Origin of the sequence: Clostridium cibarium, assembly GCF_014836335.1 — a bacterium.
In the GTDB taxonomy this organism is placed as follows: domain Bacteria; phylum Bacillota; class Clostridia; order Clostridiales; family Clostridiaceae; genus Clostridium; species Clostridium cibarium.
On sequence record NZ_JACSRA010000013.1, the window covers coordinates 57,672 to 104,154 of the forward strand.

Annotated in this window: 45 protein-coding genes, 1 rRNA gene, 1 riboswitch and 1 other annotated feature; of the genes, 4 read left to right on the forward strand and 42 right to left on the reverse strand. The window is 29.2% G+C overall.

All coding sequences use genetic code 11. The features are described 5' to 3' along the window. Positions 1-55 precede the first annotated feature (55 nt). The 7 genes from asrC to hemA form a co-directional block, all read right to left on the reverse strand. A complete protein-coding gene (asrC, locus tag H9661_RS09795; RefSeq protein ID WP_143316193.1) occupies positions 56-1,018 on the reverse strand; it encodes a sulfite reductase subunit C in 963 nt (320 codons plus the stop codon). A 12-nt stretch (positions 1,019-1,030) separates the two neighbouring features. Further along, positions 1,031-1,822 carry an anaerobic sulfite reductase subunit AsrB gene (asrB, locus tag H9661_RS09800; protein WP_143316192.1) on the reverse strand — a complete coding sequence of 264 codons (792 nt, stop codon included), beginning with the start codon at positions 1,820-1,822 and terminating at the stop codon, positions 1,031-1,033. 2 nt (positions 1,823-1,824) lie between these two features. Continuing rightward, complete coding sequence (gene asrA / locus H9661_RS09805; protein ID WP_143316191.1) at positions 1,825-2,832, reverse strand: anaerobic sulfite reductase subunit AsrA; 1,008 nt, start codon at positions 2,830-2,832, stop codon at positions 1,825-1,827. A 10-nt stretch (positions 2,833-2,842) separates the two neighbouring features. Then, positions 2,843-3,616, reverse strand: coding sequence for a formate/nitrite transporter family protein (locus tag H9661_RS09810; RefSeq protein ID WP_143316190.1), 774 nt, complete (start codon positions 3,614-3,616; stop codon positions 2,843-2,845). 108 nt (positions 3,617-3,724) lie between these two features. Next, positions 3,725-4,399, reverse strand: coding sequence for a Crp/Fnr family transcriptional regulator (locus H9661_RS09815; protein ID WP_143316189.1), 675 nt, complete (start codon positions 4,397-4,399; stop codon positions 3,725-3,727). Beyond that, on the reverse strand, positions 4,389-5,054 hold the full coding sequence (locus tag H9661_RS09820) for an NAD(P)-dependent oxidoreductase (protein ID WP_185966767.1): 666 nt from the start codon (positions 5,052-5,054) through the stop codon (positions 4,389-4,391). The genes H9661_RS09815 and H9661_RS09820 overlap by 11 nt, the downstream gene beginning before the upstream one ends. Further along, complete coding sequence (hemA, locus tag H9661_RS09825) at positions 5,012-6,211, reverse strand: glutamyl-tRNA reductase (protein WP_143316187.1); 1,200 nt, start codon at positions 6,209-6,211, stop codon at positions 5,012-5,014. The genes H9661_RS09820 and hemA overlap by 43 nt, the downstream gene beginning before the upstream one ends. 268 nt (positions 6,212-6,479) lie before the next feature. Here hemA and H9661_RS09830 point away from each other — a divergent pair, with 268 nt between their 5' ends. Beyond that, complete coding sequence (locus H9661_RS09830; protein ID WP_191768541.1) at positions 6,480-7,121, forward strand: undecaprenyl diphosphate synthase family protein; 642 nt, start codon at positions 6,480-6,482, stop codon at positions 7,119-7,121. A 55-nt stretch (positions 7,122-7,176) separates the two neighbouring features. Here H9661_RS09830 and H9661_RS09835 read toward each other — a convergent pair whose 3' ends face one another. The 5 genes from H9661_RS09835 to metA form a co-directional block, all read right to left on the reverse strand. Beyond that, positions 7,177-8,601 (reverse strand): sensor histidine kinase, encoded by a 1,425-nt coding sequence (locus tag H9661_RS09835; protein WP_191768543.1) that lies wholly within the window; start codon positions 8,599-8,601, stop codon positions 7,177-7,179. A gap of 1 nt (position 8,602) precedes the next feature. Beyond that, on the reverse strand, positions 8,603-9,304 hold the full coding sequence (locus tag H9661_RS09840; RefSeq protein ID WP_143316184.1) for a response regulator transcription factor: 702 nt from the start codon (positions 9,302-9,304) through the stop codon (positions 8,603-8,605). A 121-nt stretch (positions 9,305-9,425) separates the two neighbouring features. After that, the gene (locus H9661_RS09845) at positions 9,426-10,778 is read right to left on the reverse strand and encodes a sodium-dependent transporter (protein WP_143316183.1); all 1,353 of its coding nucleotides are present in this window, start codon (positions 10,776-10,778) and stop codon (positions 9,426-9,428) included. An 81-nt stretch (positions 10,779-10,859) separates the two neighbouring features. Then, entirely contained in the window at positions 10,860-11,858 is a 999-nt protein-coding gene (locus H9661_RS09850) for a tyrosine-protein phosphatase (protein WP_143316182.1), read from the reverse strand. A gap of 10 nt (positions 11,859-11,868) precedes the next feature. Further along, positions 11,869-12,792, reverse strand: coding sequence for a homoserine O-acetyltransferase MetA (gene metA, locus H9661_RS09855; protein WP_143316181.1), 924 nt, complete (start codon positions 12,790-12,792; stop codon positions 11,869-11,871). A 237-nt stretch (positions 12,793-13,029) separates the two neighbouring features. Here metA and ade point away from each other — a divergent pair, with 237 nt between their 5' ends. Next, positions 13,030-14,766: an adenine deaminase gene (gene ade, locus H9661_RS09860; protein ID WP_191768545.1), complete on the forward strand. Its 1,737-nt coding sequence runs from the start codon at positions 13,030-13,032 to the stop codon at positions 14,764-14,766. A 154-nt stretch (positions 14,767-14,920) separates the two neighbouring features. Here the strand turns inward: ade and yidA are convergent, their stop codons facing one another. After that, positions 14,921-15,730, reverse strand: a complete 810-nt coding sequence (gene yidA / locus H9661_RS09865; RefSeq protein ID WP_191768547.1) for a sugar-phosphatase — start codon at positions 15,728-15,730, stop codon at positions 14,921-14,923. 132 nt (positions 15,731-15,862) lie between these two features. On the opposite strand from yidA, the gene H9661_RS09870 reads away from it, so the two are divergent. Then, positions 15,863-16,780, forward strand: coding sequence for a protein-tyrosine phosphatase family protein (locus H9661_RS09870; RefSeq protein WP_191768549.1), 918 nt, complete (start codon positions 15,863-15,865; stop codon positions 16,778-16,780). Positions 16,781-16,859: 79 nt separating this feature from the next. Further along, on the forward strand, positions 16,860-17,483 hold the full coding sequence (ytaF, locus tag H9661_RS09875) for a sporulation membrane protein YtaF (protein ID WP_143316177.1): 624 nt from the start codon (positions 16,860-16,862) through the stop codon (positions 17,481-17,483). A 76-nt stretch (positions 17,484-17,559) separates the two neighbouring features. On the opposite strand, the gene H9661_RS09880 is transcribed toward ytaF, so the two are convergent. From H9661_RS09880 to rrf, 29 genes are all read right to left on the reverse strand, one after another. Continuing rightward, positions 17,560-17,697 (reverse strand): clostri-philic family protein, encoded by a 138-nt coding sequence (locus H9661_RS09880; protein WP_185966766.1) that lies wholly within the window; start codon positions 17,695-17,697, stop codon positions 17,560-17,562. A 58-nt stretch (positions 17,698-17,755) separates the two neighbouring features. Then, positions 17,756-18,394, reverse strand: a complete 639-nt coding sequence (locus H9661_RS09885) for a peptidylprolyl isomerase (protein ID WP_143316176.1) — start codon at positions 18,392-18,394, stop codon at positions 17,756-17,758. Between the two features lie 14 nt (positions 18,395-18,408). Beyond that, on the reverse strand, positions 18,409-18,813 hold the full coding sequence (locus H9661_RS09890) for a DUF3785 family protein (RefSeq protein WP_143316175.1): 405 nt from the start codon (positions 18,811-18,813) through the stop codon (positions 18,409-18,411). A gap of 156 nt (positions 18,814-18,969) precedes the next feature. After that, the gene (locus H9661_RS09895) at positions 18,970-21,276 is read right to left on the reverse strand and encodes a hypothetical protein (protein ID WP_191768551.1); all 2,307 of its coding nucleotides are present in this window, start codon (positions 21,274-21,276) and stop codon (positions 18,970-18,972) included. A gap of 52 nt (positions 21,277-21,328) precedes the next feature. Next, positions 21,329-22,348: a type II secretion system protein gene (locus H9661_RS09900; RefSeq protein ID WP_191768553.1), complete on the reverse strand. Its 1,020-nt coding sequence runs from the start codon at positions 22,346-22,348 to the stop codon at positions 21,329-21,331. A 13-nt stretch (positions 22,349-22,361) separates the two neighbouring features. After that, positions 22,362-24,527 carry a hypothetical protein gene (locus H9661_RS09905; RefSeq protein WP_191768555.1) on the reverse strand — a complete coding sequence of 722 codons (2,166 nt, stop codon included), beginning with the start codon at positions 24,525-24,527 and terminating at the stop codon, positions 22,362-22,364. Positions 24,528-24,538: 11 nt separating this feature from the next. Continuing rightward, the gene (locus tag H9661_RS09910; protein WP_191768557.1) at positions 24,539-25,462 is read right to left on the reverse strand and encodes a prepilin-type N-terminal cleavage/methylation domain-containing protein; all 924 of its coding nucleotides are present in this window, start codon (positions 25,460-25,462) and stop codon (positions 24,539-24,541) included. 9 nt (positions 25,463-25,471) lie between these two features. Further along, positions 25,472-26,731 (reverse strand): hypothetical protein, encoded by a 1,260-nt coding sequence (locus H9661_RS09915; protein ID WP_143316170.1) that lies wholly within the window; start codon positions 26,729-26,731, stop codon positions 25,472-25,474. A gap of 1 nt (position 26,732) precedes the next feature. Continuing rightward, entirely contained in the window at positions 26,733-27,281 is a 549-nt protein-coding gene (locus H9661_RS09920; RefSeq protein ID WP_191768559.1) for a PilN domain-containing protein, read from the reverse strand. A gap of 9 nt (positions 27,282-27,290) precedes the next feature. After that, positions 27,291-28,475, reverse strand: a complete 1,185-nt coding sequence (gene pilM, locus H9661_RS09925; RefSeq protein ID WP_191768561.1) for a type IV pilus assembly protein PilM — start codon at positions 28,473-28,475, stop codon at positions 27,291-27,293. A gap of 94 nt (positions 28,476-28,569) precedes the next feature. Next, positions 28,570-29,016: a prepilin-type N-terminal cleavage/methylation domain-containing protein gene (locus tag H9661_RS19870; RefSeq protein ID WP_279290158.1), complete on the reverse strand. Its 447-nt coding sequence runs from the start codon at positions 29,014-29,016 to the stop codon at positions 28,570-28,572. Positions 29,017-29,066: 50 nt separating this feature from the next. Next, positions 29,067-30,269 (reverse strand): type II secretion system F family protein, encoded by a 1,203-nt coding sequence (locus H9661_RS09935; RefSeq protein ID WP_191768563.1) that lies wholly within the window; start codon positions 30,267-30,269, stop codon positions 29,067-29,069. Positions 30,270-30,284: 15 nt separating this feature from the next. Continuing rightward, complete coding sequence (locus H9661_RS09940) at positions 30,285-31,976, reverse strand: GspE/PulE family protein (protein WP_191768565.1); 1,692 nt, start codon at positions 31,974-31,976, stop codon at positions 30,285-30,287. Positions 31,977-32,019: 43 nt separating this feature from the next. Continuing rightward, positions 32,020-32,802 carry a prepilin peptidase gene (locus tag H9661_RS09945; RefSeq protein ID WP_423738983.1) on the reverse strand — a complete coding sequence of 261 codons (783 nt, stop codon included), beginning with the start codon at positions 32,800-32,802 and terminating at the stop codon, positions 32,020-32,022. 204 nt (positions 32,803-33,006) lie between these two features. Beyond that, on the reverse strand, positions 33,007-33,156 hold the full coding sequence (locus H9661_RS09950; protein ID WP_185966764.1) for a hypothetical protein: 150 nt from the start codon (positions 33,154-33,156) through the stop codon (positions 33,007-33,009). A gap of 72 nt (positions 33,157-33,228) precedes the next feature. After that, positions 33,229-34,530 carry a metallophosphoesterase family protein gene (locus H9661_RS09955; protein WP_191768567.1) on the reverse strand — a complete coding sequence of 434 codons (1,302 nt, stop codon included), beginning with the start codon at positions 34,528-34,530 and terminating at the stop codon, positions 33,229-33,231. A 112-nt stretch (positions 34,531-34,642) separates the two neighbouring features. Beyond that, on the reverse strand, positions 34,643-35,029 hold the full coding sequence (locus H9661_RS09960; RefSeq protein WP_341480419.1) for an ACT domain-containing protein: 387 nt from the start codon (positions 35,027-35,029) through the stop codon (positions 34,643-34,645). A 90-nt stretch (positions 35,030-35,119) separates the two neighbouring features. Continuing rightward, positions 35,120-35,692, reverse strand: coding sequence for a xanthine phosphoribosyltransferase (locus tag H9661_RS09965; RefSeq protein WP_191768569.1), 573 nt, complete (start codon positions 35,690-35,692; stop codon positions 35,120-35,122). Next, positions 35,676-37,016, reverse strand: a complete 1,341-nt coding sequence (locus H9661_RS09970; protein WP_191768571.1) for a nucleobase:cation symporter-2 family protein — start codon at positions 37,014-37,016, stop codon at positions 35,676-35,678. The genes H9661_RS09965 and H9661_RS09970 overlap by 17 nt, the downstream gene beginning before the upstream one ends. Before the next feature lie 94 nt (positions 37,017-37,110). Then, positions 37,111-37,212, reverse strand: a riboswitch (purine riboswitch). Between the two features lie 38 nt (positions 37,213-37,250). Beyond that, positions 37,251-38,417, reverse strand: a complete 1,167-nt coding sequence (locus H9661_RS09975; protein WP_143316161.1) for an aminotransferase class I/II-fold pyridoxal phosphate-dependent enzyme — start codon at positions 38,415-38,417, stop codon at positions 37,251-37,253. Further along, a complete protein-coding gene (locus H9661_RS09980; protein ID WP_143316160.1) occupies positions 38,414-38,896 on the reverse strand; it encodes an Lrp/AsnC family transcriptional regulator in 483 nt (160 codons plus the stop codon). The genes H9661_RS09975 and H9661_RS09980 overlap by 4 nt, the downstream gene beginning before the upstream one ends. 50 nt (positions 38,897-38,946) lie before the next feature. Then, positions 38,947-39,195: a binding site (T-box leader), on the reverse strand. A 48-nt stretch (positions 39,196-39,243) separates the two neighbouring features. Continuing rightward, a complete protein-coding gene (locus H9661_RS09985) occupies positions 39,244-40,449 on the reverse strand; it encodes a pyridoxal phosphate-dependent aminotransferase (protein WP_191768573.1) in 1,206 nt (401 codons plus the stop codon). Positions 40,450-40,552: 103 nt separating this feature from the next. Then, entirely contained in the window at positions 40,553-41,446 is an 894-nt protein-coding gene (locus tag H9661_RS09990) for an ROK family protein (protein WP_143316158.1), read from the reverse strand. 15 nt (positions 41,447-41,461) lie between these two features. Next, positions 41,462-42,859 carry a glycoside hydrolase family 1 protein gene (locus H9661_RS09995; protein ID WP_191768575.1) on the reverse strand — a complete coding sequence of 466 codons (1,398 nt, stop codon included), beginning with the start codon at positions 42,857-42,859 and terminating at the stop codon, positions 41,462-41,464. A gap of 181 nt (positions 42,860-43,040) precedes the next feature. Next, on the reverse strand, positions 43,041-44,447 hold the full coding sequence (locus H9661_RS10000) for a sensor histidine kinase (RefSeq protein WP_143316156.1): 1,407 nt from the start codon (positions 44,445-44,447) through the stop codon (positions 43,041-43,043). After that, positions 44,431-45,099, reverse strand: coding sequence for a response regulator transcription factor (locus tag H9661_RS10005; protein WP_143316155.1), 669 nt, complete (start codon positions 45,097-45,099; stop codon positions 44,431-44,433). The genes H9661_RS10000 and H9661_RS10005 overlap by 17 nt, the downstream gene beginning before the upstream one ends. Before the next feature lie 420 nt (positions 45,100-45,519). Then, complete coding sequence (locus H9661_RS10010; protein ID WP_143316154.1) at positions 45,520-45,903, reverse strand: DUF3783 domain-containing protein; 384 nt, start codon at positions 45,901-45,903, stop codon at positions 45,520-45,522. 29 nt (positions 45,904-45,932) lie between these two features. Further along, entirely contained in the window at positions 45,933-46,289 is a 357-nt protein-coding gene (locus H9661_RS10015; RefSeq protein WP_143316153.1) for an arsenate reductase family protein, read from the reverse strand. Positions 46,290-46,406: 117 nt separating this feature from the next. After that, positions 46,407-46,483 (reverse strand): 5S ribosomal RNA (gene rrf / locus H9661_RS20085); the annotation flags it as partial.

A 46,483-nucleotide genomic window follows, 5' to 3' on the forward strand; every position in this document is an offset into this window, starting at 1 on the left:
TATATTCATTACTTAAGACTTAAGTAATAAATATAAGACTATATAAAGTAAAATTTTAATATTTTACTCCACTCCAATAGATATTTTCTTTTAATTTAGCTTTATCAGAAAGAGTTACTCCTTCAAGAACCCACTTTTTAAATTCCATAAAACCAGTTCTATCAACTATATATCCTATATGCTCTTTTCCACCTGGAGCATCTTTATCAATATATTGCTCTACATAGCCATAAGTATTTTTTATAATCTTAACTATACTATCTTCATCAACCCATACTATAAAATCTTCAGCTAGTCTTGGGTTCTTCTTACCAGACCTTCCCATTATAACTAATCTATAATATTTCTCTTTACTTCTAGTCCATGCACCTGTTGGGCAGTTCATTACACATTCTCCACAACCAATACATTTATCATGATCTCTTTCAATCTTATAGTTTTCCATATGTAAAGCTTCAGTAGATTTCTTCTTACATGCTCTTACACAAGCTCCACATGAAATACATCTATCTCTATTATACTCCGGCATTGTCATACCTAAAATACCAAAGTCATGGTTTCTAGCCTTAATACAGTCATTTGGACAACCTGTTAATGCTACCTTAAAGTGAAGATCATTAGGGAATATTTCTTTCTCTATTCTCTTAGCAAAATTAGTTGTATTATAGTTTGCGTAAGGACAAACATTATTTCCTATACAAGCTGAAACATTTCTTGTTCCTGCTGCTGTGTATCCTTTACCTGGAACTTCTTGATTTATTTCTAATCCAGCTATTATTGGTTGAAGTAATTCATTTACTGCATCCATGTCACTAAATTTAATTCCTGGTATTTCAAAACCTTGTCTTGTAGTCATATGAACTGTTCCATTACCATATTTATCTGCTATTTCTTGAATTAAACCAAGGTATTCTGCCTTTAAATGTCCACCTGGAACTCTTACTCTTGAAGCTGTTATTCCTCTGTGTTTTGTTATTCTAAAAGCATTCTTTTTTAACTTTTTAGTATTAATATCCATACTTTGCTCCTCCTAATCCCTTAATAATTTACCCTTTGAGTAATTAAATACTGGTCCATCTAAACAAATGTATGTATCATCAATTCTACAGTGTCCACACTTACCAACTCCACAACACATTTTTCTCTCTTGAGAAATCCAGACTTGCTCTTCTGCTACTCCAAGTTTCAAAAACTCTTGTACAGTAAATTTCATCATCATAGGAGGTCCTACAACTATTACTTCTACATCTTCTATATTATCAAACTTTAGTTCACTTACATATTTAGTTACAAGTCCAACATTCCCTGTATAGCCTTCTTCTGCTCCGTCAACTGTAAGTATGAAATTCAAATTTTTCTTCCAAGTCTCTATATCATTTTTAAATAAAATATCGTTAGGAGATTTAAATCCTGAAATAACAGTTACTTTTTTAGCATCCTGAATATTGTTTGAAAAATAATCAACTATCCCTTTAACTGGTGATAATCCTGTACCTCCAGCAACTATTACAACTTCTTTTCCTTTATAATTTTCTATATCAAACCCATTTCCATATGGTCCTCTTAAGAATAACTTGTCCCCTTTATATTTAGTGAATATTTCATCAGTAACCTTACCAACTTTTCTAATTGTAAGATCAACATAATCCTCACCTATTCCACTTACTGAAATTGGAGCTTCACCAAACTTAGGTATTGAAACTTCAAAGAATTGACCTGGCTTAACATCACCTTTAAATGACATTCTAAAAGTAAATTCTATTTTTGTATGCTCTATTACATCTAAAACTTCTGATACAAATGGTAAATATTCATTATGCATAGTTATTTCACCTCATCCATAGCTTTTTCTAATTTATTAATACAATTTGAGAAAGATATATACTCAGGACAAATATCATCACATCTTCCACATCCAACGCACATATGATATCCCCATCTCTTCTTATAATCATAAACTTTATGAAGGACTTTATATCTCATTCTTTCGCCTTTTGCTCTTCTAAAGCTATGTCCACCTGCCATATCTGTATATCCATCAACTTGACAAGATGCCCAAACTCTTCTTCTCTCTCCAGCCTTACCATTATCCTTATAGAATATATCTTGTGTTGTAAAGCATGTACATGTTGGACAAACAAAATTACATCTACCACAAGCTATACATCTTTCAGAGTATTCATTCCACATCTTTGAATCCATAACAGAAAGATCTAAATTATTTGGAATATTAACTTTAACTTCGTTTTCTTCTACAAAGTCAGGAGTTACATCCTCATTAGCTGTTTCTATATTCTTTAGAATATCTTCAAACTCTTCATCTTTAACATCTAAAAGCACTTCATTGCCTAATACTTTTATATATGCATTATATTCATCTGTTTTATTTGTCTCCATATTTACGCAGAAACAATTTTCATAACTTTTTGTACAACCCATTAAAATAAATTTTGCATTTTCTCTAATCTTTTTATAATATGGATCAACAAACTTATTTCTTAAATAAATATCATCTATCCTTTTTAATGCGTGTATATCACAACTTCTTAAAAATATAAGCACTTTCTTTTCTTTAGCTTTTGGTTCTTGTACTGTATCCTCTGTAAAGAAAAATAACGTTTGTGTTATAGGAAGTAAAACTTCTTTATATGAAAATGAAGATTTTGCATTAAACTCCACTTCTTGAATTTTTTCTATTTTTCCATATTTAACTCTATCTGTATCTGAAAATCTTCCTTCACCCTTAAATACTTTTGGTGCATAGATTTCATATTCCTTTGACAAGTTATCTAAAACTAAGTTCATACTGTTTAAGTCAATTTTATATCCCATGATCCACCTCTTATTTATTCTTATTTCTTGAAATTATGTAATAAGGTATTGCTAAAAATACTATTCCTCCTACCATGTTTCCTAAAGTTACAAATAGAAGATTGTATCCATATCCATATACTGACACTGATGCAGAAAATGGAGAAAGCAGACCTATTGTCATAAGTGTCATATTGGCAACACTATGTTCAAATCCTGTTGTTATAAATGCAAAAAGACACCAAAAAATCATAATTAACTTTGAAGATTCTTCTTTACATTTAAAAGAACACCAAGTTGCTAAACACACTAAAAGATTACAAAGTATTCCTCTAAAAAATAACTGAGATCCTCCTAAATGCATTTTAGTTTCTGTAGTTTTTGCAATAAACTCTCCTACTGGTCCATTTGAAAGACCTGCTAAATAAAACATATACCCAGTTAATATTGATCCAAATAAGTTTCCAATAAAACTAACTATCCAAACCTTTATACTATCTCCTAAAGTAACCGTCTTCTTTAAAAACCCAACTGCCATAACAAAATTATTACCTGTGAATAATTCTGCTCCTGCCATTATAACTAAGCTTAATGCTACACCAAAGGACACCCCCATAAGAATTTTTGTTAATGGCGATCCACCACTACTAAGTAATCCTCCAATTGTAAATATAAGCATAATTCCAATTCCAACATAAATTCCAGCAAGCATTGAACTTATAAAATAACCAACTATATTATTACGTAAAAGACCTATCTTTGCTTTTGCTGATTCTGATACTTTTTTAATTTCATCTCCAAACATTAAATTCACTCCTTCCTTTACTTTGTTATTATAATCACAATTTTATATTGTTATTATAATAACAATATAAAAAAAACTCTGTGAGAATAATCACAGAGTTTGTTAGAATTATTTTTTAAAAAACTTAGCTAAATCATCTAAATCTTTTACTACAAATTTTTTATTTTTAATTACTATGAGCTCTTTATCTTGTAGGACCTTTAAAGCTCTAGATATGGTTTCTCTTTGCGTTCCAAACATATCCGCTAAATATGTTATGGATATTTTTAGGTTAATTTCTGTTCCACTCTCTTTATTAATTCCATAGTCTTTTGCTAGCTTCCAAAGCTTAGCTGCTACCCGTTTTTCTACCTTTATAGGGGTAGAATTTTTAAGTTGCCTATATAACCTTCTGACCTTTTTAGCTAAAGAATTAACAACTTCCTTTGTGAGGCTAAAATCTTTTTCCATCACTCTAATAAAGCTATCCTTTTGAAAACATAGTACTTCTGCATCTTCAAAGACCTCACAATTAATTGAAGCTGGTAAATCATCTAAAATAACGTCGTTTAATATACTTCCTTTTCCTAATATAAAAATAATTTTCTTTTGTGCTTTTTCACTTATTTTATAAAGTACTGCCTTCCCACTTAATAATATAAAAATTGTATTAACCTTATATTTATCATAGAAAAGTTGCTCACCTTTTTTTATTTCTCTTACGTTACATATTTCACATAAACTTTCTATTGTTTCATCCTTTAAATTCTTAAATATTTCTATTTCTCTTAATTCATCTTTCATATAATATCATATCATCCTCATAAAATAATTTTAGCACCACATTCTCTTTGCCTTTTTCGAAAAAGAAAAAGAAATCTTCAGAAGCCATAAAATTCGTAATACTTTTTTTTAGATTAGGAAATTTTTTAGCTTTATTTCTAATAGAAGTTGTATATCCAATAAAATCATCATACTTTTTTAAATAATTTTCCGCTTTTTCACCCATCATTAATGAACCTTTTGGATTCCCTCCTTTTGAACTAATACCTAAGATAAAATTCTTCATATCTTTCTGAACTGGAATAGCCCCCATCCCTTCAGTAAATGATTTTGAATTTATATATATTTTATACAAACTATTACAATCGTGCTCAATTCTTCTTATATCCTCATCATTATCTATAACAATAATTATTAAATGTTTATCTAAAATAAAACTTTTATTATATTCTCCTCTTATTATCTTTAAATTATACTTTAACAACTCTTCAAATTTCTTCTCGTAATCAATTGAAAGAACCTCTACATAGCAACCTCTTTCTAATAAATGTTTGGCTTTTATATATCCACCTTTACCTGCCCCTATTATACCTACCCTTAATTTACTTGATAAAAGAGAAAGCATCGAAAAACTTATTTCTCCTCCAGAAAGATCTTCCTTATGATTCTCAAACATTCTTCTCCACCATCCTTTAGCCATTCCTCCTTCAATACCTCTATTGCTCTATTTACATATGAATCTGAAGTACTATTTATAAGCATTTTTGCAAGTGCTAAATCTTCCTGGCTTTTACTTTTATGCTCAAAAGTTAATATCCTCTTTTCACTTATCTTTTTACCATTATCTTTTAAATTTCTTATTGTTGGTGATAGCTTTCTAAGCTTAATCCACTCATCATATTCTTTAATATATTTCTCAATTATATATCTATAGGAATTCATTCTCTGGACTCTTAAACTTCTATTGTCATCTTCAATTTTACTTATTTCATCTATATTAAATACTTTTACCCTATCTATATTTATTAAATCTTCATCCACATCTCTTGGAACTGCCATATCATATATAATTATATCCTTACCTTTTTCATCAATATTATTTCTACTTATAACCACATGTGGCGCAGATGTACAAGAAACTACTGCATCCATATCATTAATATATTTACTTTTTTCTTTAAAATTAAGTATATTAACACCATTTAACTCTTCTGCTTTTTTAGAATCTCTTAGCACCAAATATATATCTTTAATCTTATGGCTTAGTAAATATTTTATAGTTAATTTTCCGATCTCTCCATAACCAATAACCATTACCTTTTTGCATTCTCTTTTTATTAAGCTATTTACTGCAATTGAGACAGCTGATACCGGTATTTCAAAAAGATTAGCTTCTTTTCTAAATTTCTTTCCGCAAGTAACTGCCTCTTGAAATAACCTCCCTAGTTCGCCACCCGCTCCCTTTAATTTTGCAGAATAATTATGAGCTTCTTTAACTTGACCAAGTATTTGATCTTCTCCCATAATTTTTGAATGATATCCACAAGCAACTTCAAATAAATGTTTATAAACATCTCTTCCTTCTCTGTAAAATATGTATGATAAAAGTTCAGTATCCCAATCACTTATTTTGAATATTTCTTTTATTACTTTATCTTTATCTAAAGAATGATTCAAATAAATTTCTGTTCTATTGCAAGTACTTACTATAACAACTTCCTCAACTTTTTTTAATAATTCATTTATAATATCTTCTTTTTTGCTTTCTTTTATAGTTAACTTTTCTCTTATATTTATTTGAACATCTCTTTTAATAGCTATTAATCCAATCATACTACCTCTCCAAATCTATGCTTATGTAAACTGATTTTATTATACTAGAAAAAATAGTGGAATCTCCACTATTTTAAAACATCTTGTATAAATTTTTCTCCCCTCTTTTATGTATATCTTTATTTTACCTCTTGAAGTACTATATTCCAAGAATTTTATTCATATATTACATATTCCCCTACTAAGTTAAACTTTATTTAACTATAATGGATAATAATTTATTTAAAGCTAATACTATATCTAAGTTATTATTAAAGGAGTGAAAAATATGAGAATCCCTAATCATATTGGTATAATCCCTGATGGAAATAGACGCTGGGCTTTAAGTAACGGATTGACTAAAGATAAAGGATATGCCCTTGGAATTAATCCTGGATTATTACTTTTTAAACAATGCGAAAAGTACGGAATTAAAGAAATTACATTCTACGGCTTTACCGTAGATAATACTAAAAGACCTGCTGTTCAAAAGGAAGCATTTATCAACGCTTGTATAAAGTCGGTTAAAATTCTCTCAAAAGAGAACTCTGAACTATTAGTTATAGGCAATACCAATTCCCCTTCATTTCCTAAAGAACTTCTACCATTTACAAATAGAAAAACCTTTGGCCATGGAGGTACAAAAGTTAATTTTTTAGTTAATTACGGTTGGGAATGGGATTTAAACTTATTAAAAGATTCTGATAAAACAAAAAAGAACATAGTTAATAATATACGATCAAACGATATTTCAAGAATTGACCTAATTATACGATGGGGAGGTAGACGAAGACTAAGTGGTTTTCTTCCCGTTCAATCAGTATATTCAGACTTCTACGTTATTGATAACTTTTGGCCAGATTATAGACCTGAAGACTTGGACGAAGCTCTTAACTGGTATAATACGCAAGATATTACTCTAGGTGGTTAATACTACAAAAAAATCTGGAGAACAATAACAAAATTCTCCAGATCCTAATCTTATATTAAGTATTTCTAAACATCTTTATTGAAAAAACTGTACTTTCATCTTTTCTATCTGTATATAAATCAATTTCTCCACCATGATTTTCTACTATTTTCTTTGCAATAGCTAACCCTAATCCTGAGCCTCCATCACTGCTTCTACTTTCATCACCTCGTACGAATACATCAAATACCTTGTCACGAATAGTATCCGATATTCCTACTCCACTATCAGCAACCTCTAAAAGCAAATACCTTTTAAAATTCTTTATCTCTATTCTAAGTTTTGTTCCTTCAGGATTATATTTTATAGCATTTTCTATTAAGTTACTTATTACTCTTCTAAATAACCTTGCATCTATAGAAAAATTAATAGCTTCATCAGGAATCCTTACTATAAGATCAAAGTTTTTCTCTTCCAATTCATCATAGAAGTTAACTAAAACTTGTCTTGTAAATTCACAAATATCAACACTTTCTAGTTTTAATACATATTGTGTGCTATCCATTTTTACATATTCAAATAAATCATCCACTAGTTCTCCGACATGCTCTGCTTTATTATATATAGTCTTATAATATCTTTCCTTTTTTTCTTCATCTTCAATAAGTCCTTCATAAAGTGCTGCTGAAAAACCTCTAATGGTAGTAATTGGTGTCTTTATATCATGTGATAAATCTATAAGCATTCTCGTTTTACTTTGCTCTAATCTAGCATTTTCTTCTTTACTATTTTTTAATTTATCTATAAGGAAATTAATAGTATCACTTATAACTATAAATTCCTTTTGCCCTTTAATAACAAGTTTTTCTTCATATTCACCTTCAATAACTTTTCCTAATGCCTCATCTATTTTCATAAGAGGTCTCTTTATCTTCTTTGCAGTCCAAATACTATATATAAGTATACTTATTAAAAATAAAGTAGTAGCTGCTCCAATAACCTTAAAATACACCTTGTACAATGGTTTACCAACTCTATATGGCATACTATTTAAATGCAAGGTTAATGTCAACTTATCTCTAGGAATCATTATTAATGCTATATAATGTTCTTCTTCACTTTTATTTATAGTCTTACATATAACATTAAACTCAGATTCCTTATTTCCCATGCTAATAGTATCTTCAAATTCCTTATCGGTATAACTTTTCTTAACATTATTAGCCTTACCATCTGTATAAATTACATTTTTATTACTATCAAGTACTTCTAAATATCCTCCTATACTTTTCAGAGCTGAAGTATCTATATTTTTATAATCATAATAATCATCATTCATAAGACTATATATGGGCACATTCTTTCCTTCCTCTATGTAATTAGAAAGCTTTACCCCTAATACAAAATAGCTGCCTACAAAAATGCAGGCAAGTATTATTACAAAGGTTATATAGTATTTGAATAAAGCAACCATAAGTTGCTCATTTTTTTTTCTTCCCATACTACCTTACCTTCTTTTCAAATTTATATCCTAATCCTCTTACAGTCTTTAGATATACAGGGTTTCTCGAATCCTCTTCTATCTTATCTCTTAATCTACTAATATGAACCATAATAGTATTATCACCACTCAAAAACTCTTCATTCCACACAGTCTCGAATATTTGATTCTTTGTAAGTATTCTTCCTGCATTCTCCATAAGAAATTTTAATATTCCATATTCAATTGATGTTAACTCTATTTCTTCTCCACGTACAATAACTCTTACATTATAAGAATCTAAAGACACGTCACCAATAACAATGGTTGTCCTATTTTCTTCATTAGAACTTAAGTTATACTTTCTTCTTATTTGTGCATTAACTCTAGCAACCACTTCTAATGGATTAAATGGCTTTGTTATATAATCATCTGCACCTAAATCTAATCCTAATATCTTATCTGAATCTTGATTTTTAGCTGATAACATTATAATAGGAATATTATATAAAGCCCTTATTTCTTTCACTACCCTATATCCATCAATCTTAGGCATCATTATATCTAAAATTGCAAGATCTAAATCTCTATTTTCTTTTACTCTTTTTATAGCTTCTTCTCCATTGACTGCTTTAACTAAATCATAGCCTTCCTTTGATAAATATAACTCCAATATTTCCAATATACCCTTTTCATCATCACAAATTAAAATTTTTCCCTTCATAAAAACCTCCTCATAAGTGGAAATATCACTTTTTACTAATTTATTTATAACTCATAAATTAGTTAACTAAAAAAAGTCCAATTATGGACTTTTCTTAATTATACAATATTTAACACCACTTTTAAATAAAAGTTTTTATAAAAACTATAATAATTAGCACAGGAGTAATGTATTTTATATTAAAATACACTGAATCCGCCAACGCCTTATTATTTAAAAGACCGTCATTAGTTAATTCTTTTTTCATATACTCTTTTTTTACAAAGTGTCCACATAAAATCACAAACAACAATCCATTTAGTGGTAGTAACACTTTGCTGGTAAGTACATCAAATAAATCAAATAAGTTATAATTAAATATTTTAAACTCTGCTAAAAGAGCACCTTCACCTACTGATAGTGCCGTCAAAGATCCTATAAACATTATTATAAATAAGTTTATTATTATGGCTTTTCTTCTTGTAAACTTAAATTCTTCTATAAATGTAGCTATTAAAACCTCTATTATTGAAATAGTAGCCATAGTTGCTGCCATCGCTGTAAGCATGAAAAATATAACTAATAATACTTCCCCGCCTGGGACCTTTTCAAAAATTAATGGTAGTGTATTAAATAATAATCCTGGTCCACCTGTAGGTTCTAATCCAAAGGAAAATACTGCTGGAAATATTGCAAGTCCTGCAAGCAACGACACCCCTGTATCTGCAAATGCTAACTTTGTTCCTGTTCCGATAAGGCTGTTATCGCTTGTAAAATAACTACTATATGTAGTCATTGAACCAGTTCCTATGGATAACTTTAAAAACGCTAACCCTAAAGCCGTTAAAACTACCTCAAATGAAATTTTAGAAAAATCAGGTTTTAACAAAAATACAATTCCATCTATAGCTCCACTAAGAGTCAAACTTCTACCTGCACATATTATAAGAAGTATAACAAGTAATGGCATTGCTACTTTAGTTATCTTTTCTATACCACTCTTTACACCAAAAGCCAGTATAATAGAAGCAACTATAACTATTGCTAATTGCCATGCTATAGGCTCTACCATACTTAATGTTGTTGCTCTAAAGATTTCAGCTGTACCTTCTGCTGTTATTCCTCTAAAAGTGCCTATTATAGATTTAAATACATATGAATATACCCAACCACCAACAACTGTATAAAAGAACAATATGGAATATGAAGCTATAATTCCTATAATTCCTACACTTCTAAAAACTCTATTTTCTGTTACAATTTTTGTTGCTCCTAAAAGATTTTTTCTAGTTCCTCTTCCTATGGAAAATTCACTTATTAAAGTAGGTAATCCTATAAAAAATACACAACATAAATAAACTATAATAAATGCTGCGCCACCATTTTCACCTACCATATAAGGAAACATCCATATATTCCCGAGACCTACAGCTGAACTTAATGTTGCAAGAAATGCCGTTAAACTTGAAGAAAATCTTTCTCTCTGCTTTTCCATAAAATCCACTCCATTATCCTTTTTCTTTAGTTTATTTAAGTAATATAAATCTTGCTTACTAGATATAGAATCTTGCACTTATTAATACAATAGCCTATTTTTTAATTCCTTTCGCTTCTTTCTTGTAAGCCCATATTCTTTTTCAAGATAATTATCTATATTACCATATCTATTTCTTATACTTTCGAATGAAGCTTCTAATAACTCTCTTTTTACTTCTAACATATATTTTAAAAGCTTAATTCTATCTTTATTAATTATTCTTTCCTGAATCTTAGAAATTATTTTTTTATTTATTTCTTTTCTATAAAAATTAGTTTTTAAATAATCATCCATAATAGTTTCTTCAGGAACTCCTAATATAGAAAGAATTAGTGCAGCAGCAAAACCAGTTCTATCCTTGCCTGCTGAACAATGAAACACAATCGGCAATCTTTTTTCATTTTCCAAGCAATAGACTAGTTCTCTAAATGCAGGATTATTAAAACACATGGAACTATATCCCTTAACTAAAATTTTCTCTATCTCTTCACTTGCAATATCATTTGAAAATATAGACATCATGTCAAAATCATCTTCAATTTTATCCATAACCGACATTGCTGATAAATTTATATATTCTATTCCCTTAATGGCTATATCAGGGCTCTCCCTTACTTCTCGTAAAGACCTAAAATCTAATATAGTCTTTATATTTAAATTTTTAATATACCTTATATCTGAGGCAGTTAGTGAAGACAATTTATCTGATCTATAAAATGTATTCCATTTTACTCTCCTACCATCTTCACTTTTATATCCTCCTATATCTCTAAAATGATGTATTCCCTCAAATGGTAATAGGATTTCTCCAACTACTTCATGATGGTACCCTTCTGCTCTTAATATAAAAAGATTTCTTCTTTCCACATCAGGATCTGTAATCTTTACTTCATTAACACCATTTACCTTTGTTAAGAAAATTTCAGTATTCCCTACTAAAGCAAAGATACTAACATTGTTAACATTTTCATCTTCCCAAGTTATTTTAAGTTCTTTTTCCGTAAGTCTCAAAATGCGGATTGATTTGAAATACTTCATTAGCTCCCCCTTAGCTATTTTTTATATCTGAAATATTGAAAGGTGTATTTTGATATACACAATAATTTAGCCAATTAGCAAAAACTATATGTGCACTTCCTCTCCATCTCATAGATGGAACTAAATCAGGATTATCGTCTGGAAAATAATTTTTAGGAATATTAATTTCCATACCTTTCTCCTTATCTCTATAATATTCATCCATTAATGTATTTCTGTCATATTCTAGATGTCCAGTTATAAATATTTTTCTATTATCTCTAGTTGCAACTATAAATACACCAGCTTCATCAGATTCAGAAAGTATTTGAAGTTCTTCAACTTTCTCAATATCTTCTCTTCTTACTTCTGTATGTCTTGAATGCGGAGCATAAAAAATATCACTAAGTCCCCTAGTTAATTCTGCTTTTTCGTCATTAACTCTATGTGAAAATACTCCAAATTTCTTTTCATCTAATAAATATTTTGGAATGCCATAATGATAATAGAGCCCTGCTTGTGAAGCCCAACAAATATGTAATGTTGAGAATACATTGCTCCTGCTCCATTCCATAATTTCCTTTAATTCATCCCAATAAGCTACTTCCTCAAATTCTAATCGTTCAACTGGTGCCCCGGTAATAATTAACCCGTCAAACTTTTCATCTCTTATCTCATTAAAATAACTATAAAATTTATCTAAATGCTCTATTGGTGTATTCTGAGAAGTATAACTCTTAGTTTGTACTAGCTTTATTTCCACCTGAAGAGGTGTATTAGATAAATATCTTAATATTTGATTTTCAGCTTGTATTTTTTTTGGCATTAAGTTTAATACAGCTATCTTAAGTGGTCTTATATCTTGAGTATTAGCCCTTTCGTTATTCATAACAAAAATATTTTCATTACTTAATACTTTATATGCCGGTAATTCTGATGGTATTTTTATTGGCATATTAATCGCCCCCTTTATCTTTAATATTAAAGCATAAAATATGATAAATGTTAACAAAAAATTTTTCTTTAATTATTCTATGGATTTTATCATATTCATCTAATTTATCATATCATTATTAAGAAATAATAAAAAAAGCTTGATTATTTTTCATAAAGTTGTATCATAGATTCAATATAATTAATTTCGATCAAACTAAATTTCACACAATATAAGATAACATAGAGGTGGTAAAATATGAAAAAAATTAACTTTACTGAACAAATTAAAGGAGCTTCAAAGGAAATTCCTTGTGATTTAATAATAAAAAATATTTCTATTGTAGATACATTTGGACAAGATCTATTCATAAGTGATGTGGCAATAAAAAATGAATATATAGTTGGTATTGGTAATTATACTGGTAAAAATACAATAGATGGTACTAATAAATATATTTGTCCAGGACTTGTTGATGCTCATGCTCATATAGAATCCTCTCTAACTACTCCTAATGAATATAGCAAAATAGCTTTACTCCATGGAGTAACATCTCTTATTGCTGACCCTCATGAAATCGGAAACGTCCTTGGAATAGAAGGTATTAAGCTTTTAATGGATCTTAGTAAAAACATTCCTTTTGATTTTTACTTTATGCTTCCTTCCTGTGTACCTTCAACACCATTTGAAAATTCTGGAGCTATCCTTAATAATGAAGATTTAATACCTCTATATAATAATAAAAAAGTTCTAGGATTAGGTGAGGTGATGGATTGTGCATCAGTAACAAATTGTAAAGATGATATGATTGCAAAACTTTTATCTTCTATTAAAAGAAATAAAATAATTGACGGTCATGGAGCGGGACTTACCATAGATAATATAAATGCTTATTGTACTGCAAATATTAGAACTGATCATGAATGTTCTAATGCTAATGAAGCTATTGAAAAACTCAGAAGAGGAATGTATATATTCCTTAGAGAAGGTACAGTTGCTAAAAATTTAAAGGAGTTAATTTCCATAGCATCTATTAAAAATAGTAGGAGACTTTGCTTCTGTACTGATGATAAGCATATAGATGATTTAATTGCAACAGGAACTATAGATTCCTCAATTAGGTTAGCCATAGAATTTGGTCTTAATCCTTCTACTGCCATTCAAATGGCAACCATTAACCCTTGTGAATGTTATGGACTTAGAAACACGGGTGCAATTGCCCCTGGATATAAAGCTGATTTTATTATTTTAGATGACTTAAATAGCTTTAAAATTAGTGAAGTTTATAAGGATGGTAAACTTGTAGTTTCCAATAATACAATTGTTTATAAAGAAACTTCAAAAATAGATTTAACTAATTTTAAAAACACAATAAAACTACCGAAGTTAAACGAATCATCATTTAAAATTGATATAGAAAATAAAAACTTTTTAAATATTATAGAAATAAATAAAAACAAACTAGAAAGTAACCATCTAAAAATTAAAATATCTGAATTAAAAATGGGATCTGAATTTGTATCATCTACAAAACAAGATTATTTAAAAGTAGCTGTCATTGAAAGACATAATAATACTGGCAATATAGGTCTTGGTGTATTAAAAGGTCTTAACCTCAAAAAAGGGGCAATTGCTACTACCATAGCTCATGATTCCCATAACTTAATCGTTTGTGGAACAAATGATAGTGACATGCTTATGGCATCAAAAAATCTTAAGGATATCGGTGGCGGAATAGTAATTGTAAGTAATGGTAAAGTGCTCTCATCCGTTCAATTAGAAATAGCAGGATTAATAACTGCTCGTCCTTTTAATGAACTACTAGATGATCTAACTTCACTTTATATATCACTAAAAGAAGTATCCCCAAATATAGATTTTAATCCTTTCTTGACACTATCATTTTTATCATTACCAGTAATTCCAGATATCAAAATTACTGATAAAGGACTTTTTAACGTTTTAAATTTTGAATTTATACCTGTTGCAGAATAATTTATTAATACAAAGCTCTACTAACATTGTTCTGTTTCTTCTTAGCTATACAGATGTTATTATCTGAGAACTTCTAATATTTTACCAAAAAATGACTATCACTCCTCATAGTGATAGTCATTTTAATTACTATTTAACAAGCATAAACTTTTTATTAATCATTTAATATAAACTTCTCGACTACTTCTAAAACTCCATCTTCAGTATTCTTCCCAGTTATATAATCAGCAATTTCTTTAACCTTTTCCGTTGCATTTCCCATAGCTACACCAAGACCAGCAAACTCTATCATATCTAAATCATTTCCTGCATCCCCTACTGCTATTATTTCTTTACTAGGAATATCTAAATAGTCTGCCAATGCTTTTAATCCAACACCTTTTCCTGATTCTTTATTTATTATTTCTAAAAAATATGGTGTACTCTTAACTACATTATATCTTTCATATATTTCACTTGGTAATGATGCAATGGCCTTATCTAAAATTTCAGGTTCATCTATAAACATTATTTTAACTATATGCTCATCTTCTTCAATAGTGTTAAAATCACATACTCTTATATCTATATCATTAATATTTGCTTCAACTTCTGTATACTTACTTACTTTAGGAGTTATTAGTCCTCTGGTAGGCGAGAATGCATGTATATTTATACCTAATTGTCTGCTTAATTCATATGCATAATGAAGATCTTTTCCTGTAAGTCCTACCTCACAGATTATTTCTTCTCCCTTTGTCTTTTGTACTAAACATCCATTATAACTAAGTACAAATTCATTGTCTTCAACTAATTCTAATTCATTTAAATATCTCTTTAATCCATCTACTGGTCTTCCAGAAGCTAAAACTACCTTAACTCCCTTTTTTCTTGCTTCTATTAGAGCATTTTTTGTTTTATCTGTTATTACCTTTTCATCATTTAATAATGTTCCATCCATATCTAATGCAATGATTTTGTACATAAAACTCATCCTCCGTTTTTTATTCTTAATCTATGTTAATAATTATAACATAAAAGAAACTTATATTTTACATATTTATTTACACACTTCCACATACTATAACGTAAGATATATTTTAGGAGTGATCTTTTTATGAAACACAAATTTAAACTATTTTTTGCCTTTATACTATCATTTTTTTTAATATTATTTTTAAATTTAGACAAACCTAAAAGTGCTTCTTATACAAAATCTGAATCCACACCAAATCTTTCCTTAGATTTTGAAAATAAGGATACTCTCCCTCTTAATTTTAGAAAAACTTCTGACTTAAGCAAGTTAAAAGATAAAAATCTAGAACTTGTTGGTCTTGATACCTTAAATATATCTGGAAGTGCTCAATTTACATCACTTTCATTATTAAGACTTAAAGAAAATTTAAATACGCCACCACCTGTCATAATTATAGATCTAAGGCAAGAATCTCACGGCTTCATTAATGGCAATGCTGTAAGTTATTATGATACAATCTGTAATGAAGGCTTATGCTTAAATGATATAAACCAAAAAGAAAATCAACTTTTATCTAATGTTACATTTGGAGAATCAATATCTCTTAGTGATGGAAAACATTCTCTAACCCCTACTTTGGTAGAAAATGAAGAAAAATTAATTAGACCAAATAACTTAAAGTATTTTAGAATTCCAGTTAAGGAAGGAGAAAGACCTACTGATGAAATGGTAGATAGATTTGTAAAATATACAAGTACTCTAAAAAAAGATACTTGGCTCCATTTTCATTGTAAGCTGGGAGATGAAAGAACTACCATGTTTATGATTATGTATGATATTATGAAAAATTCAAATAACACTGAATTGAATAATATTATAGAGAGACAAGAAGTTTTAGGAGATATTACCCTTCCTAAAAATGACTCTAAAATAGAGTTTCTAAAAAACTTTTACCAATATAATAGAGATAATCATGATAATTTAAAAACAACTTGGTGTGAATGGATAAAACAAAATAATATAGAAACTTATACAGCACAAAATGAACTTCCTAACTAAATTAGGGAGTTTATTTTGTAACTAAACTATTTATGACTCATACTATATTATTAACTAGAACTTTGTCGAGGTATGAGTTATGATTGAATCACTTTTACTAGTATTATCAGTATGTATAGATGCATTTGTTGCTAGTATTGCCTATGGTACAAATAAAATAGAAATACCAATTCTCTCATCTATAATTATCAGTAGTATTGGCTCATTATTTCTTGGTGTATCCATTTTTGCTGGGGGTTTTATTAAAGATTTTTTGCCTGGAAGCTTACCGACCCTATTAAGTTTCTCCATACTGATGATTTTAGGTATATATAGATTATTTGAAGGTTTATTTAAAAATTATATCCAGCAAAAAAATGCCTTAGACAAGCCTCTTAAATTCAAAATATTTGATATTAATTTTGTATTACAAGTATATGCAGATGAAACTAAGGCAGATTTTGATAAATCAAAGATCTTAACTGCTAAAGAATCATTATATTTAGCATCTGCCCTTTCTTTTGATAGCTTGGCTGTAGGTTTTGGAAGCAGTTTAGCTGGCGGGGGATATATTAGAACAATTATTCTTTGCTTTATAATTGGTATTATTATCGTACTACTTGGAGTTTTTATTGGTAAAAAACTACTAGAAAAATCTAATATTAACCTTTCTTGGCTCTCTGGAGTAATACTTATGATTCTTGCCATAAATAAACTTTTCTAAGTCATATTTTACACTTAACTAAAAAAACTGTCTTGTATTTAGACAGTTTTTTAGTTCTTATTAAGTTCAAAATAATCTAATAAATAGGTTCCCCATTATGGTTTTCATATTGTGGAGGATTCTTCTCATCCCCAACATTATCTTGATCCCTATGTAGCTTTTGTCTTCTCACGCCTTTTTGCATTCCATTGTTAGGCTGTTTACTTTTAGTCATACACTATCCCTCCTCATAAATATTATGGCTCTTAATAATATTATTTATGAGTGTACAACTACATCTTTTCTGGATCTTTATAATCTACTCCATTGGTATCAACCTTAATTGATTCAATCACTACCTCTTTTACAGGTTTATCGTTGTTTCCTGTTTGAACAGATTCAACTTTATGTACTACATCCATACCTTCTATAACCTTTCCAAATGCAGCATAATCGCCATCTAAATGGCTAGCTTCTTTAGTCATAATAAAAAATTGACTTCCAGCACTATCTTTTTGACTACTTCTAGCCATGGATAACACACCTTCTGTATGTTTTAACGTATTTTGCTTAAATCCATTGTTTGGAAACTCGCCCTTAATTGTATAATCAGGTCCTCCACTTCCATTTCCCTTAGGATCTCCACCTTGAATCATAAAATCCTTAATAACTCTATGAAATGTCAATCCATTATAAAAATTACTATTGGCAAGATAAATAAAATTATTAACTGTATTTGGTGCATACTCTGGATATAATTCCGCCTTAACCTTACCATAATCTTTGATAGTTATAGTTGCTACAGGTAATTTATTTTCTGTACTATCTTTTCCACTACTTTCTGATTTGTTACTACTAGTTCCACAACCTACTAAAAACATGCAACTTGCAAGAATTGTTGCTAATGTAAGTTTAAAAAACTTTCCCCCCATGATACTACATCTCCTTATACTTCAAATTCTTCTATTTCTATTTCAAAATAGCCACATTCGGCACAAATAATTATGCTTACTATATAACTATTATTGACCTTTCCTACCTTTTCTAATCTTGCATAACTCTCTCCTTCTTCTGTTTGAAAGCTATTAGAAACTACAACGCCATCTTTTGTATAAAGATAAAAGTGATATTCATAAAACTCATATGCTTTGCTTTTTCCTTGTTTTTCTGATTTACAATTTACACAAGAATAATTATAGTAAGCTTTTTCAAAATCCAATTTCTTTCCTTTTAATATCTCTAATATATAGTCTTCATCAATATCCTTAATAGGATTTTCTTCATCATTTAAGAAATCACCAAAATGTTCCTTATCTAAAGAATATTCTTTGCTATCAGCTAAAAATCTCATGAAAATTTCTCCTTTTTCCTTTAGTTATACTTTATATTATACCAAATTTTTCAACTTTGTTGCAATTTATATCTACTTATTTTCTCAAATAAACACCTCACTTAGAATACGATTCCTTATTAGCATATCCTAAAGCGAAGTGTGTCATAAATTACATTAAAATAAATTTGGTGGTTCTGCACTTATTATAGTAAACAATTGATTGCCCTTAAATGTTTTTTCTTCCAGACCTTCAACTACTCTTGAATATATTGCAGTATTAATATATTTATCGCCTTCCTCAGAATCTTTAGGAACTCTAACCATATACTTTAATAATACAATATCTCCACGCTGCCAACTATCTGGCATGTTATTTATAATTAACTTCTTAATTGACTTACCATCTGATTGTACTTCATCAATACAAGGTACAGTTAATTTATCTATATATTCTCCCTTCCTATATATATACAAATTAGCATCTTGTCCAATAAAATTCAATTTGGAATCTAAAATCAATTCTAACTTAACATCTTTTGCATAAACATTTGCATAGGTTAATATTGTTGCATTTGTTCCACTAGCTATATTAGTATCATCGCTCTTAATAATTATACTATCTCCACTTGTACCATTATCTAGTCCATGATATCTTGGTGTTGCTGGATCTATAACTCTTATATGTGGATCACTTATTAAATGTTTTACCGGATTACCTTGAACATCATTATAATGAACATAACTTCCGTTTTTCTTAAAATTTAAATCATCTCCAATTTCTTTGGGATAAACATCAAAATTAACTTGAAGTTTTTCTTTGCTTGCACCATCTTCAAGTAATACATACTCTCCTTTATCATTTTTCACATACCAATATGGCTTATATACATCATTCTCATCTCGTACAGAAACTAACTTAATGTTATCCATATTTTTTTCTATAATCCTATCTGATATAGGCTTTCCTGATGTTTTACCAAAGCTGTCTCCTAAATCAAATGTTAAGGTAAAGTTTTTAAACTCATATGCTTTCGGCTTTCCTTTAACAATGCTTTTAGCAACAAAATCCATTAAAAAATTATGCGATTCATTTATATACTTTTCATTTCTATAAAAATCACCTTCTAATCCCCCTATACTTTTATGAAATCTCTCCACACTTAAATCATCCTTGGAAGTTTCTCTTGGGTTCATTTGAAGTGTATAAACATTGTAATTATAGCCTCTTATTTCTTTAACTTGCTCTTCTGTTATTTGATAAGGTTTAGTCTTATCTTCAGGGTAATTAAGGTTTCCTGATACTATTAAAACTACATTTTTAATAGTTGGCTTTAACCCTTTTGCTAAATCTCTTCTATCCTTTTCATCGAATATTTCTTTTACTTTTTTAAATCCTTCTACTATCTTTTTTCCATTCCCGCCGTTCCAGGTTAATCCATTACACTCTGGGTCTGAAAACATACCACTGCATCCCTTCAAAGTTCTATCATTATATTGAGTATAATAATCTGTCAAATAAGAAGCTAATTCCTTTTCTACTTCATCATCCTGTCTTCCTGGAATCTTATCCTCATTACGCAAGTTATCCGGAACAGTTTTATAACCTACAACACTGTCAGAAAAAGATACTATTCCAAATTTATCTTTTCCTATTCTAAGATTATTTTGACCCGACAATTTATTCCACAACTCATTTTTAATTACAGATTGATTTTCGCCGCCGCTATTAGAATTTGAATTATCAACCAAAATTATTGTATCTGTGCCCCCATCAATTATATTTGGATAACTAAAATTTTCTGCATTTATTTCATAAGTTACATTAACTTTTTCATTTAGAATACTTGGATTAGGTTTTGCATTTTTACATGTGGCTGATATAGCGGGTATAACATTATTTGAAGATTCTCCTGCTACATTAACGTTTATACTGCTTGTCTGACTTAGTTCTTTAAAATATATCTTCCGATTATTACAAGTAATAAAAGAATTTTTCAATAAACTATCATCAATAATTACATTTAACTCCTTTCCATCAGCATCTTTAGGAAGCTTATTTACTTGAAAGTACAAACAAAATTCGATGGTAGTTTTCTTAAAATATCCATCTATAATTTTCTGAGTATAGTCATTTATCTTTTCACTTTTACCTTCTAAATAAATTATAGTACCTGGCGCTAAGTTATCTAAATTTACATTTCTATCTGATACTACGTTCTTATTACTTAAAAAGAACTCCATATCACTAAAACTCACTTCCTCTTCATCGGTTTTAAAAGAAGATATATCAATTTTACACTTTACTGGGATTTCTTTACCTGGACTATAATTTCCTTTTGCTGATGCCACTACGTCAAATAAAGGTTCCCTTATATCTCCGCTTCCCTCTTTAGCAAAAACATAGTATCCAATTGCTGATATAAACATGGTAAATATAAAAACACTTAAGGTAACTAAACCCACCCTATTTTTTCTTTCCATTTCTCTCCCCCATCTATTAGCTTAAATGTACTTCATTAATTGAAGATATTATTTAAGGTGATGAAAATTTAACAATTATATTTACAGGATATATTTTATTATTAGGACCTTGGTCAAAACTTAACATCACAGAAATTTGAAATCCTGGCAAATCACTAAATCTTGTAGTTTTTCTATCTTTTTTCTCTATGCCTATTGGTATAATCTTAAATTCCTTTACATTATTTGATATAGTACTTTTATCTCCATTGCCATTAATAATTTCTAATTTTTTATCACTTTTTGAAATTGTTATATTATAACCATCATATTGCTTTAATACTACATTAGTAACTTGTAGTTCATCCTTGTCCCCTAATGTTAGGTCACTAAGTAATTTATCTTTTATATCTTCACTACCTGATAAACCAATTATCTCCTTAAATCCTTGTGATCTATATATACTTCTATATAATCTATCGCTCAATTCTTTTCCTTCATTCTCCGCCTCTGTTACAAATTCATCCTTATTTCTAAGTTTTACTACTACACTAACAGGATTATTTACTGTAACTGATCCTTTTTTTAATATTAATATCATAGAAATCTCAAAGCCATTTAATTCTCTTACCATTTTGTTGTTTTTATTTTCTATTTGATTTAAATTTAATGGTTTAACTTTTAGTTCCTCAACATTTTTTGAAAGCACTTTTTCTCCAGAAGAGCTTATGATTTTTAAAGTCCTACCATCTAATAAAATTTCACTTATATTTTCAGATGAATTGAAAACTATATTTTTAATCTTAAACTTATCATCACTATCTAACGATATTGAACCTAACTTTTCGTTAATAACCTCCTTATCCTCAGGAAACTTAACTATACTTGTTATTTCCTTTGATTCAGTTCCTACTTTAAGTAACTTCTCCTCAATATCCTTGCCTTCTGTTTGTAATGTGTTTTGTAAATCTGCCTTTGTAAGACTTCTATTGTTAATGATCCAAAAAGTAAGTGCTGCTCCAAATATAACAAGTGTAAGGGATATAACGATTATTAATTCAATTAAAGTAACTCCCCTAGATTTTTTTTTCACTTATTTCACCCCATTACTTTATAATTTTCCATATCCCTTTCTTTAAATATCCATTTTCATCATAATCAATTAAACTTCCTGCTATATCATCTTTAAAATTCACATGAACCTTTGGATCTGTTATTCTATTTATAAATATTTCATCTAAATATTTTTTATTTATGGCATATATATGATTTGTCACATCTTTATCGTAAACTAAATTAATAATATTACTTCCTTCAATATATACATTGCCTGAAGTTATTATATTTCCAGTAAAATTTATCTCTCCGTCGCTGGAATCTATTTGAACATCACCATTAGTCACTATAAGAGCTCTCATATCCTCTTCATTAAGATCAATACTTTCATTATCATCTATTATAATTTTCCCTGGAGTAATCTTTACTTTTTCACCTTTTCCTCTCAAAATTACTTTTCCATAAAAATCATCTAATTCGTCAATTTGAAATTTTTTTTCTTTAATTTTTCCAAAATCAATTTGTTGAACAGCATTGTTTCCAATATCCTCTTTTTCATTTTCATTATCACTATGATCTCCAACTGTTCTTACAACCTTTCCTTGATTATATATATTACCAACTAAGTTATTACTATCCGTAGGTGTTAGTCCAAATGTAGAACCCATAGCTAATACATTTATTGCAAACTCATCTTTCTTACTATCTATACTTCTACTATATCCCTTTACTTCATTTTCTGCCTGCTCTTCCAAAGTTGCATTTCCATGAGCTCCATTATTATCAACATATGCTCCAGCAGAATATATCTTATTAAAAGTTATCCCCTTTGCCTTTTCAATATTATTACTTCTATTACTATTTCTCACATCGAAAAAATTGACAAAGTGATTAACTTTATCTTGAAGAGTTGCATTTACTTTAAATTCAATCAATTGAAGAGGATCATAATATTTTAAAATAACTTTATCGCTTGTACCTGGATCTGTATATGCAACATAATTTCCTTTAATTGCAACAGATTCTCCTGTTTGATATTTCTCCTTAGTATCAATATATGCTACTCCCATAATACAAGCATCCTCACTTACAGTTAACTTTGCATCTGTATTATTAACTATAATACAACTAGACTCTCGTGCTGCAAGATCAGGCTCCTTACTATAATCAACAGTTTTATCATTTATGCCGTAATAGTTTTTCATTACTGCATTACTTCCAGCTGAATCTAAAGTCAAGTCATTGTTTGTTATCAAATCCCCGCTAATTGTTAATAGCTCACTTGCTGATCCACTTCCTCCTAAATAAGTATTTGAAGAATAAATGTTTCCACTTATTTTTGCACTCGTTTTACTTCCACCTATATTTACAGTTCTTGCAGTATAAATATCTCCAATCAACGTAGGGAAATCTTTTTCATCTATTACATCTGAACCAACCCCATTTAGCTTAATTCCACCATTATATTTATCAACAGAATAATTATTCATTTTCTCTGTTCCTATACCTTTTACCCATATATTCCCCTTTGCCTTAATCTTATTACTTTCATCAGTCATATCTCCATCAGCAGTAATAATTTTCCCATCATATACTGGGCTCATTTCAATATCAGTCCCTTTACTTACATCTATCCTCTTATAGTCTGGAGAGTTTATCACAAACTTTGTTTCAATTGTCTTGCTATTCTTATTTTTCTCCCCCTTAGTTTCAAATGTAGATTGCACAGTAATACAAATCTTTTTTTCACTTTCTACATGATTAAATTCAGTTATTTTAATATCCGCATCTTTATACTTATTATCTAGATATATAAAATCAATTTTTCCTCCTACCTTATACTCTGGATACTTAAAATCTAAAATACATTGTTTAAGATATGTTTGGCTTGTATCTACAAGATCTAACCCACTAAGCAGGTAATTGTAGAAATTATTCTTAAAATCTTTATTTTGCTTATCTTCATCTTCTTCAGTTTCAACATCTTTTCCTGCCTTAAGTATTGTTGCTTCTGAAGTTTTTCTAATTATGTTATAAACTACATCAAGACGCGAATCCGATTCATACATGTCTTGTAATCTCTTACTTTCAGCTACCCTACTTTTATATCCAGTAACCATCATTCCAAGCATAGCTATTGCTAAAACAAAAATTATTGATGTAACTGCTATTACAACTATCAAACTAGATCCTTTTTTCTTCACACATTTATTCATAATACTCCCCCCTAGTGTGATAGCGTTTTTTTAATTTCAATATTTTGTGATACAGAACTATTAAAAAGTATCTCACCATTTAATTGGACTTGAACATTAATATTATACAAATCACCTATCTTCTCATAGTTTGTTGTATTTCCATTTTTTCTAATAACAACATCTCCTAAAATAGATTCTACATTAATAATACCTCTCGCTTTTTCATCATCTGCTTCATCAATATTGGTTATAACATTTAACTTTATAGAATTTTTTCCACTACTATCTACTGTGCTATTTTTTATATTAATATTAAGTTCTTTTGTATAGTCTTTTCCCACATTTATTATTATGTTTTCAGAATCTAAATCTTTAATATTAGTAAATTCATCTATCAAATTATCAATATCATTATTATCTTTATAGGTAAACCTCATAGTATAATCTGTTTGATTTCCATTTGATATTTCAGCCATAATATTTTTAGCATCGCTAGAAAAGCTATCAGAAACTTCATCTTGTCCATCTTGCTTTGTACTAAGTTCACCAGCTTTAGGTAAATTAATTATAAAAACCGGTGTTTTGCTTTCATCATTATTTTTCAATTCTTTTTCCTGTTCCATATTTATTGTTACTTTATAATCATCCTTCCCCTTTGTATAAGTAAAATCCCCATTATATACTCCTTTATTTTTACTATCTTGCTTTATTTTAGACCCATTTAGCAATTCCAGCTCTTTGCCACTAAGTGTAAAACTCTTATAACTCTTAAACTCTTCCAATATCTTTTGCCCCTCAAAAGCTGCCGTTTGCTTTCTTTCACTGGTTTTACTTATTTTTACAGATTGTATTATTGAGTTAGCCAAAGGAATAATTAGCATTGCCAAAATAGCAACACTAATTATTACCTCAATAAGTGTAAAGCCATTATTGCACTTATTCTTAGAATTCACCTTAACCACCTACTTTTTAGTAACATTAACTGTCTTCCCTTCACTAGTTATAGTTACCCTTGGTTTATTAGAATCATCACTTCTTACAGTTACATTTACTTCTTTGCTCGTATTGTTTACTATTTTTAACTTTACTCCTGAAACATCACTTGTCCCCATCCTTTGTTCACTTAAAATATCTATTAATATGTTACCTGAACTTGGTATAAATTCTTTTCCTAAAGGATCATCTTTTGGATAACTATCTTTAGAAGTTTTATACTTATAATAATATTTTTCATCCTTCTCTATAAGCTCAATTGTTACATCTTCAAGGCTATCAATATCAGAATATAGATAACTCAATCTTGATTCATCATTTGATTTCCCCATGGTCAATGTTGGTAAATCCGAAGTTGGTGACCTCAATATCATAGCAAAATCATTTTTATTTTCCTTTTGACTTTGCTCTTCCAATGTAGAAGAATAAGCTCCTGTTGCAGCGCCTTTACTAAATGGTGCTTCTTTTCCATATACATTTACTATTGTCCATTTCAAATATTCCTCTGCTAAATCATTAAGCGGTGACATTCCATAGAATTCAAGTTGCATCTCTCCTGATAAATCTGTTTCAGATTTTAAATTAATTTTAATTGTTGGAACTACTATTTTCTTGTCATACCCTTTTAAAAATAGCAAGAAATTTTTTAATGCTCCGTAGCTTCCGGTAAATTTTATGCTTAGCTTCATCTGCTTTGATAGTGCACTTGTACTTTCTTTCTTCTCTGAATCTGTAGAAGATGAATTATCATTTTTCTCATCATTTTTAGCCTTTTCTTCCAAACTAGCTTTTTCTTCCGAAGACATTTTACCATTGTAAAAATCAGAAGAAAATTCTAAGCTATCCTTAAGTTCTCCTTTATCAGGTGCGTTCATTTTTTCAATTGGAGCCGATTTTTCACGATTAAATGTTATATCTCCTTTAAGTCCACTCTCTTGAAGTAATTTATCCAATTCAATTATTAATTTTTCTTGACTTATTGTTGGATAATATCCCTTTGTTCTACTACTAAGTTCATCATATAATGATTGCATATTATCCTTTCGACTATCCAATGATTTAATTTCGTTCATTTCAGTATCATACTTATCTTGAAGCTTTATTTTTTCACTTTTCATATCGGATAACTTTTGACTTTGCTTTGAATATACAAAGGTATAATATAAGGCACTTATACCTAGTAACCCCACTATTATCAATAGATATTTCTCTTTCTTACTTATATTCATATTACTCAACATCCTTTAACGAACATTCTATTTCACAGCTATAGACTCCCGTTTCAACTATTTTACTTACATATACATTTTGAACATTTTTCAAACTATTCAAGTTATGCTCAAGCTCTCCAATTGCTGATCTTCTAGTAGCCTCTGCAATAATCTTTATTTTGTTTTTTTGCACATCAATGCTCGTAAAACAAACTTCACTTGGCAGCGTAGAACTTAAAGCATTTAATAAGTCTATATCTATAACCTCTCTACTCTTTATAGCCGTTGCTAACTCTGTAAAATCTTGATCATACAGATTTAATGATGCTGTTTTTACTGTAATCTCCCCTGATTCTTTCAATTTTGCTTTTAAGGTGTTATCTGAAAGTTTAGTGTTATAATCATCTATTTCACTTTGCACCTTATATATATTTACAGTGTTCCATATTAAAGATCCAATAATAATAGCTCCAATAACTCCTGAAGCAAAATATATATATTTCTTACTATCACTTTTCTCTTTTTTTATTCCTTGATAAGGACTAAAGAAGTTCAAATCCGTTCTCATATTAACCTCCTAAAGTCTTATTATGGAGCCTATTACATTTAAATATTCCCAAACAGGTTCCCCAATTACTTTTCTTGCATTTAACTCAACATGTTTTAAAAAGCTTATCTTTTCAACTTCTTTGTTTAATTTTTTTGTCATATACGTACTTAATCCTTTTAAATTTGCTGTTCCTCCATATATAAATATTTTATCTACAGGATTTCCTCCTGATTTATTGTTATAAAATTGTAATACCCTTTGAAATTCATCTAAAAAATCATCAATAGAGTCTCTTACAACTTGATTAAATTCATCATATTCATCTTCTTCTAATAAACTGGATTTCTGAATCTTAGCTGATTCTGTGCCCTTTATTGATATATTAAGTTTTTCATTTAATGCATTATTAATGTTATTTCCACCAAATTTAATTATTCTATTAAAATCTACCTTGTCATTCTTTATTATCGTTACATTTACTTTTGTTGCTCCCATATCAACAAAAGTAACAGTATTTTCTTCTCCTTCAATTTCCTTTACTCCTATTTCAGTATAAGTTGCTAGTTTTTTTATAGAATTATAACTTACATCAAGAGCATACGGATTTTTTTCCAATGAATTTAATAACTGATAGTATCCAAAAGCAACTTGTTCAGGAAATGTGATAACATTTAATTTAAGTTTTATCCCAGTTTCCTCTTCCAATTCTTGTAAAACAATAAATTCAACAATATAGTTATCAAGGTTTATTGGAAGATATTGTTGAATTTCATATCGTGTTACAGTTTCTATTTCTTCATCTGATACTTTTGGAATTATAACCTCTCTATTTATAATGCTTGAAGAATTAGTAGTAATAATTCCTTCTTTTGCTCTTATCCCATACCCTTTAAAAGCATATTGAATTATTTCTCCTAATATCTCACTATCTAATATTTTTCCATCTGTTACTGCTCCTTCTGGAGTTGGTATTTGAAGAAGATTTGTTACCCTAAGTTTCCCTTTATAATATCTCCCTTCCCCCATTTTTATAAAGTTACTTCCTATATCTATAGCTACTACATTTTTAGCCATTTCCTTTACTTTTTTATTTGATTTCTTTTTTTCTAATTCTCCATCTTCATTTGGTTTTCTAAATATATCTTTTATATCAATGCTTCCTAGATCCTTAATCTTTGAAAAGCTTATTTTCTTATTAGTTTTAGTAGACATCTTTGTCACCTCTTTGCTTAATCTTTATATTTTAAGCTGCCATTTTATTAAAGTGTAAGACTTAAGTCTTACACTTTAATTAACTTAACAAACTTTAATCAAGTTTGTATGGAGTATTTGTTCCTGCGCTAGGATATATTTCTTCTTCGCTAGAACCACTAGCACTTTTCTTCACGCCTACTATAATATCGCCATTAGCATCTTTCTCAACATAAAAATCAGAATCCTTATAATCTTTTGCTTTTGCTTTTGGCACACTTTGAAGACTATTTTCTAGAGTTTTCCCATTACTATCTGTCACAGCTGATAATGCTTGCCAAGTGGTAGTTATAGCCTTTGGATTTTCTTCATCAAAAACCACAGCAGCACTTTGTATATTCTTTGCATTTGAAATATCAGCTTTGGCATTAGCTTTCTCTTTAATATCTCCAAACTTTGGAATTATCAAAGCTGCAAGAATTGCAATAATTGCAATAACTATAATAAGTTCAATAAGAGTAAAGCCCTTTCCTCTCTTCTTCTTCATTAAATTTTTTAACATATAAACCCCTCCTAGATATTTTGTAATATATTTAAATTTAAAATTTAAACCTACATTGCTGAATACATATCAACTATTGGTAGCATTATAGCCGCAACTATAAACCCGATTACTACCCCCATCACTATTATTAATAGTGGTTCTATTAATGCTGTGACATTTTGTATTGCTTCTTCAACTTCTTCATCATAAAAGTCTGCAGTTTTATTTAAAATATCATCTAACGAACCAGCTTCTTCACCTATTTTAATCATAGAGGATAACATAGGTGGAAATATTTCTATTCTTTTAATAGGATCGCTTAACCCTTCTCCTCTAGCTACTCTTTCCCTGATTGTAGCTATTGCTTCTCCAGCCACCTTATTTCCAAGAACAGCTCCTACTATAGGCAATGCTTGTATTAATGACACCCCCGAAGCCATTAACGTTGACAAAGTTCTAGTAAATCTAGATACTATAATTTTTTTGCTTAACTTTCCTATAATAGGCATTTTAAGTTTTGCTTTACTTACAAACCACATTCCCTTTTCAGTTTGCTTATAATATATAAAACCTCCTATCAAGGCCATAATAATTAATAAGATAAATATAATATCTCTCTGTAAAAATCCACTTACAGCAAGTAGTGCCTTTGTTACAATAGGAAGTTTTACATCCATATCATTAAATATTTGAATAAAAATTGGCATTACAAAAATCATTATAATCATTACTGCTAGTACAGCTACAATTGATAAAATTATTGGATATATCATAGCCGATACTACTTTCTTATTGATTCTATTTTCCTTTTCGTAATTTACTGATAACCTAAGCATCATTTCATCTAAGTTACCACTAACTTCCCCCGATTCCACCATACTAGTTACTAGGTTTGGAAATATATCTCCATGTTTTTTCATTGCATCTGATAACATTTCACCCTTTTTAACATCAGCTTCTATTTGAGAAATTGCATCTTTTAAACTATAATTGTATAATTGATTTCTTAAAATATTTAATGCATTAGTAATAGATATTCCAGCATCTAACATAGTATAAAGCTGCCTACAAAACACTGATAAATCCTTTAATTTAACCTTCTTTCTAAATTTAAACTCAATTTTTTTACTTTCTACTATCTCTTCTATTCTTAGAGGATAGTATCCATTTGATGTTATCATAGAAAGTACTAAATCCTTAGAGTAAGATTCATATTCCCCTTCAACCTTACTTCCATCGCTCTTCATGGCCTTGTATTTAAACCTTTTCACAGCAATCCCACCTTTTTATACATCCTTTAATAAAGTTATTGTTGCAAGTTCCTTTACAGTAGTTATCCCACTTAAAACAAACTTTTTACATTCTTCTTCCAACGTTGTCATACCATTTTTTTTTGCTATATCTCTTAGTTTGTCCAAATTTATATTATTTGTAATAGCTTCTCTAAAAGCTCTTCCAACTTCCATAATTTCATACACACCAATTCGCCCATAATAGCCAGTATTGTTACAATGTCCGCATCCTTTACCTCTGTGAAGTATTAATGGTTTATTAGTATCTTGATTAAGCACCTTTTTTTCATAATCTGATGCTTCATAACTTTCATTGCAATATGGACAGATTCTTCTAACAAGTCTTTGTGCAACTACCCCAGCTATTGATGTTGTTACTAAATATGGTTCTATTCCCATATCTACAAGTCTTGATATAGATGATGGTGCATCATTTGTATGTAATGTACTTAACACTAGATGTCCAGTTATAGCTGCTTTTATAGCAATTTGTGCAGTTTCATCATCTCTAATCTCACCTATCATTACTATATCTGGATCTTGCCTTAACACACTTCTTAGTCCACTTGCGAAAGTCATTCCTGCTTTCGAATTTACATTAACTTGATTTATACCATCAAGAGTATATTCAACTGGATCTTCTATAGTTATAATATTTACTTTATCTGAATTCAACTCGCTTAATACAGTATATAATGTTGTTGATTTTCCACTACCAGTTGGCCCTGTTACAAGCATTATCCCATTTGGGCTGGAAATGATATTTTCAAGTTTTTTCATGCTTTCAGAACTTAATCCTAATTGCTTTTTGCTAACCCTATAACTTTTTCTATCAAGAATTCTTATAACCACCTTCTCACCATTTATTACTGGTAAAATTGACACTCTTAAATCAACTTCCTCTTCTCCTATCCTTGTTATTATCTTTCCATCTTGTGGTACCCTTCTTTCAGCTATATTTAAACTTGATAAAATCTTTATTCTAGTCACTAGTGGTGCCAAGCTTTCTATACCAAGCCTATTTATAGTTTGAAGTTCACCATCTATTCTATATCTTATTCTTACTTCAGTTTCATAAGGCTCGATATGTATATCTGATGCCCTCATTTCTACTGCATTTTTGAATAATTGATCTATCATTTTAACTACAGGAGCATTTTTTACATTATCCATTTCTTCAATGTCTTCTTCAACTTCCTTATATCCCATAGTTTCTTTAAGCAATTCTTCTGCTGCTGCCTTAACTTGTTCGCTGCTATAAATTATCTCAATAAATTTTTGTATGTCTCCTTTAGTGGTAATATACGGTAGCACTTCAAGACCTGTTGATATGGAAACATCGTCTATTGCAAACATATTTAAAGGATCTTCAAAGGCAACTTTAATCTTATTATCTTCAAAACCAAAAGGTGCTAATATATATTTTTTGCACAATTTTTGTGACACTAGTTTAATAGCCTTTTTATCATATTGTATAAGGCTTAAATCCACCTTGCTTATTCCTGTTTGTTCCTCTATTGCATTAATTATATCGATTTCAGATACTACTTTACTTTCTATCAACACCTCTCCAAGCTTCTTACCAACTATTCTTTGATTGTTTAGTGCATTAACAAGTTGAAGTTCTGTAATCTTTCCTGAATTAACTAAAATGTTACCTAATCTCTTTCTATCTTTCTTTGCCATAAGCACACCTACCTTGTTTCTATAACCAAATCATATTTATTACCTAGCACAAAGAAATATACCAATTAATGATATTTACGCCAAAAAAAATAGCAGTAATAGTTCCGAGTACTAGATATGGTCCAAAAGCAATTTCATCTTTACGTCCTTTAAGTTTAAAGATTAAATACATTAATCCTACAACTCCTCCAGTTACAAAAGATATAAATATTGCAAAAATAATTTGTTTTATCCCTAAAAATAGTCCACAAATTGTTGCAATTTCTATATCTCCTTCACCCATTCCTCCTGTGACCTTTACAATTATATATATTATGAAAAATCCTATAATAGCACCTAAAGCGTAACCTCCGGGAAATTTGTTATCTATTTTCCATTTAATAATAAAAAAAACTCCTCCAGATACTGCTCCTACTATTGTGGTAATCCTATATACATATTGTGTTTGTAAATCTATTATTCCTATTACTACTAATATTGATAGTAAAATACTATATTTTATAAATTCAAATGTGCATCCAAACTTAATATATAATGCTACATATAATATTGCATTAGTAATTTCTACTAATGGATATTGTATAGATATCTTTTCCTTGCATTTCCTGCACCGTCCTTTTAGTATGAAATAACTTAAAACCGGAATTAAATCATAAAACTTTAATTTATATCCGCAGCTTGTACAATGCGACGGTGGAAAAGAAATAGACTCCTCATTTGGAATCCTACATATACATACATTTAGGAAACTTCCAATACTTAAGCCTATTAATATAATAAATAAGATAATATTCATCACCCCTTCATGAATAATTGCTAACCCCATTGTAAAACATTCCCAAATCTAAATCAATAATATTTTTATAATTAATATATATATTTCCATAACATATTTTATTTTGAATATAATGTATATATTTGCAATAATTCAATAGTATACTCTATATTTCTCAAAAATATATCTTTTCATTTTTTAGACAAAAAAAGATTGTATTAATAAAAATTTACTAATACAATCTCTTTTTTAACCTTATATTTTTCCTGCTTTTTTATTGCCAGTCTTTGCTTTTCCTTGTATTTCTGGAACTGTTGGTTCTTGTTTTGTAAAACGTTGCTTATGATTACTTTCAGTTCCATGAGGTTCATTTTCATCAGGTCTTCTCATACCAGCTTTGGCCATAAAATCACTCCTTCTCTCTTAATACTTTTAGTTTCTTAAATTTGCAATAGAAATATTCCTTGAAAATTTATGTTATTTCTTTTTTGTTTTAAACATTCCTCCTACCGAGTTACTACTTTCTATTCCATAGGCATTAATAGCTGTTATTATTACTTCATATTCAGTTTCAGAATTTAACTTTTCAAATTCTTGAGATAAAACTTGCGGCATAGGAATTAAATAAAACTGTGAACTTACTTTGTACGTTTTCTCTATTTCTCCTGTTTTTCTATTTCTAAAATCATATTTGTAAGAATAAACTATATCTTCACTTTCACTCTTCTTATTTATCTTAGCTTGATTTGTTTCAATTCTACAATTCATACCTTCAATATCACTTACTCTAACATCATTTATATCGAAATATGGTTCCTTACTCTTTTCTTTTCTGTCATCTGTATATTTAAAATCTTTCTTTCCCTTTGAGATATCTATTATCCAATCTTCACCTATATATTGATTTGATAATAAATCTAATCTTTTAACCTTAACTACATTCCCTTTTACTTCTACTACCATCATCTGAAAAGCATTATCTGAGTAAGGCGGAATACTTCCATACATCATATCTGGCTCTAATTCAAAATAGCTTATTGTACTAGTATTAATAGCTGTAAAATCTTTTTGATATATACTTTTAGGATCATTCAAAGGATAATGTGAATGTCCTGAGAAATGTATAACTTGAGGATATTTTTTAAAAACTTCTGCTAAATCATTTGTATTCCATAAATCTGTACCACAAACTGTATTCTTTATTCCGTGGTGCATAAATACAAATATAGGTTTATTAGGATCCTCATTAACTGCTTCATCTAATTGTTCTATAAGCCAACTTTCATCTAAATAGTAATTACTTCCCCCATATTCACCTTCACTTGTACGTGGACTTAATGTTATAAAGTGATATCCATCTAAATTTATATTTTCTTTTGGATTTCTTCCTATAGTTGATTTAAAAAGTTCTGCTGAATTACCTTCATGATTACCCATTGATGCTATAATCTGTGTTTTTGCTTTTTTATTATCATTTATAATGTTTTTTACGACTTCGTATTCACCTTTTGATCCACTATCTGTTAGATCTCCTGCAATAGCAATAACTTTCATATTACTATCTAAATTATAGATAGTTGAAAATACCTTTTTAAGTCTATCCCTTTCTCTAACTTTATGGGGTGCTATGTGCAAATCACTTATTACCGAAAATCTAATATCAACTTCATCACTTAAAGTATCAAATTTTGATTTAACACCAGCTTTCGGTATTTTGGCTACAAAAGCTATAATAACTAATGCAATTGTAATTAATGTGGTCAATATCTTCTTAATCATGATTTTCCCCCTGTTAATCTACTTACCCAATAATAACTTAACCATTAAACCTAAACTTAATACATATTTTCTTTTATAGACAATAAAAACATAGGATACTTTGTCCTATGCCTTAGTTATTAATATTAATTATATTATGGCCATTAGCAATCAATGTATTAATAGTTTTTTCTAAATCTTCTTCCTTTACTAGGATATAATCTGTATCAAAAGTTGAAATGGCAAATATGCTTATTTTTTCTTCTGCAAGAATGCTACTTATATTCGATAAAATCCCTATAAGTGAAAAGTCTAATGGTCCTTCAATTTTCAAAATTCTCCAGGTTCTCTCAACTTTTATTTCCTGGGGAATGTTCTTATCCTCACATACTATACTTAATTCATCTTCTGTTCTAGTTATCGAGGTAAACTTCTTAGAGTTAACCCATCTTGGAACTACTTCCTCATTATCAAGACGACAAACTATATAATTTTCTTCTAATACTTTTATATTCAATATACTCCCCTCCCATATAAATATCTATTTATTTTATTATAATACAAATCCTGTAATAATATAACAATTATTACAGGATTTTCGCAATATTATTTATTTTAAAAATTCAATTACTCCTTCATCTAATCTTTTTATCCTAGCTAGAGAATATACATCATATCCTTTTTTATCTAACAATTCTCTTCCTTTTTGAAAAGACTTTTCTATCACTATTCCTATTCCACCAACTCTTGCTCCGGCTTGCTCTATAATTCTTGCTGCCCCTAAAGCAGCTTCTCCATTTGCTAAAAAATCATCTATTATTAAAATTTTATCACCTTCACTAATATAATCTTTTGATAATGTGAGTTCATAATCTAGCCCTTTGGTGAAGGAATGTACCGTTGTTTGATATACACCATCTTTTAATATCTTAGATGTTTGTTTCTTTAATGTTACCATTGGTAGATTCATATGTAATGCAGTCATAAGTGCTGGTGCTATTCCTGAACTTTCTATTGTAAATACCTTAGTTATACCTTTTTCCTTAAAATACTCATTAAAGCAAATTCCAATCTCTTTCATAAGTTTTGGATCTACGCCATGATTTAAAAATGAATCTACTTTTAAGACATTTCTATTTAAAGCTCGTCCTTCTTCTAATATCTTTCTATGCAATGACTTCATTATCATTTTCCTCCTTATTTTCTTCTTTTAGTATTTTATTTAAAATTAATGCCACTATTGTTCCTGTTGAAATTCCTGATGAAAATATCAATCTTATTCCTTCTGGAAGCTGCGATATAAATTCAGGTCTGAATGTAACACCAAGTCCTAATCCTATTGAGGCAGCAATTATTAAAATATTTCTATTATTCATTTCTATAGTACTTAACGTCCTAATTCCAGCAGCTGCAATAGTTCCAAACATGACTATCCCAACTCCACCTAAAACTGGTGATGGCATTATATTTATAAGTGCTGCAAACTTAGGCAAAAATCCAAGTGCTACTAGAAGTATCCCTGCCATAATAGCTACTTTGCGACTAGCATTTCTTGTTAATGGTATAAGTCCAACATTCTGACTAAAAGTAGTATTAGGAAAAGTTCCTAGAGCTCCTGCTAAGGCACTTCCTACACCATCTGATAAAACTCCTCTTCCTATAATCTTGTCATCAGCTTTTATTTTAGAAACTTCACATATAGTAGCTAAACATCCTACAGTTTCAATTACTGTGACAATATATGCAGGTACAAATGCCATTACATACTTTAAATTAAAATCCACTCCAAATTCAAATAATTTAGGAAACTCAAACCAACTTGCTTCTTTAACCAAGCTAAAATCCACCATGCCAAAAGGTATACAAACTACATATCCAATAACCATTCCTATTAGAACTGATGCAGAACTAACTATTCCCTTGCCATATCTATTAATTAGTAAAGTTATTATAAGCACAAACATGGCTATAGCAATATTCTTAATACTACCATAATCTTTACTTCCGTTTCCTCCTGCTGCCCAATCAATAGAAACAGGTACCAAAGTTAAACCTATCAAACACACAACAGTTCCTGTTACTATTTTAGGAAAAAACTTTAATAATGGCTTTATAAAAAAGCTAAGTATTACTTCTACTAAAGATCCTAATATAGTTGCTCCAACTACTGCCGGAAGTCCAGCGGCTGATCCAACTGCTATTATTGGAGCTACGAAAGTAAAGTCAGTTCCCATAACGCAAGGCACTTTTGCCCCTACAGGACCTATTCTTCTAGATTGCATTATAGTTGCAATACCAGATGCTAATATTGTAGCTCCAAGTATTGTTGTAGAAGCTTTTCCATCTAGTCCAAGTGCATTTGACACTACAAGAGGAACTGCTATAATTCCTCCAAATGCAGCGAAAATATTCTGAAATCCAAGTAATATTTGAACCATTGTACTTGGAGTATCATCAATATTGTACATTAAATCATCATTATTTAATTTCTTTTTAGTTTTCTCCATTTTTCTTCCTCTCTCACTTTTTGTTTAAAATATTTTATAAAATAAAAACAGCACCCCTTTTGAGGTGCTGTTTTTGAATATAATAAATAACTCTATTTAAAACAACTCACCTCGTAGTCTGCTATTTTACGGTTAGCAGGTAGAAACTTTGGGACCATATTTCCCACTTTATACGAGTTTCATATAACAAAGTCGATTATATCACAAATTATCATTTTATAAAAATTATTTATTCTACTTTAACCCATCTAAATATCTTTCAATTCTCTTTAAAGCTTCGACTATATTATCCATAGATGAAGCATAACAAGCTCTAATAAATCCTTCTCCACATTCTCCAAAAGCATTTCCAGGAACTGTTAGTACCTTTTCCTTCTTCAATAAATCTTCACAAAACTCATCTGAAGTCATTCCTGTTGCTTTTATAGATGGAAATACATAGAAAGCTCCTAAAGGTTCAAAGCAATCTAATCCTAATTTTCTAAAACCATCCACTAAAACCCTTCTCCTTCTATTGTATTCCTTAACCATCTTACTTACACTTTCATCTCCATTCTTTAATGCTTCTATAGCTGCATATTGTGCTGTTGTTGGAGAGCACATAATTGAATATTGATGTATCTTTTTCATTTCATTTAATAAAATAGAATTACCACAAACATATCCAAGTCTCCAACCAGTCATAGCATATGACTTCGAAAATCCATTAATAACAACAGTCTGATCTTTTACTTCTTTGAAAGAAGCTATTGATATGTGAGGTTCATCATAAGATAATTCTGCATATATTTCATCAGATAATATTATAATTTCTTTTTCTTTTAATAGATCTACCAAAGGCTGAAGTTCTTCTTTTGTCATAATAGCTCCTGTAGGATTATTAGGAAAAGGCATAATTAGAACCTTTGTTTTTTCTGTAATAGCATCTTCAAGCTCCTCTCTTGTAAGCTTAAAATCATTTTCTGCCTTTAAATTTATCACCTTTGGAGTAGCTCCTGTGAAAGTTGTGCAACCTTTATAGGCAACGAAACTTGGCTCTGGTATTATTACTTCATCACCAGGTCCAACCAAAGTTCTTAAAGCTATATCTATACCTTCACTTCCACCAACTGTTACTATTATTTCATTATCTGGATTATATGATAAATTAAATTTTCTATCTAAATATTTAGATATTTCTTGTCTAAGTTCAATAAATCCAGCATTTGAAGAATAATGTGTATGACCCTTTTCTAGAGAGTAGATTCCAGCTTCTCTTACATTCCAAGGAGTAACAAAATCTGGTTCCCCTACCCCCAATGAAATAACATCATCCATTTCGTTTACAATATCAAAAAATTTTCTTATACCTGAAGGAGGCATATTTTTCACGTTATCTTTAATCATCTTCTCTAGTATCATATAAAAATTGCCTCCCTATCATCTGTCTTTTCTTCCTTAAATATTGTTCCATGTTCTTTATATTTCTTTAATACAAAATGTGTTGCTGTTCCGTTTACGTACTCTTGACATGATAGTTTTTCAGCTACAAAAGAAGCTATTTCCTTCATACTCTTCCCTTCTACCATAACCATAAGGTCAAATCCACCTGAAGACATTAAATAACAAGCCTTAACATGGTCAAATTTATATATTCTTTCAGCTACGCTATCAAAACCAACACCTCTTTGAGGAGTAATCTTTACTTCTATTAGTGCTGTAACTGTTTCCTTCCCAACATTTTCCCAATTTATTAACGTTTTATATCCAGCAATTACACTTTTCTCTTCGTATTCCTTAATTGCTGCCCTAACTTCTTCTAATGATTTACCTGTCATAACTGCAATTTGTTCATCAGTATACCTGCTGTTTTCTTCTAAAATCTCTAAAATTTCTTCCATTTTAAATCCTCCATAAATATAAATTGAGTAATAAAAAAACTCCATCCCCAAAAAGGGACGAAGTTAATAATCCGCGGTACCACCCTAATAAGTAAATTTCTTTACTCACTCATGAAAGAATACAATCATATTCCTCCCTTTGTAACGTAAGGGCTACGGCATTATCTACATTAAGAATTATCTTAGTTCTCAATAAGCGATTCAAAGGCTGCTTCTTAAAAGATTTCTACTAAGTTTCACCTACCCTTAGCTCTCTAAAAGAAATTTATTTTAATACTCTTCCTTATCATTATCTTTTCATATCACATAAACATTATCTACTATAATTAATACTAAGTCAATGATAATTATTGATTTTTATTAATTATTTCATTACATTCCTTAGCCAATTTTGTAAAACTATCAAGTGACTTCACTATTTTTTCATAACTTATACAATAAGAAAGTCTAACATATCCTGGTCTACCAAAAGAAGTTCCAGGAACCATAAGTAAGTTATATTTCTTTCCTATTTCAACAAACTTTTTATCATTCTCAATTAATGCTTTTGGAAATAGGTAAAATGCCCCTTCTGGTTTTACACATTCAAACCCTAATGATATCAAGTGGTTATATAATAGGTCTCTATTCTTTTTATATATATTAACATCGACTTCTGCACCTAAAGTCTTAGCTATAACTCTTTGAAAAAGAGACGGTGCATTTACAAACCCAAGTATTCTATTTGCAACATTCAAAGAGCTTACAACATCTTTAAAATCATCTACTTCAGGATTTACTGCAATATATCCAATTCTTTCTCCTGGAAGTGACAATGATTTACTATAGGAATATCCTATAAATGAATTCTTATAGTAGTTAAGGATAAATGGCACTTTAACACCATCATAAGCTATTTCCTTATATGGTTCATCTGAAATTAGAAATATTCTAGTCCCATATTCCTTTTGTTTCTTTTCTAATGTTTCTGCCATTCTCTTAATTGATTCCTCAGTATATACTACTCCTGTAGGATTATTAGGTGAATTAATTATTATGGCTTTTGTCTTACTTGTAATTCCCTTTTCCAATGCATCTATATTAGGTTGAAAAGTTTTCTCTTCAGATTCTACTATAACAAGCTTTCCATCAAAATTTTTAACATAGTTTGCATATTCTCCAAAGAAAGGCGCAAAAGTTATAACCTCGTCTTCTGGGTTTAATATAGTTTTTAATATAATATTTAACCCTCCTGCAGCTCCGCAAGTCATTATTATATTTCCAAAATTTAAGTTAACACCATTTTTCTTATTTATGTATTTTGCAATTTCTTCCCTTACATCTTCATATCCTGAATTATTCATATATCCATGAACATAATTTGGACTTTCTTCTTGAAGTATATCTGATATAGCTTTTCTTATGGTTTCAGGTGGTTCTACATTGGGATTCCCCAAACTATAATCAAATACATTTTCCTCTCCATAAATTGCTGATAATCTCTTACCTTCTTCAAACATTGCTCTAATAGTAGAACTATTTTTAACTAATTCCTTCATCTTTTCTGAAATCATTTTTTTGCCCCCCTAAAATAATAATAGTAACTATAGTCCAATTTAATTATAGTTACTATTATATCATCTTTAAATCTTTTATATGCAATAGAAATAATAAAAGTTATTTATTATTTCTTGTTAAGTAATGATACAAAGCCCCGATTTTATTAGCATTATTCCCATATTTGCATTTCCTAATATTAGGTTTTATGACGCCATCTTCTTTCTCTAATAAAATATCTAACTTCTTATCTATGGAGCTAAGATAATTTTCTCTTTCACAAATAGCTCCCCCAAGAATTATAACTTCAGGATCATAGGTATACTGAATATTATAGATACCAATTGCCATATAAGTATAATATTTTTCAACCTCTTCTATTGCAATTTCATCTCCTTCTTCATAAAGCTTAAAAACCTTTAATCCATCTATCTCTTTCTCAGAAACACCTTTTCTAATTGCTACATTTTTAGCTAGTACCATTGTTGAGCCTATCTCACTCCAACTTGCAAATCCATCTTCATCATATTTTACAATTGAGTAACCAAATTCTCCTCCATGCAAATGAGTTCCCTTATGAATCTTTCTATCCTTAACTATTGCTCCTCCAATACCAGTTCCACAAACAACAAATGCTAAATCATTTTCGTCTTTACCTGCACCTAGCCACACTTCTCCTAGAGCAGCACAATTTGCATCATTTTCTATCTCTACATTTAATCCAGTCTTTTCTATCAAAATTTCTTTAAAATTAGGTCCATGAATATATGATATTGCACTAGTTCCTCCTATAATTCCAGTTTCACTATCTACAGCTCCTGGTGCACTAATAGCAATTCCTTGCAAGTTATACTTAGTCTTATTTTGATTAACTGATTTTGCTAAGCTATCGAAAAACAAATCCATATTTTCAGCTATATCAATCTTTTGATTATTTATAATTTCTCCATTTTCACTTATTATAGAAGATTTTACAGAACTTCCCCCAATGTCAAATACCATATAATTTTTCATATTGCTTCCCCCTAATTAAAATCCATTATTTTTTGATACTTCCTTAATCCATCTTCCTGACTTTTTAATAGTCTTCTTTTGTGTCTTTAAATTAACTGCAATAAATCCATATCTATTCTTATAAGCATTAGTCCATGACCAACAATCTATTGGAGTCCATGTATGATACCCAAAACAATTTGACCCCTCTTCTATACCCTTGTAAAGATATTCTAGGTGCTCTTTATAAAAATCAATTCTATAATCATCTTCAATTATTCCATCAGAATTTATATACTTTTCTTCGCCTTCTACCCCCATTCCATTTTCAGAAATGTACCAAGGAATATTTCCATAGTTATTTTTTATATTAATTGCTATATCATACATACATTCAGGATATATCTCCCAGCCCCTATATGGATTTATCCTCTTGCCGGGCATATCATAATTATCAAAATATTTGTCTGGCATCCACCCTCTTGAATTATCATAAAGAAACTCTTTTGCCTTTACTCTTCTTGGTTGATAATAATTAACCCCTAAGAAATCTATTATATTTTCTCTAATAATTTGAAGCTCCTCATCTGTTGATTCCCAGATTACATTATCATCTTTTAATATCTTCACAAGGCTTTCTGGAAATTCTCCCTTTACTGCTGGACTCAAGAAAGAATTATTAAAGAAATCGTCTGCAAATTCGCTTGCTTTGGCATCTTCTTCATCCTGTGATCTTGGATATGATGGTGTTAGATTTAATATAATTCCTATTTGCCCTCCATTATTATTATATCCCATTTTCTTGAATTTTTGTATAGCTTTTGATGAGGCTAAATTAATATTATATAACACTTGTATAGCTTTTTTTCCATCTGAAATTAAAGGATAATGAAATTTATATAAATATTCACCTTCTACCACAACCATCGGTTCATTAAAAGTTGTCCAATATTTAACTCTGTCACCAAACAACTTAAATGCAGTTTCTGCGAACTTAACAAATAGATCAATTACATGCTTAGATTCCCATCCACCATATTTGTCATATAATTCTACCGGCAAATCAAAATGATGCAAATTTATTACAGGCACTATATTATTTTTTATGAATTCATCTATTATATCATTATAAAATCTAACTCCATCCTCATCTGGTTCGCCTGTTTCTAAATCTTTTATAAGGCGTGTCCATTGTATTGAAGTTCTTACACTATTAAGTCCAATATCCTTAATCATGGCTATATCTTCTTTATAACTATTGTAAAAATTAGATGCCACATCAGGACCAACCTTATCGAAAAATGCCTCTGGATCTATATCATACCAGTAATCAAAAACACTCCTATGCAATTTATTGAATCGACCCTCAGATTGGGGTCCTGAAGTAGCTGATCCCCACCAAAAATTATTAGGAAATTTAAATTTTGTAGTCATTATTATCTCCTCCATATCTATTAACTTTACCTTAAGTTTACAACTATGAAATATGAACGTCAATATAAAGTTATGACTTTTCTACAATTAGTTATATCTTTTAATTTGATTTGATATTAGATTTTCATAAATATAAAAAAATAGTATAAAAATATATCTCTATATCCTTATACTATTTCTATTATATAAATTCCATATTGAATACCACGTAGCCATCACTATATTCTAAATTGTATTTTATTGAATCATGCTTCTCTAAAATCAAATAAACTATATATAATCCTAGACCTGATCCTCCAGTTCTATTATTTCTAGATTTATCAACTCTATAAAATGCATGGAAAACTTTTTCCATATCCTCTTTTGGTATTTCTACACTTGTATTTTTTACTGATAGCCCATTACTATTCAAGTTAACTCTAACTTCTCCTCCCCGTGGAGAATGTTCAAAAGCATTTTTTAATATATTATTTAAAGCTTTCCTTAATAATTTCCTATCTCCACTTACAAATACATCATCCTCAATTATTTCATAAACACTTATCTTTTTCTTTTCAGAAAAATAGTAATTGCTTCTTAAAACTTCCCTCAACATTTCTGATATATCTATATACTCCCTATCAATTTCAAATCCACTGCACAGATTTTTTGAGACATTAATTATCTCCATAACTAAGTTTTCCATTACCTTAGTTACTTCATAAACTTCCCTCAAATACTTATCTCTATCTTTATATCTTCCTATTCCATGAATCATTCCTTGCACTTGGCCACTTATTATTGTTATAGGAGATTTTAATTCATGCGATATAACAGCCATGAATTCCCTTCTTTCCTTGTCTACCAGTAATTCTTTCTTTAAATCACTTTTTAATTGATCATTAGCTCTTTTTAGTTTTTCTATAGTCGTACTTAAATTACTTTTAACTATATCAAGACTATTGGATAACTGCCCTATTTCATCTTTATCATAACTATAAAAGTTTTGTGAAAAATCTAATTTAGCTATTCCTTCTGCCTTTTTTGTAAGTTGTATTAATGGTTTACTTATAACTTTTGAAAAAAATAAGGCTGTCATCATAGATATCATTAACGTTGATATTATTGCAAATGGCAAAAAAACCCTAATAATAGTTCTAATTTCTTCAGACCTTACTGGAATGTGAATATTTAAATTGCATTCTTTATTATCTATTTGCTTAAAGGTAAAATCTTTAGTTATATTTAATCTTGTTATATCTGATCTAGTACTTTTTAAATGATACTCACTTGGAATCACATATCCATCTCTAAAAGAAGTATATACAATTTTCCCATCATTATCAGTTATGGTCATCATAATATCATTGTCATAGGTAAAATCATCTAATTTTTCATTTAAATCATTAAACTTTGTTGTTTCCAGTTTGTCAATTAACTTATCTATTTTTTTATTTATTACATATTTCCTATAGTTTACATACACTGAGGGGGTAAATACTATAAGTGAAAGATGTAGTATTATAAATCCTATTAATAATGCTATAGTATTAGATAAAACAATTTTTTTTCTAATACCGAGATTATACCAACTACTTCCCCAACACATATCCAACCCCCTTAAGTGTTTTTATATAGTCATATCTTATCTTTTTTCTTATATTTTTCACATGGGCATCTATAACCCTAGTATCACCATAATATTCATATCCCCAAATATTTTCTATTAAAGATTCTCTGGCTGCTACCTTTGGATATATCTCTATAAGCATTTTTAATATGTTAAATTCTTTCAATGTTAATTCTATTTCTTCATTTTCTACGTAAGCTTTATATGTACTCAAATCAAGTTTTAATTCTTTAAAAACAAGTAATTTTCCTAAATTATTTGCTTCTCTTCTTCTTTTTAAGACTGCTTCTACTCTTTTGATTAATATATTAAAAGAAAATGGCTTCGTAATATAATCATCTACTTCTAACTCAAAACCTTTTACCTCATCTTCTTCACTACCTAATGCTGTTAAAAATATAATGCTTATTTCTTGATTATTTTTTCTTATCATCTTACATAATCCATAACCATCTAACTTTGGAAGCATCACATCTAAAATTACTAAATCATATATATTATTCTTGTACTTTTCATAGCCTTCCATACCATCACTAGCTGAATCTACCTTATAATCTTGAGATAGCAAAAACTCAACTACAAGTTCCTGTATCCTCAAATCATCTTCTACCACAAGAATTCTATTCTGCATTTTTATCTCCTCCGTAATTTTCCTCGTAGATTTATTGTTTACTTATATAATAACATGATATGACAAAATAATCCCGTATAAGACATAATCTTATACGGGATTATTTTTTTGCAATTAGTAATTAACCAATTGCACAACATTAAGACCATTTAATGTTAATCATTTTCTCATTTCTACCCATTACCTAGTTAAAAGTGTCCTCAATTTGATTCTTTCCCCAAAGAATCATTATACTCTTATAATTCCTAAAAAATAAAATTTAAAGACCTACTATTTTTCTTATCTTTAAATTAATAATTACTATGCTATTATAATAATATATCCATTTATATTTGTAATGAAATTAATGTGAATTTAACATGTAGTTTGCAAACAAAAAAAGTATATGAAGTTATATTTAACCCCATATACATATTTATACTAGTGTTTAAATTGTTTTCCTGCCTTTTCTGCTTTTCTTTCTTCAATCAAATTTTTAAGTAGCTGATTTAAAGTCCACTCAATTGATGTCTCTGTTACTACTGCCTTCATGGCTGGTGCTATCCTCATTTTTTTCATATTATCTATAAATATACTTACTTTTTTTGAATCTAAACTATTAAATATAATAGCTCTATCTTTTATCTCAGCATTATCAAGATTTTCTGTAATATTACCTACTATTATATCTTTAATAGTATTTTGAGAATTTTTCCATGTAACTTGAATTTGTTCTTTTATCCCTATCATACTAGCATATGCTTTAATTAATTTCTTTTCCTTTTCATTAAAGTTACATATAATTATACATTCCTTATCAATCATAATTTATCTCCTAACTCAAAATAAGAATTCTATTCAAATATTTCATTGTAGATTTCCTCTTTAAATCCTAACACTATTTTACTATCTTTTATTAATACCGGCCTTTTTACAAGCATTCCATTAGTCGATAAAATTTTAGCAGCTTCTTCCTTCGTTATATTTTTTACTTTCTCTTTTAAGTTCATATCTTTATATAAATTACCCGATGTATTGAAGAATTTCTTTGGCTCTAATTCACTTTTTTCCATCCAGTTCAATAATTCTTCTTCTGTAGGATTTTCCTCCACAATATGTCTATCCGTAAATTCTATATTCTTATCATTTAGAAATTTTTTTGCTTTCTTACATGTAGTACATCTAGGGTATTCAATTAATATAACACTCATATTCACACCTCTTATTAACTAATAATAATTATTATAGCATAATAATTTCAAAAAATCAAAATATAAATATACGTAAAAAAAGCTATCTTTTCTTTTCTGAAAAGATAGCTTTTTATAACCTGGCAACGTCTTACTCTCCCACACAGTCTCCCATGCAGTACCATCAGCGCTGTAGAGCTTAACTTTCCTGTTCG

Excerpts from the sequence above, each read along its gene's own strand:
- asrC (WP_143316193.1), bottom strand. The coding sequence starts at position 1,018 with ATGGATATTAATACTAAAAAGTTAAAAAAGAATGCTTTTAGAATAACA.
- asrB (WP_143316192.1), bottom strand. The coding sequence starts at position 1,822 with ATGCATAATGAATATTTACCATTTGTATCAGAAGTTTTAGATGTAATA.
- asrA (WP_143316191.1), bottom strand. The coding sequence starts at position 2,832 with ATGGGATATAAAATTGACTTAAACAGTATGAACTTAGTTTTAGATAAC.
- H9661_RS09810 (WP_143316190.1), bottom strand. The coding sequence starts at position 3,616 with ATGTTTGGAGATGAAATTAAAAAAGTATCAGAATCAGCAAAAGCAAAG.
- H9661_RS09815 (WP_143316189.1), bottom strand. The coding sequence starts at position 4,399 with ATGAAAGATGAATTAAGAGAAATAGAAATATTTAAGAATTTAAAGGAT.
- H9661_RS09820 (WP_185966767.1), bottom strand. The coding sequence starts at position 5,054 with ATGTTTGAGAATCATAAGGAAGATCTTTCTGGAGGAGAAATAAGTTTT.
- hemA (WP_143316187.1), bottom strand. The coding sequence starts at position 6,211 with ATGATTGGATTAATAGCTATTAAAAGAGATGTTCAAATAAATATAAGA.
- H9661_RS09830 (WP_191768541.1), top strand. The coding sequence starts at position 6,480 with ATGAGAATCCCTAATCATATTGGTATAATCCCTGATGGAAATAGACGC.
- H9661_RS09835 (WP_191768543.1), bottom strand. The coding sequence starts at position 8,601 with ATGGGAAGAAAAAAAAATGAGCAACTTATGGTTGCTTTATTCAAATAC.
- H9661_RS09840 (WP_143316184.1), bottom strand. The coding sequence starts at position 9,304 with ATGAAGGGAAAAATTTTAATTTGTGATGATGAAAAGGGTATATTGGAA.
- H9661_RS09845 (WP_143316183.1), bottom strand. The coding sequence starts at position 10,778 with ATGGAAAAGCAGAGAGAAAGATTTTCTTCAAGTTTAACGGCATTTCTT.
- H9661_RS09850 (WP_143316182.1), bottom strand. The coding sequence starts at position 11,858 with ATGAAGTATTTCAAATCAATCCGCATTTTGAGACTTACGGAAAAAGAA.
- metA (WP_143316181.1), bottom strand. The coding sequence starts at position 12,792 with ATGCCAATAAAAATACCATCAGAATTACCGGCATATAAAGTATTAAGT.
- ade (WP_191768545.1), top strand. The coding sequence starts at position 13,030 with ATGAAAAAAATTAACTTTACTGAACAAATTAAAGGAGCTTCAAAGGAA.
- yidA (WP_191768547.1), bottom strand. The coding sequence starts at position 15,730 with ATGTACAAAATCATTGCATTAGATATGGATGGAACATTATTAAATGAT.
- H9661_RS09870 (WP_191768549.1), top strand. The coding sequence starts at position 15,863 with ATGAAACACAAATTTAAACTATTTTTTGCCTTTATACTATCATTTTTT.
- ytaF (WP_143316177.1), top strand. The coding sequence starts at position 16,860 with ATGATTGAATCACTTTTACTAGTATTATCAGTATGTATAGATGCATTT.
- H9661_RS09880 (WP_185966766.1), bottom strand. The coding sequence starts at position 17,697 with ATGACTAAAAGTAAACAGCCTAACAATGGAATGCAAAAAGGCGTGAGA.
- H9661_RS09885 (WP_143316176.1), bottom strand. The coding sequence starts at position 18,394 with ATGGGGGGAAAGTTTTTTAAACTTACATTAGCAACAATTCTTGCAAGT.
- H9661_RS09890 (WP_143316175.1), bottom strand. The coding sequence starts at position 18,813 with ATGAGATTTTTAGCTGATAGCAAAGAATATTCTTTAGATAAGGAACAT.
- H9661_RS09895 (WP_191768551.1), bottom strand. The coding sequence starts at position 21,276 with ATGGAAAGAAAAAATAGGGTGGGTTTAGTTACCTTAAGTGTTTTTATA.
- H9661_RS09905 (WP_191768555.1), bottom strand. The coding sequence starts at position 24,527 with ATGAATAAATGTGTGAAGAAAAAAGGATCTAGTTTGATAGTTGTAATA.
- H9661_RS09915 (WP_143316170.1), bottom strand. The coding sequence starts at position 26,731 with ATGAATATAAGTAAGAAAGAGAAATATCTATTGATAATAGTGGGGTTA.
- H9661_RS09920 (WP_191768559.1), bottom strand. The coding sequence starts at position 27,281 with ATGAGAACGGATTTGAACTTCTTTAGTCCTTATCAAGGAATAAAAAAA.
- pilM (WP_191768561.1), bottom strand. The coding sequence starts at position 28,475 with ATGTCTACTAAAACTAATAAGAAAATAAGCTTTTCAAAGATTAAGGAT.
- H9661_RS19870 (WP_279290158.1), bottom strand. The coding sequence starts at position 29,016 with ATGTTAAAAAATTTAATGAAGAAGAAGAGAGGAAAGGGCTTTACTCTT.
- H9661_RS09940 (WP_191768565.1), bottom strand. The coding sequence starts at position 31,976 with ATGGCAAAGAAAGATAGAAAGAGATTAGGTAACATTTTAGTTAATTCA.
- H9661_RS09945 (WP_423738983.1), bottom strand. The coding sequence starts at position 32,802 with ATGGGGTTAGCAATTATTCATGAAGGGGTGATGAATATTATCTTATTT.
- H9661_RS09950 (WP_185966764.1), bottom strand. The coding sequence starts at position 33,156 with ATGGCCAAAGCTGGTATGAGAAGACCTGATGAAAATGAACCTCATGGA.
- H9661_RS09955 (WP_191768567.1), bottom strand. The coding sequence starts at position 34,530 with ATGATTAAGAAGATATTGACCACATTAATTACAATTGCATTAGTTATT.
- H9661_RS09965 (WP_191768569.1), bottom strand. The coding sequence starts at position 35,692 with ATGAAGTCATTGCATAGAAAGATATTAGAAGAAGGACGAGCTTTAAAT.
- H9661_RS09970 (WP_191768571.1), bottom strand. The coding sequence starts at position 37,016 with ATGGAGAAAACTAAAAAGAAATTAAATAATGATGATTTAATGTACAAT.
- H9661_RS09975 (WP_143316161.1), bottom strand. The coding sequence starts at position 38,417 with ATGATACTAGAGAAGATGATTAAAGATAACGTGAAAAATATGCCTCCT.
- H9661_RS09980 (WP_143316160.1), bottom strand. The coding sequence starts at position 38,896 with ATGGAAGAAATTTTAGAGATTTTAGAAGAAAACAGCAGGTATACTGAT.
- H9661_RS09985 (WP_191768573.1), bottom strand. The coding sequence starts at position 40,449 with ATGATTTCAGAAAAGATGAAGGAATTAGTTAAAAATAGTTCTACTATT.
- H9661_RS09990 (WP_143316158.1), bottom strand. The coding sequence starts at position 41,446 with ATGAAAAATTATATGGTATTTGACATTGGGGGAAGTTCTGTAAAATCT.
- H9661_RS09995 (WP_191768575.1), bottom strand. The coding sequence starts at position 42,859 with ATGACTACAAAATTTAAATTTCCTAATAATTTTTGGTGGGGATCAGCT.
- H9661_RS10000 (WP_143316156.1), bottom strand. The coding sequence starts at position 44,447 with ATGTGTTGGGGAAGTAGTTGGTATAATCTCGGTATTAGAAAAAAAATT.
- H9661_RS10005 (WP_143316155.1), bottom strand. The coding sequence starts at position 45,099 with ATGCAGAATAGAATTCTTGTGGTAGAAGATGATTTGAGGATACAGGAA.
- H9661_RS10010 (WP_143316154.1), bottom strand. The coding sequence starts at position 45,903 with ATGATTGATAAGGAATGTATAATTATATGTAACTTTAATGAAAAGGAA.
- H9661_RS10015 (WP_143316153.1), bottom strand. The coding sequence starts at position 46,289 with ATGAGTGTTATATTAATTGAATACCCTAGATGTACTACATGTAAGAAA.